Origin of the sequence: Paenibacillus albicereus, from assembly GCF_012676905.1 — a bacterium.
GTDB classification, from domain to species: domain Bacteria; phylum Bacillota; class Bacilli; order Paenibacillales; family Paenibacillaceae; genus Paenibacillus_O; species Paenibacillus_O albicereus.
Window position 1 is genome coordinate 908,015 of record NZ_CP051428.1, and the last position, 57,671, is coordinate 965,685.

General features: G+C 64.6%; 44 protein-coding genes and 1 other annotated feature (1 of these 45 cut by a window edge). Of the genes, 30 read left to right on the forward strand and 14 right to left on the reverse strand.

The features are described from left to right. The 7 genes from HGI30_RS04035 to HGI30_RS04065 all read left to right on the forward strand — a co-directional run. On the forward strand, positions 1-50 hold the 3' end of the coding sequence (locus HGI30_RS04035; RefSeq protein ID WP_168906472.1) for an ABC transporter permease. 727 nt of this gene lie to the left of the window's left edge; 50 of the gene's 777 nt are visible here — the last part of the coding sequence; the start codon falls outside the window, past its left edge; the stop codon is at positions 48-50. Between the two features lie 317 nt (positions 51-367). Beyond that, complete coding sequence (locus HGI30_RS04040; protein ID WP_168906473.1) at positions 368-1,825, forward strand: SulP family inorganic anion transporter; 1,458 nt, start codon at positions 368-370, stop codon at positions 1,823-1,825. A gap of 405 nt (positions 1,826-2,230) precedes the next feature. Continuing rightward, positions 2,231-3,877 carry a copper amine oxidase N-terminal domain-containing protein gene (locus tag HGI30_RS04045; RefSeq protein WP_235680313.1) on the forward strand — a complete coding sequence of 549 codons (1,647 nt, stop codon included), beginning with the start codon at positions 2,231-2,233 and terminating at the stop codon, positions 3,875-3,877. A 204-nt stretch (positions 3,878-4,081) separates the two neighbouring features. Further along, on the forward strand, positions 4,082-4,543 hold the full coding sequence (locus HGI30_RS23010) for a LytA/YqiH family protein (RefSeq protein ID WP_206110010.1): 462 nt from the start codon (positions 4,082-4,084) through the stop codon (positions 4,541-4,543). 345 nt (positions 4,544-4,888) lie between these two features. Beyond that, complete coding sequence (gene pdaA / locus HGI30_RS04055) at positions 4,889-5,734, forward strand: delta-lactam-biosynthetic de-N-acetylase (RefSeq protein WP_168906474.1); 846 nt, start codon at positions 4,889-4,891, stop codon at positions 5,732-5,734. Between the two features lie 136 nt (positions 5,735-5,870). Next, positions 5,871-6,326: an SRPBCC family protein gene (locus HGI30_RS04060; protein ID WP_168906475.1), complete on the forward strand. Its 456-nt coding sequence runs from the start codon at positions 5,871-5,873 to the stop codon at positions 6,324-6,326. A gap of 4 nt (positions 6,327-6,330) precedes the next feature. Continuing rightward, entirely contained in the window at positions 6,331-6,702 is a 372-nt protein-coding gene (locus tag HGI30_RS04065) for an ArsR/SmtB family transcription factor (protein ID WP_168906476.1), read from the forward strand. 13 nt (positions 6,703-6,715) lie between these two features. Here the strand turns inward: HGI30_RS04065 and HGI30_RS04070 are convergent, their stop codons facing one another. Beyond that, entirely contained in the window at positions 6,716-7,780 is a 1,065-nt protein-coding gene (locus HGI30_RS04070) for an alpha/beta fold hydrolase (protein WP_168906477.1), read from the reverse strand. A 133-nt stretch (positions 7,781-7,913) separates the two neighbouring features. Between HGI30_RS04070 and HGI30_RS04075 the strand changes: the two genes are divergently transcribed. Continuing rightward, positions 7,914-8,867, forward strand: a complete 954-nt coding sequence (locus tag HGI30_RS04075) for a LysR family transcriptional regulator (protein WP_168906478.1) — start codon at positions 7,914-7,916, stop codon at positions 8,865-8,867. Between the two features lie 66 nt (positions 8,868-8,933). After that, a complete protein-coding gene (locus HGI30_RS04080) occupies positions 8,934-9,665 on the forward strand; it encodes a DsbA family oxidoreductase (protein ID WP_168909714.1) in 732 nt (243 codons plus the stop codon). A gap of 252 nt (positions 9,666-9,917) precedes the next feature. Here HGI30_RS04080 and HGI30_RS04085 read toward each other — a convergent pair whose 3' ends face one another. Beyond that, entirely contained in the window at positions 9,918-10,688 is a 771-nt protein-coding gene (locus HGI30_RS04085) for a ZIP family metal transporter (RefSeq protein ID WP_168906479.1), read from the reverse strand. Positions 10,689-10,863: 175 nt separating this feature from the next. On the opposite strand from HGI30_RS04085, the gene HGI30_RS04090 reads away from it, so the two are divergent. The 3 genes from HGI30_RS04090 to HGI30_RS04100 all read left to right on the forward strand — a co-directional run bounded on the left by HGI30_RS04090 (position 10,864) and on the right by HGI30_RS04100 (position 14,725). Further along, positions 10,864-11,493 (forward strand): TVP38/TMEM64 family protein, encoded by a 630-nt coding sequence (locus HGI30_RS04090; RefSeq protein WP_235680315.1) that lies wholly within the window; start codon positions 10,864-10,866, stop codon positions 11,491-11,493. A gap of 150 nt (positions 11,494-11,643) precedes the next feature. Further along, complete coding sequence (locus tag HGI30_RS04095) at positions 11,644-13,290, forward strand: MDR family MFS transporter (protein ID WP_168906480.1); 1,647 nt, start codon at positions 11,644-11,646, stop codon at positions 13,288-13,290. Between the two features lie 229 nt (positions 13,291-13,519). Further along, positions 13,520-14,725 carry an MFS transporter gene (locus HGI30_RS04100; RefSeq protein WP_168906481.1) on the forward strand — a complete coding sequence of 402 codons (1,206 nt, stop codon included), beginning with the start codon at positions 13,520-13,522 and terminating at the stop codon, positions 14,723-14,725. Between the two features lie 80 nt (positions 14,726-14,805). Here HGI30_RS04100 and HGI30_RS04105 read toward each other — a convergent pair whose 3' ends face one another. After that, the gene (locus HGI30_RS04105; protein ID WP_168906482.1) at positions 14,806-15,087 is read right to left on the reverse strand and encodes a hypothetical protein; all 282 of its coding nucleotides are present in this window, start codon (positions 15,085-15,087) and stop codon (positions 14,806-14,808) included. A gap of 251 nt (positions 15,088-15,338) precedes the next feature. Here HGI30_RS04105 and HGI30_RS04110 point away from each other — a divergent pair, with 251 nt between their 5' ends. Continuing rightward, positions 15,339-16,268 (forward strand): manganese-dependent inorganic pyrophosphatase, encoded by a 930-nt coding sequence (locus HGI30_RS04110; protein WP_168906483.1) that lies wholly within the window; start codon positions 15,339-15,341, stop codon positions 16,266-16,268. 623 nt (positions 16,269-16,891) lie between these two features. On the opposite strand, the gene HGI30_RS04115 is transcribed toward HGI30_RS04110, so the two are convergent. Together HGI30_RS04115 and HGI30_RS04120 are read right to left on the reverse strand one after the other, a co-directional pair. Beyond that, positions 16,892-18,400, reverse strand: a complete 1,509-nt coding sequence (locus HGI30_RS04115) for a glycoside hydrolase family 30 protein (RefSeq protein ID WP_168906484.1) — start codon at positions 18,398-18,400, stop codon at positions 16,892-16,894. Positions 18,401-18,678: 278 nt separating this feature from the next. Next, positions 18,679-19,695 carry a LacI family DNA-binding transcriptional regulator gene (locus tag HGI30_RS04120; protein WP_168906485.1) on the reverse strand — a complete coding sequence of 339 codons (1,017 nt, stop codon included), beginning with the start codon at positions 19,693-19,695 and terminating at the stop codon, positions 18,679-18,681. A 248-nt stretch (positions 19,696-19,943) separates the two neighbouring features. Between HGI30_RS04120 and HGI30_RS04125 the strand changes: the two genes are divergently transcribed. The 4 genes from HGI30_RS04125 to HGI30_RS04140 all read left to right on the forward strand — a co-directional run bounded on the left by HGI30_RS04125 (position 19,944) and on the right by HGI30_RS04140 (position 24,591). Continuing rightward, a complete protein-coding gene (locus HGI30_RS04125) occupies positions 19,944-20,969 on the forward strand; it encodes a LacI family DNA-binding transcriptional regulator (RefSeq protein WP_235680316.1) in 1,026 nt (341 codons plus the stop codon). A gap of 29 nt (positions 20,970-20,998) precedes the next feature. Further along, positions 20,999-21,913: an ABC transporter permease gene (locus HGI30_RS04130; protein WP_168906487.1), complete on the forward strand. Its 915-nt coding sequence runs from the start codon at positions 20,999-21,001 to the stop codon at positions 21,911-21,913. A gap of 13 nt (positions 21,914-21,926) precedes the next feature. Further along, the gene (locus HGI30_RS04135) at positions 21,927-22,814 is read left to right on the forward strand and encodes a carbohydrate ABC transporter permease (protein ID WP_168906488.1); all 888 of its coding nucleotides are present in this window, start codon (positions 21,927-21,929) and stop codon (positions 22,812-22,814) included. Between the two features lie 181 nt (positions 22,815-22,995). Further along, the gene (locus HGI30_RS04140) at positions 22,996-24,591 is read left to right on the forward strand and encodes an extracellular solute-binding protein (protein WP_328805242.1); all 1,596 of its coding nucleotides are present in this window, start codon (positions 22,996-22,998) and stop codon (positions 24,589-24,591) included. 681 nt (positions 24,592-25,272) lie between these two features. On the opposite strand, the gene HGI30_RS04145 is transcribed toward HGI30_RS04140, so the two are convergent. The 4 genes from HGI30_RS04145 to HGI30_RS04160 all read right to left on the reverse strand — a co-directional run bounded on the left by HGI30_RS04145 (position 25,273) and on the right by HGI30_RS04160 (position 27,909). Then, on the reverse strand, positions 25,273-25,620 hold the full coding sequence (locus tag HGI30_RS04145; protein ID WP_168906489.1) for a hypothetical protein: 348 nt from the start codon (positions 25,618-25,620) through the stop codon (positions 25,273-25,275). Positions 25,621-25,831: 211 nt separating this feature from the next. Then, on the reverse strand, positions 25,832-26,140 hold the full coding sequence (locus HGI30_RS04150) for a hypothetical protein (protein ID WP_168906490.1): 309 nt from the start codon (positions 26,138-26,140) through the stop codon (positions 25,832-25,834). A 118-nt stretch (positions 26,141-26,258) separates the two neighbouring features. Next, positions 26,259-26,870 (reverse strand): GNAT family N-acetyltransferase, encoded by a 612-nt coding sequence (locus HGI30_RS04155; protein WP_168906491.1) that lies wholly within the window; start codon positions 26,868-26,870, stop codon positions 26,259-26,261. 193 nt (positions 26,871-27,063) lie between these two features. After that, complete coding sequence (locus HGI30_RS04160; RefSeq protein WP_168906492.1) at positions 27,064-27,909, reverse strand: AraC family transcriptional regulator; 846 nt, start codon at positions 27,907-27,909, stop codon at positions 27,064-27,066. A gap of 125 nt (positions 27,910-28,034) precedes the next feature. On the opposite strand from HGI30_RS04160, the gene HGI30_RS04165 reads away from it, so the two are divergent. The 4 genes from HGI30_RS04165 to HGI30_RS04185 all read left to right on the forward strand — a co-directional run bounded on the left by HGI30_RS04165 (position 28,035) and on the right by HGI30_RS04185 (position 35,040). After that, a complete protein-coding gene (locus HGI30_RS04165; protein ID WP_235680317.1) occupies positions 28,035-30,212 on the forward strand; it encodes a beta-galactosidase in 2,178 nt (725 codons plus the stop codon). 384 nt (positions 30,213-30,596) lie between these two features. After that, positions 30,597-31,688, forward strand: coding sequence for a DNA-3-methyladenine glycosylase family protein (locus HGI30_RS23170; protein ID WP_235680318.1), 1,092 nt, complete (start codon positions 30,597-30,599; stop codon positions 31,686-31,688). Between the two features lie 368 nt (positions 31,689-32,056). Further along, positions 32,057-33,727 carry a hydroxysqualene dehydroxylase gene (locus HGI30_RS04180; RefSeq protein WP_328805276.1) on the forward strand — a complete coding sequence of 557 codons (1,671 nt, stop codon included), beginning with the start codon at positions 32,057-32,059 and terminating at the stop codon, positions 33,725-33,727. 23 nt (positions 33,728-33,750) lie between these two features. Then, complete coding sequence (locus HGI30_RS04185; RefSeq protein ID WP_168906494.1) at positions 33,751-35,040, forward strand: sensor histidine kinase; 1,290 nt, start codon at positions 33,751-33,753, stop codon at positions 35,038-35,040. Here HGI30_RS04185 and HGI30_RS04190 read toward each other — a convergent pair. Further along, entirely contained in the window at positions 35,018-35,449 is a 432-nt protein-coding gene (locus HGI30_RS04190) for a hypothetical protein (protein ID WP_168906495.1), read from the reverse strand. The genes HGI30_RS04185 and HGI30_RS04190 overlap by 23 nt on opposite strands. Before the next feature lie 254 nt (positions 35,450-35,703). Between HGI30_RS04190 and HGI30_RS04195 the strand changes: the two genes are divergently transcribed. The 6 genes from HGI30_RS04195 to tyrS all read left to right on the forward strand — a co-directional run bounded on the left by HGI30_RS04195 (position 35,704) and on the right by tyrS (position 47,114). After that, on the forward strand, positions 35,704-40,968 hold the full coding sequence (locus tag HGI30_RS04195) for a CIA30 family protein (RefSeq protein WP_168906496.1): 5,265 nt from the start codon (positions 35,704-35,706) through the stop codon (positions 40,966-40,968). Positions 40,969-42,257: 1,289 nt separating this feature from the next. After that, positions 42,258-42,761, forward strand: a complete 504-nt coding sequence (locus tag HGI30_RS04200) for a hypothetical protein (protein WP_168906497.1) — start codon at positions 42,258-42,260, stop codon at positions 42,759-42,761. Between the two features lie 3 nt (positions 42,762-42,764). Then, positions 42,765-43,124: a glyoxalase superfamily protein gene (locus HGI30_RS04205; RefSeq protein ID WP_168906498.1), complete on the forward strand. Its 360-nt coding sequence runs from the start codon at positions 42,765-42,767 to the stop codon at positions 43,122-43,124. Positions 43,125-43,339: 215 nt separating this feature from the next. Next, entirely contained in the window at positions 43,340-44,602 is a 1,263-nt protein-coding gene (locus HGI30_RS04210; protein ID WP_168906499.1) for a GNAT family N-acetyltransferase, read from the forward strand. A 59-nt stretch (positions 44,603-44,661) separates the two neighbouring features. After that, entirely contained in the window at positions 44,662-45,417 is a 756-nt protein-coding gene (locus HGI30_RS04215; RefSeq protein ID WP_206110012.1) for a class I SAM-dependent methyltransferase, read from the forward strand. A gap of 86 nt (positions 45,418-45,503) precedes the next feature. Further along, positions 45,504-45,758 (forward strand) — a binding site (T-box leader). 69 nt (positions 45,759-45,827) lie between these two features. Continuing rightward, a complete protein-coding gene (gene tyrS / locus HGI30_RS04220; protein ID WP_168906501.1) occupies positions 45,828-47,114 on the forward strand; it encodes a tyrosine--tRNA ligase in 1,287 nt (428 codons plus the stop codon). 249 nt (positions 47,115-47,363) lie between these two features. Here the strand turns inward: tyrS and HGI30_RS04225 are convergent, their stop codons facing one another. Continuing rightward, entirely contained in the window at positions 47,364-47,843 is a 480-nt protein-coding gene (locus HGI30_RS04225) for a DinB family protein (RefSeq protein WP_168906502.1), read from the reverse strand. 170 nt (positions 47,844-48,013) lie between these two features. On the opposite strand from HGI30_RS04225, the gene HGI30_RS04230 reads away from it, so the two are divergent. Continuing rightward, a complete protein-coding gene (locus tag HGI30_RS04230; RefSeq protein ID WP_168906503.1) occupies positions 48,014-49,111 on the forward strand; it encodes a LacI family DNA-binding transcriptional regulator in 1,098 nt (365 codons plus the stop codon). Between the two features lie 1,137 nt (positions 49,112-50,248). Next, entirely contained in the window at positions 50,249-51,541 is a 1,293-nt protein-coding gene (locus HGI30_RS04235; protein ID WP_168906504.1) for a glycoside hydrolase 5 family protein, read from the forward strand. An 854-nt stretch (positions 51,542-52,395) separates the two neighbouring features. Here HGI30_RS04235 and HGI30_RS04240 read toward each other — a convergent pair. The 3 genes from HGI30_RS04240 to HGI30_RS04250 form a co-directional block, all read right to left on the reverse strand. Next, a complete protein-coding gene (locus tag HGI30_RS04240) occupies positions 52,396-53,571 on the reverse strand; it encodes a glycine C-acetyltransferase (protein ID WP_168906505.1) in 1,176 nt (391 codons plus the stop codon). 104 nt (positions 53,572-53,675) lie between these two features. After that, positions 53,676-54,719 carry an L-threonine 3-dehydrogenase gene (gene tdh, locus HGI30_RS04245; protein ID WP_168906506.1) on the reverse strand — a complete coding sequence of 348 codons (1,044 nt, stop codon included), beginning with the start codon at positions 54,717-54,719 and terminating at the stop codon, positions 53,676-53,678. 194 nt (positions 54,720-54,913) lie between these two features. Continuing rightward, positions 54,914-55,468 carry a helix-turn-helix domain-containing protein gene (locus HGI30_RS04250; RefSeq protein WP_168906507.1) on the reverse strand — a complete coding sequence of 185 codons (555 nt, stop codon included), beginning with the start codon at positions 55,466-55,468 and terminating at the stop codon, positions 54,914-54,916. Between the two features lie 152 nt (positions 55,469-55,620). Between HGI30_RS04250 and HGI30_RS04255 the strand changes: the two genes are divergently transcribed. Beyond that, entirely contained in the window at positions 55,621-56,700 is a 1,080-nt protein-coding gene (locus tag HGI30_RS04255) for a LacI family DNA-binding transcriptional regulator (protein ID WP_168906508.1), read from the forward strand. Positions 56,701-57,671: the final 971 nt, after the last annotated feature.

Here is a 57,671-nt window from a genome sequence, read left to right on the forward strand (position 1 = left end):
CCTATCTGTTCGCGATGCGCGCATACAAACGGAATATCGTGCAGACGTAGCAAGCGCCCGCCCATGACGGGCAAAAGAGGGACGTTCCTGCGGCGGCGTCCAGACGACGGGACCGGCTTCCGGGCTCGTCTTTTTTTTGCCTTGCGGACGCGGCGGCATGTCCGCTTGCCGATGCGAGGCAGGCGGAGGCGCCCGTCGCCGCAGCAGAGGAGAAAAAAGGAGATAAGCGGAGAAATAGGCCGATCGGTTTTCATGATCGCGCTTTCTTCGGAGGTCGCTTCCGTCGTCATGGGCTCCCGAAAGCCTTATAATGCTTCGGTAGAAGAGGTGCATCGGAAAATTTCGCTCATCGGGAGGTCCATCCGTCTTGACTCGCAAATCCCGCTGGAAGCAGGAATGGCTCCCCAATCCGGGAACCAATCTCCTGTCCGGCATCACCGTCGCGCTGGCGCTCATTCCGGAGACGCTGGCTTTCTCGATCATCGCAGGCGTCAGCCCGATGGTCGGGCTCATCACGTCATGCCTGATCGCTATCATCATCTCCTTCGCCGGCGGCCGTCCGGCGATGATCTCCGCAGCCACGGGCGCGCTCGCGCTGCTCATGGTCGGGCTCGTCCGCGACCACGGCGTCGAGTACTTGTTCGCCGCGACGATCCTGACCGGCGTCATCCAGCTCGTCATCGGCTGGCTGAAGCTCGGCAGCCTGATCCGCTTCGTGCCGCATTCGGTCATGAACGGCTTCGTGAACGCGCTGGCGATCATGATCTTCATGGCCCAGCTCGTGCACTTCCAGGGCCAGGGCTGGACGATGTACGCGCTCGTCGGCCTCGCGCTCGCCATCGTGTTCGGACTGCCCAAGCTGACCCGCGCGTTCCCGTCGGCGCTCGCGGCGATCCTCGTCGTGTCCGCCGTCGTCCTGATCTTCAAGGTCGACGCGCTGACCGTCGGCGACATCGCCGACTTCAGCGCCACGCTGCCGATGCTGCATCTGCCGGACTTCGTGCCGAACCTGGACAACCTGCTCATCATTCTGCCTTACTCGGCCTCGATGGCGCTCGTCGGACTGCTGGAGTCGCTGCTGACGTCCAATATCCTCGACGAGATCACCGACACGCCGAGCGACAAGAACCGCGAGGCCCGGGGCCAGGGCATCGCCAACTTCGCCGCCGGCTTCTTCGGCGGCATGGCGGGCTGCGCGATGATCGGCCAGTCCGTCATCAACGTCCGCTCCGGCGGACGGACGCGGCTGTCGACGCTGACGGCGGGCGTCGTCCTGCTGCTGCTGGTCCTGTTCTTCAGTCCGGTCGTCAAGCAGATCCCGATGGCGGCGCTCGTCGGCGTCATGTTCATGGTCGCGATCGGCTCGTTCAACTGGAAGTCGCTCGGCGAGATGAGGCGAGCCCCGATCGGCGACACGCTCGTCATGCTGGCGACCGTCGGCGTCGTCCTGTACACGCACAACCTCGGCCTTGGCGTCATCGTCGGCGTGCTGCTGAGCACGGTCATCTTCGCCCGGCGCATCTCGCGCATCCGCGTGACGGCGCAGCCCCAGCCGGACGGCAGCCTGCGCTACGCGGTCCGCGGCCAGCTGTTCTTCGCGACCGCGACCGATTTCGGCGACGCCTTCGACCCGGCCGGCGATCCCGGGCGCGTGACGATCGACTTCTCCGACTCCCATGTGTGGGACCACTCCGGCGTCAACGCGATCGCCCGCATCCGCGGCAAGTACCTCGAGGCCGGCAAGAGCTGCGCTGTCGTCGGACTCAACGAGGAGAGCGGCCGGCTGATCGAAAAGATGGGGCTCGACTCGTACGGCACGCTGTGAAGGGCGCGCTCCATATCGGCAGCGGCTCCATCCTGGGCCGCGAGCTTCCAGCCCGCGTTTTGCAAAGGCGAACCTATAGGAAGGCAAACGAGACGAAGCGGAGCTTCGTCTCGTTTCTTTGGTTTCGTTGTAATATTATGTAAATACAATTCAAGTAATTATAAAATTCAAGGGAAAAACATTCAATTTACCCGGCAAAAACCGCTTTGAAACCATTCAAAAGAAATAAAAAATAAAGCGAAAAAGAGTCATCCAAACCGATCGGGCCTGCGTTTCCCTCCATGAAAGCAGCTCAAGCCGACCGCCCGCCGGGATCAACCCCGAACGGAAGCAGGCGATCGCCTCGGCTGCTCGGAATCGAACGGCAATGCGCAATGACCCCATACCCGAAGGAGTGACTTGTTCATGAACATGAAGATGACCAAAGCTCTCGCCCCTGTCCTGACGCTTGCCCTCGCCGTCCCTGCCGGACTGGCAGCGGCCGCTCCCGCCCAAGCCGCTTCCGCGCCGACAGCGGTGACGCCGGCCGCCGACCTGCGCGCCAGCCTCGACCACCTGCTCGCGGAGCACTTCGCGCTCGCCGTCGTGGCGATGACCAAGGCGTATGACGGCTCCAAGGACGCCGCAGCCGCCCTCAAGGCGCTCGACCAGAACGCGCTCGACATGCTGCCGGCGATCGAGATGCTGTACGGCAAGGCCGGAGCGGATGAGTTCGGCCGCATCTTCCGCGCCCACAACGCCGCTACCGACGAGCTGGCCAAGGCCAAGAAGATGAACAACGCCGATGCGGTGAAGGCCGCTGAAGCGAAAGTACAGGGCTTCGTCGACGAATTCTCCACCTTCCTTTCCAAAGCGACCGCGAACAACCTGCCGAAGGCAGCCGCCATGGACGCGCTGAAGCTCCATGAGGCGCAGGTGCAGACCGTATTCGACGAGTACGTGCAAGGCGACTACGCCGACGCGTACAAGGCGTACCGCGAAGGCTACAAGACGATGTTCGCGGTCAGCAAGGCGCTCTCCGGCGCGATCGTCAAGCAGATGCCGGATAAGTTCGGCGGCTCCGCTGTCGATACGAAGGCGTCTGACCTGCGTTCGACGCTGAACATGCTCGTGTCCGAGCATGTGGCGCTCTCCGTGCTTCAGATGCAGAAGCAGTTCGACGGAGCCAAGGACAGCGCTGCGCTTGTCGGCGCCGAAGCGATGAATACGGCCGACTGGAAGGCGGCGATCTCCTCCCTGTACGGCAACGCCGGCGGAGATGCGTTCGAGAAGCTGTGGACCGGCGACCACATCAACGCCCAGTCCGACTACGTGAACGCCGTGAAGGCCGGCGACATGAACGCCAAGCAGGCCGTTCAGGCCCGCATCAGCACCTTCACGAAGGATTTCGGCGCATTCCTCGGCACGGCGACCGAAGGCAAGCTGCCGGGAGCAGCCGCCACGGAAGCGCTCATGAAGCACGAAGGCCAGATCCAGATGGCGTTCGACAGCTATGCGGCCGGCAACTATGACGCGGCCTATGCGGCCGACCGCGAAGGCTTCAAGTTCGTGTTCGGCGTCGGCCAAGCGCTCGGCGACGCCATCGTCAAGCAGAAGCCGTCGATGTTCGCGGAAGCGACGCCGGCTCCGATGCCGACACCGACGCCGACGCCAGCTCCGGTCGAGCCTTCCATGACGACCGTCTGGATGAAGCTGAACGGCAAGCAGCTCCGGATCAACGGCAGCACGACCGAGATGGATACGATGCCGGTGATGTGGAACGGCATGACGTACATCCCGCTTCGCTTCCTGAGCGAGGGCATCGGCGCCACCGTCAGCTTCGACGGCAAGGCCAAGGCGGTCTGGATCGGCGCCGGCTCCGACAAGCTCGGCTTCTGGGTGAACAAGAAGACGTATTCGGTCAACGGCAAAAGCATGACGGCTCCAGCCGTGCCGGTCATCGACAAGAACGGCCGCACGCTCGTGCCGCTGCGCTTCATCGCCGAGCTGCTGGACTGGAACGTCGCTTTCGCCGCCAAGGACGGCTCCATCACGCTGACGCAGATGAAGTAAGGCACGCTTGATCCATCGCCCTGCGGGAAGCTCCCGCCGCCCATCCGAGGCGGCGGGAGCTTTTTGGCGCTGGACGGCGGGCGGTAACCAACGCTGCCCGGCTCCTGCCCGAGATACGCCTTCACTGGACTTTAGTCGGGATTTGAGCCGGTCGGCAACTAATCCAAGATGACGCTCGTCGTATGAGTGGAGGTGTCACTTCATATGAATAAACGAACATCACAGGCGAAAACGAGGCTGCTGTCTCTATCCGGGGCGGTGCTGCTGCTGGCCCTGGCGGGCTGCTCCGGCTCGAACGAGCCGCTGCAGGGAGCGTCGCCGTCTCCGCCGCCGAGCGCGAGCCCTTCTCCCTCCGCTTTGCCGTCGCCATCGCCTTCCCCATCGGCGTCGCCGACGGCCTCGCCTTCGGAGGAGCCGGCTCCATCCGCCGCTCCATCCGCTCCCGAGACGAAAAAAGGCGAAGGCAAGTTCAGCGGCTTGGCCGATTCGCATACGGTCGAAATTGAGATGGACGGCAAATACGAGTCGTTCCAGCTCGGAGAAGGCACGGCCGAGACGGCGAACCAGCTGGAGTCCGGAGACGAGGTCTCGTTCGACTATACGGAACAGGATCAGGACGGGGCGAAGCTGCTGACGCTGATATCGCTGACGAAAAAGGGAAGCTGACGAGGCCGTTCGAAAGTCGGCCTGGGGCCGCAGATCGCGGTTTTTGACGTCGGGCCCGCCGTCGGAACGGCACGATCCCTGCATGTCCCCCCATCCACAAGCCGGCATCCGCATCCTCTCGCGGAGCCGGCTTTTTGCTTTATGCACAGACTTGTCCCCATTATGAACAGGCAATCCCCCCAGAATAGCAAAGAAAATGAAAAGGTTGCACACTTATCCACAAGAAAAGTTATGCACATGTAAATTCAAGGCCGCGACCGATTCATGCCGTTTATGCATAAGCGGCAGCCTTTTGCGGAAAAACAAGGCAGAGCGCGAGAATCACAAATGCGGGAGGCGAAAACGATGGCGATACGAAGGTGGCAAGCCGCCGGAGCGGCGGCGCTGATCGCGGGAACGCTCGCAAGCGCGGGACTGCCGCACGGCCGGGCCGCGGCGGAGCCGGCTTTGCCAAGGGCGGATGCGGCTCCGGCTGCCGGCTGGAGCAAGGCGTACCATTTCGGCTTCAAAAAAAGCAAAAACGGCGAGCTTCCGTCCATCGCGGAGGAAGGCTTCCAGCCGCTGCTGGAGAAGCACGGCGCCATATTCCTTGGCGATACGTCCCGCAAGGAGCTGTACCTGACGTTCGACAACGGCTACGAGAAGGACGGCCTGACCGGGGACATCCTCGACGTGCTCCAGGAAAAGCAGGTGCCGGCGATCTTCTTCATCACCGGGCACTACGTCAAGTCGGAGCCGGAGCTCGTCAAGCGGATGGCGGCGGAAGGCCATCTGATCGGCAACCATTCCTGGAGCCATCCGGACATGAGCACGCTGCCGCCTCAGAAGATCAAGCAGGAGCTGGCCGACGTGAAACAAGCGGTCGCCGAGGTGACCGGCGTCCAGAAGATGGACTACCTGCGCGCGCCGCGCGGCATCTTCTCGGAGACGATGCTCGCGGCGAGCGGAGCCGAGGGCTACCGCAACGTCTTCTGGTCGGTCGCCTACAAGGACTGGGACACGTCCGCCCAGCGCGGAGCGGAGCATGCCTACCGCAGCGTCATGGCGCAGCTCCATCCGGGCGCGGTGCTGCTGCTGCATGCGGTGTCGAGCGACAACGCGCGCGCATTGGGCCGGATCATCGACGGCGCGCGCGCCCAGGGCTACGAGTTCAAGAGCCTGGACGCGATGGACAAGCGGACCTACCGCTAACGCTGCATAGCCGGCCATCTGTCGGAAGCGGCCGCGCTGGAGCAGCCGGAATTTGGAGCGAGCGGAAGCGTTGCGTCAAAAGGATACCCTGTGGTATCCTTTTTTCGTGATTATTGAAATCCAAGGAGGAATCATCATGTCCCGATCCGAACCGTTCGATCCGTCAAGCAAGGCGTCCGGCCGTCCGCTGCCGGAGATTCGACAAGTGCAGGTGCTGCGCGCGCCGATCGAAAAAGTATGGGAAGCCGCAGCCACCTCGCAAGGCATCGAGGCCTGGTTCATGCCGAATACGTTCGTCGCCGAGGAAGGCGCGGAGTTCATCCTGCATGCCGGGCCGTTCGGCGACTCGCGCTGCCGCGTCACCGAGCTGTCCCCGCCTCATCGCCTCCGCTTCGACTGGGGCGAGCAGTGGAGCGTCGCGTTCGAGCTCAAGGAGCTGGAGCCCGGCGTCACCGAATTCACCCTCGTCCACGGCGGCTGGTCGAAGGAGGGCGTGACCGAGTTCGGCCAAGCCCACCGCGAGGTGCGCGAGCGGATGAACGGAGGCTGGGCGGGCATCGTGAAGAAGCTCGCCGCCGTGCTGGAGGCCTGAGCGGATGGAAGCGCGGGAGCCCAAGGCGGACGTGTACCAGGCGATCGTCGATCCGAACCGCCGCCGCATGCTCCAGCTGCTGCAGGATGCCGGAGAGCTTCCGCTCAAGGAGGTGACCCCGCATTTCGGCATGACGCGAGCCGCCGTCTCCAAGCATCTGCGCGTCCTTGCCGACGCCGGGCTCGTCCATGAGCGCAAGTCCGGCCGCGAGACCCGCTACCGCCTGGACGCCGATCCGCTGCGCGAGCTGAAGCGCTGGCTGGCTTACTTCGACCGCTACTGGGAAAACAAGCTGCAGGCGCTGCGCCTTCATGTGGAGGCTCTTGAAGCGGAGGACGGCGCCGGGAAAGGAAAGGACAGCGAAGGGAACGACTGATGGCGTTTCCGAATCAGGAGCGAGTTGCGCTGCTGCTGGCTGCGTCGTCGGACGGCGGATTCCCGGCCGGATCACGCGCCAGCAGCCGCTTCAGGTTGCCGTCGATATGGCTGTTGTCAGGGGGATGGATGCCGCGTCCGGCGAAGTGGCCCCAGATCGACGGGATCGGCTGGAAGTCGGCCTGATGGATGAGGCTGGCTTCGTAACGGCTGTCGTCCGCCGTGCAGAACCGATCCGTGCTCCCCGGCATGATGCAGGCCAGAGCCCGGATGCTTCGGAGCGCCTTTTCGAAATCTCCGCCGTAGGCCGGATCGCCGCTGATGTCGGCATGCTGTCCGGTCCAGGCCATAGCGAGAAAATCATGCGGATCCATCTTCATGAAGCTGCTTTCCCAAACGCCGGCCATGAACGCCTCCAGCGAGCCGAAGCCCAGCCCGGTGTACAGACGGTCCCGGTAGAAGGCTTCGGACAAGCCCCATCCCGCATAGACACGGCCGACGGCGCGCATATCCGACGAGGTCAGCTCGTCCAGACGGCTCGGATCGAAGCGGATGGCGGACAGCAGCGCGGCTTGGAGGCCTTCCAGCACGACGCGGGTCTGAGGCCACGTCTTGGCGGCTCCGGCAAACGGGGCGATACGCTCCACGAGATCCGGATAGCTTGCCCCCCACTGGAAAGCCTGGATGCCTCCCATCGACCATCCGACGACGAGGGCGATCTTGCGGATGCCGAGCGCTTCTGTCACGAGCCGATGCTGCGCCTGCACGTTGTCATAGACGGTTGCACGCGGGAAGCGGGACTTGTCGAACGGAGCCGGCGTATTGCTCGGAGAAGAGGACAGCCCGTTGCCCAGCAGATTCGGCACGATGATGTAGTACTTCTGGGGGTCCAGCGCCATGCCGGTTCCGATCAGCCATTCGTTGTCCGTATGCCGATCGCCGAAAGCAGTCGGATAGAGGATGGCGTTGTCCTTCTGTTCCGACAGCGTTCCATAGGTCTTATAGGCGAGAAACGCGTCTGGAAGCGTCTCTCCCGATTGCAAGCTGTAGTCCCCAAGCTCAAATGTTTCGTAATCCATGTCGTCCGCTCCTTTCATTCGGGCCTGCTGCGAGGCGCCTGTCCCGTAGTATAGGTCCATGCTATACTCAAGAAAAGCGAATGAAATTCAACGCAGACATCAATTCTACTGAAAGCGGGAAGGAGGGGGAGCAATGGAGCTGCGGCAGCTGTCCACGTTCCGAACGGTCGCGACGACGCTTAATTTCACCCGCGCCGCGGAAGCGCTGAACTATGTCCCGTCAAACGTCACGATGCAGATCAAGGCGCTGGAAGAGGAGCTCGGCGTCCGCCTCTTCGACCGTCTCGGCAAGCAGCTCGCGCTCACCTCCGCGGGCAAGCGATTCCTGGCCCGCGCTCAGGACATTCTGGACACCGTGGAGGAAGCTCGCGGAGTCGTCCACGAAGAAGGAGAGGGACAGATCGGCGGCACGGTGACGATCAGCGCCAACGAAGTCCTTTGCGCCTACCGGCTTCCCGACGTGTTCCGCCGGTTCCGCGCGCGCTGTCCCGGCGCTCGCCTCCTCTTCCGCTCCGTGCCCAACCAGGAGCTCAGGCAGACGCTCTTCGATGGGAGCGCGGATGTCGTTTTCCTTCTGGAGGAGCCCATCCGCTCGTCGGCGCTCGCAGTCGAGTCGCTCCTGGGGGAGCCGTTCCGATTCTATGCTTCCCCGGACCACCCGCTCGCGACCCGGACCGGCCTGCGGCTGGATGACTTTCAAGGGGAGACGTTCCTCACGAACGAAAGAGGCTGCATCTACCGGACGCTGTTTGATCGTGCTCTTGGAGCCGAAGGCGTCGACAGGGTCACCTACCTGGAGTTCCAGAGTGCCGAAGCGATCAAGCAATGCGCGATCGCTGGCATTGGAGTCGCGTTCCTGCCGGATCTAGCGGTCCAGACCGAGGCGGAGCGAGGCGAGCTCGTCGCCCTTCCGCGCCGGATTCCGGATCTGAATGTCCATACCCAGATGGCCTGGCACAAGGACAAGTGGCTCTCGCCTGCGCTCGCCGCCTTCATCGAAACGGCGAGGGAGGTGCTCGGCGGGGAACGGCAAGGCGCGCAGCCGTCAGGCGCCCCGTCCGGTTTGCCGGAGAGCCGCCGGATATGATACCATGTAACCAATATGGTTACAGTTCAAAAGGCGGCCGCAGCCGCCGGAAAGCGGGTCATGACGATGAAGGTTGAGATTTGGTCGGACTATGCTTGTCCGTTCTGCTTTATCGGCAAAAGAAGATTCCAGGAGGCGCTCGACGCCTTCGAGCACAAGGACGGCGTCGAGGTCGTCTACCGCAGCTTCGAGCTCGATCCGTCCGCCGTCCACGAGCCGGGCCGCAGCATCCACGAGCTGCTCGCCGCCAAGTACGGCATGACGGCCGAAAAGGCCCGTCAGAGCAACGAGAGTCTCGGAGGGCAGGCGGCGCAGCTCGGACTCGACTTCGACTTCGAGTCGATGAAGCCGGGCAATACGTTCGATGCGCATCGCCTCATGGCTTGGGCCAAGGATCAAGGCAAGGGCGACGCGATGGCCGAGCGGCTGTTCAAAGCTTACTTCACGGACGGACTGCTGCTCGAGGACCGCAAGGCGCTGGAGGCGCTGGCGCAGGAGGCCGGCCTGTCCGCCGCGGATGCGTCCGCGGTGCTGGCATCGGACCGCTACTTCGAGCAGGTGAGGGCGGAGGAGCAGGACGCGGCGCAGCTGGGCATCCAGGGCGTGCCGTTCTACGTGCTCGACCGCAAGTACGGCGTCTCGGGCGCGCAGCATCCCGACGCCTTCCTGCAGGTGCTTCGCCAGGCCTGGGAGGAGCGCGAGGCGGAAGCCGCGGGCGCGGCCCCCGAGTCGGCAGGCGATGCGGGCGCGGCTTGCGCTCCGGGCGACGAGGCGTGCGAGCTTCCGGAGCGGAGCTAGCCGGGCCGGGACGTCAGCAGCGATCGGAAGGCGGAAGAATGAAAGCGGGCTCGACACGTCCATGAAGAGGGACGGTTCGAGCCCGCTTTTTTGGCGCGCGGCTGCGTCTTGAAGACGGAAGAGAGGGAGAGGAGGGGCCAAGCTCCCCTCGGGCGCCGCTGCACCCTGAAAAGCCTTGCGCTTGAGAGCCCGGAAGGGGGCGGAGCGCAAGGCTTTTTTCGGCACGCGCGAGGAGGACGGACCGGCTGGGCCTCAGCCGAGCGCATGCGTCATCGCGATCATCGTCAGCAGGCCGACGATGAACGAGAACGTCGCTACGCGCTCGTTGCCGTCGCCGTGGCTCTCGGGAATGAGCTCCTTGTACACGACGAACAGCATCGCTCCGGCCGCGAAGGCGAGTCCGTACGGGACGACCGTCTCGATCGCCGCTACGAAGCTGACGCCGACAAGCGCGGCGATCAGCTCCAGCACGCCGGTGCCGATGGCCATGAGCACGGCGTAGCCGCGTCGCATGCCTTGGGTGATGAGGAACAGCGCCGTCAGGAAGCCCTCGGGGATGTTCTGCAGCCCGATGCTGATCGCGACGATCGGACCGAGCTGGGATTCGCTGCTCCCGTAGCTTACGCCGACGGACAGGCCCTCCGGCAGGTTGTGCAGCGCCATCGCCGTCAGGAACAGCATCGAGCTGCGGTCCATGCCGAGCCACCCGCGCCGCGCCGCGGTCGTGCCGGGCGACAGGTCCAGATCGGATTCATGGGACGGATCGGTATGGGGCAGGATGAGCTCCAGCAGCAGGAGCACGGTCGTGCCGAGCAGGATGCCGATCGTCAGCGTTCCCAGGTTCGACAGCTTGAGCGCGCTCGGGATGAGCCCGTACGTCGAGGCGGCGACCATGATGCCGGCCGTGAAGGCGAGCAGGATGTCTTTGCCCCGATGGGTGATGTTCGTGATGAATAGAGCAGGCAGCGCGCCGATGACCGTGCACACCGCGGTCGCGAGGCTGCCGAGCAGAATAGGGTTCATAGACGCTCCTTCGCTCCGGCCGATCGGCCGGTTAGGTCGTTTTGTAGGATATGCCGATAGGGGAATAATATGCCGAGGCCGAGGCTTCCTTCCCCGCCCGGCTCGGAGTACAATGAAGGCCATAGCCCGAGGAGCTTCCGGCCGCGCCGGACCCTCCGAAAGGAGTCCATGCCCGATGCTCGATCAACTGATGTCCTACATGACGGAAGAACGGCTGCTGGAGCTGCTCGAGCAGTACCGGTCCTATGGGCCGCTCCCCGGCATCCTGCTCCCCTTCCTCAAATCGTTCGTGCCCCCGCTGCCGACGCTGCTGCTCATCGGCACGAACGCGGCGGCTTACGGCCTGTGGGCCGGCTTCCTTTACTCCTGGATCGGACTCGTCGCCGGCTGCATGGCGACGTTCCTGGCCGTGCGGGCCGCCTCCGGCCACCGCATCGCCCGGCGCTGGGCCGACAAGCCCAAGGTGAGGGCCAGCATGAGCTGGATCCGGCGCAACGCCTTCAGCTACGTGTTCGTCCTCAGCCTGTTCCCGGTCGGGCCGTTCGTGCTCGTCAACATGGCGGCGGCGGTATCCCGCATGGCGATCGGCCGCTTTTTCGCGGCGGTCGCCGTCGGCAAGGGCATCATGGCGCTGGTCGTCTCCTATGTCGGCCACGACGTCGGCCGCTTCTACCGCGACCCGCTGCAGCTCGCCTTCGTCGCGCTGTTCCTGTTCCTCTCCTGGGCGGCCTGCAAGGCGATCGAAAAGAAATTCATGAAGCCGGCGGAGGAAGGCGAGGAGCTGACATCCGTTTCCATCCCCTGACAGACAGCTGTCAGGGGATTTGCTTTAGTATAAAACTATTACCGAAGACATCCGTCTGCGGGCTGATTTTGCAGGCGGGGGTCGTGGCTATAATGATGAAGGACGCGTCCCGCGAGCGGGACGCAAGCAGGAAAGGGAGAGGATCAACGGATGAAGCAACAAGCGACCGGCAAGCCCGTCGGGCTCGTCATCGCCGGGCTGCTGCTCGGCATGCTCATGGCCTCGATGGACCAGACGATCGTCTCGACCGCCATGGGAACGATTGTAGGCGAGCTCGGCGGCCTCGACAAGTTCGTCTGGGTCACCTCCGCGTACATGGTGGCCGAGATGGCGGGCATGCCGATCTTCGGCAAGCTGTCGGATATGTACGGACGCAAGCGGTTTTTCGTATTCGGACTCATCGTCTTCATGATCGGATCGGCCCTCTGCGGCACGGCCGCCTCGATCGAGCAGCTGGCGCTGTACCGGGCCATCCAGGGCATCGGCGGGGGCGCGATGATTCCGGTCGCCTTCACCATCATGTTCGACGCGGTGCCGGCGGAGCAGCGCGGCAAGCTCGGCGGCCTGTTCGGGGCCGTATTCGGATTGTCCAGCATCTTCGGGCCGCTGCTCGGAGCGTATATCACGGACTACATCCACTGGAACTGGATCTTCTACATCAACCTGCCGCTCGGCCTGATCTCCCTGATCTTCGTCTGGGGCTTCTACCGCGAATCGCAGAAGCACAGCCGCCAGAGCATCGACTGGGGCGGGGCGGCGACGCTCATCGGGGCGGTCGTCTGCCTCATCTTCGCGCTCGAGCTCGGCGGCAAGACGATCGGCGGCACGACGTACGGCTGGGATTCCGCGCCGATCCTCGGGCTGTTCGGCGGCTTCGCCGTGCTGACGGTGCTGTTCGTGCTGTTCGAGCTGCGGGCCAAGGAGCCGATCATCACGTTCCGCATGTTCCGCAGCCGCGTCTACGCCTCGAGCAATCTCGTCGGCATCTTCGCCGGCGCGGCGTTCATCTCCGCCTCGATGTACATCCCGATCTTCATCTCCGGCGTCATGGGCGGCAAAGCGACCAATTCGGGCCTCGTGCTGCTGCCGATGATGGTCGGCTCCGTCGTCACGGCGACGCTGGGCGGCTTCTTGATGACGAAGTTCAAATACCGCACGCTGATGATTCCGACGCTGGCGCTGCTCGTGGTCGGCCTCGCGCTGCTGACGACGATCGGCAGCGGCACGAACATCTGGGTGCTGCGCCTGTTCATGGTGCTCGTCGGCCTCGGCATCGGCGCGTCGTTCTCCGTGCTGAGCAACGCCTGCATGTTCTCGGTGCCGGTCCAGGACCGCGGCTCGGCGAGCTCGACGCTGAGCTTCCTGCGCACGCTCGGCATGGCGCTCGGCATCACGGTGTTCGGCATCATCCAGAGCCACCTGTTCACGCGCAAGCTGGAAACGGCGCTCGGCGGCGCGGCCGGCGGCGGCCAGCCGGGAGCGGCGGCCGGCGCGGATGCGGCCGGAGCGGCGGGCACCGCCGGCGGAGCGGTCGCTGGCGCGGCCGATGGAGCGGGCCTGCCCGGCTTCTCGCTGCATGATCCGCGCGAGCTGATGGACCCGGCCCTGCGCGCCCAGATTCCGCCGGATCTGCTCGAGCGGATCACGGACGGCCTGTCCTCGTCGATCGTGCAGACGTTCGCGTGGGCGATCGTGCCGGCGGCGCTTGCGCTGCTGTGCGCCTTCTTCATGGGCAACGGCAAGATGGACCCTCAAGCCGTCGCCGAGCAGGAGCGCGAATACGCTTCGGCGCATTGACGGCTTGCTCGCGGCTCGCGCATTCGGGCCGATTCCGGACCGGGCACGGCAGGATGCTTCCTGCCGTGCCCGGTTTTTTCGTTGGGGCGAGCGGGCCGCTGTGGTATGCTGGGAGGACGCGCTTCCCATCCGCCGCACGAGCCCGCATGTGCTCGCCCGGCCCGAATCGGCGGGCCCGAGCCGCCGCATGAGCACGCGAATTTTTCCCTGAAAGAGGCTTGACCATCCCATGCATCTGCACCAACAGCCGCAGCCGCATGCGCAGCCGCGCACCTCGGCGCTCAAGGCGTACAACTTTCTTTACTTCTCCCTGCTGGCCGTGTTCGTGTCGTTCATGCCCGTCTATCTGGATCAAAAAGGCCTGACCCCGATGCAGATCGGGCTCATCACCGGCACCGGCGGCTTCGTCACGATCGTCGCCCAGCCGCTGTGGGGCATGATCAGCGACCGGTTGCGCACGGTGCGCAAGATCATGCTGCTGCTCACCGCCTGCTCGGCCGTCGTCGGCTATTTCCTATACGGAGCCGCCAGCTTCCCGTTGCTGCTCGGCCTGGCGATGCTGCTGTACTTCTGCCTCATGCCGGTCGACCCCCTGCTCGAAAGCCTGAACTTCCGCACGGCGGAAGACCGCGGCCTCAGCTACGGCTCGATCCGCACCTACGGCGCATTCGGCTATGCCGTCATGTCGCTGGCCGTCGGCTACATCATGTCCGGCTTCGGCGCATCCAGCCTCGGCCTGACGTTCGCCGCCGTCGGCGCGGCCTGCCTGCTTGCCGGCTTCCTCATGCCGGATGCCGCCGCTTCCGGAGAGCCGGTGCGGCTGGCCAGCCTGGCCGGATTCCTGCGGAACCGCCAGACGGGCCTGTTCCTGCTGCTGATCTTCATCAGCGCCGTTCCGCAGCGTGTCAACGACACCTTCCTCGGCGTCTACATCGGCTCGCTCGGAGGCGGGCCGGAGCTGCTCGGCCAAGCCTGGTTCCTTGCGGCGGGCAGCGAGATCGCGGTATTCGCGCTCAGCTTCTGGTGGCTGCGGCGCGGCCGGGAGCTGCTGCTCATCTCCATCGCCGGCTTCTTCTATTTCATCCGCTTTTTCCTGAGCGCTTGGATCACCGAGCCGTTCGGGCTCGTCCTGCTGCAGCTGCTGCAGATCGTCACGTTCCCGGTGTTCTACTCGGCGGCGATCCAGTACCTGTACCGGATCGTGCCGCAGGAGTGGCGGGCGACCGGACAGACGGTGCTGGCGCTGCTGTTCTTCGGCGTGTCCGGCATCGTCGCCTCCTACGCCGGCGGCTGGCTGTTCGACCGGTTCGGCGGGCAGACGATGTATCTGTATATGTCGGGCCTGTCCCTGCTCGGGCTGCTGCTCGGCCTGACGCTGTCCCGCAGGCGCGGCGAACGAAGCGGGGAAGACGGGCCTGCCGCGGCGAACGGCTGACGTAGCGAGGCGTAGGCGAGCTTCAGCGACATTCGAGAAGGACAAGCCGCGAGCCGGTTTGGAGCTGCGGCCTGATCCGCTCAGGCTCGGTCGTAATAGCAGCGGAACTTATCCACCGGCATGTGCCAGACACGGACATCCTGCCGCTTGAGCGCCCGCAGCCGGCGATGGAGCTCCAGCGCTCCGCCTCCTCCCGTATCCGCGAGGCTCGCGTCCGCTGCGGTCGGAGGCGAGCTGTCCGTCATCGCGCTGACGAGATCGAGCTTCGTTTCCTGCTTGGTCCGGGCATGCCGGTAGACGAAGTAAATCTGCACGACCTCTTTCGTAATCAGATGGCGGTATTTCTGACCGATCTCGTACATTCGCTTGTCCTCCCTTTTCTCGGGCGCTTCGCTCGGTCCGGCACGGGTCTTTACTTGACCTTAACCCGTATCCAGCATATGAAAGCTCGTACGAAAAGGCTCGGGCGGGCGAGCTTGACGCCTTTGCAAAAAACGCGCCCGGCGAGCTCGGCTTGACGGCGAAAGGGATGGTTCTCGGGGCGGATTTAAGGTATAATCGGGGACAGGTCTTTTTCGAATCCCTATTCCAGTTAGCGAAGGAGAACACTCACATGAGCAAAGTACTGGTTTTCGGCCATAAGAATCCGGATACGGACACGATCTGCTCGGCAATCGCCTATGCAGAGCTCAAAAATCAGATCGGCGTAGAAGCGGAAGCGATCCGCCTTGGCGAGGTCGGCAGCGAGACGCAATATGCGCTCGACCAATTCGGCGTCGCGGCGCCCCGCCTCGTCGAAGCCGTAGCAACCGAAGCGAAGCAAGTCATCCTCGTCGACCACAACGAGCGCCAGCAGAGCGCGGCCGACATCGACGAAGTGACGGTCATCGAGGTCATCGACCATCACCGCATCGCCAACTTCGAGACCAAGGCGCCGCTGTACTACCGCGCCGAGCCGGTCGGCTGCACGGCGACGATCCTGCTCAAGCTGTACAAGGAGCACGGCGTGCCGGTCAAAAAGGAAATCGCGGGACTCATGCTGTCGGCCATCATCTCCGACTCCCTGCTGTTCAAGTCCCCGACCTGCACGGAGCAGGACGTGGCAGCGGCTCGCGAGCTGGCTGACATCGCCGGCGTGAACGCCGAGGAGTACGGCCTCAACATGCTCAAGGCCGGCGCCGATCTGAGCGACAAGACCATTGCCCAGCTGATCAGCCTCGACTCCAAGGAGTTCACGATGGGCACCGCCAAGGTCGAGATCGCGCAAGTGAACACGGTCGACCTGAACGACGTGTTCTCCCGCCAGGCCGAGATCGAAGCGGCGCTGAACGCCATCATCGCGTCCAAAGGGCTGAACCTGTTCGTGTTCGTGACGACGGACATCCTCAACAACGACTCGGTCGCCATCGCTCTCGGCGCCGACACCGCTGCGTTCGAGGAAGCGTTCGGCGTCAAGCTCGACGACAACAAGGCGACGCTCAAGGGCATCGTGTCCCGCAAGTCGCAGGTCGTGCCGGTTCTGACGGACATCCTGTCCAAATAAGAAAAGCGAAGCAGGAGGCCCCGGCGGGCCTCCTGCTTGTTCGGATCGGCCCAGGCGACGGGGCCGATTTTTTATGCGAAAATGCTCGCTCAAAGGCAAGACAAGCCAGGGCAAGGCATTTCGTCCTTGAATTCACAGACGCATGCCAGCCAAGGCACAAATCTGCCTTGGATTCGTCGTGTTGGACAGAGGAAGGTGGAACCAAGGCATAAATCTGCCTTGGATCCGCCGATTCGAATCGAGGAAGGAGCAACCAAGGCATAAATCTGCCGTGGATCCGCCGATCCGGACCAAGGGAGGAGGAACCAAGGCACTTGTCTGCCTTGGGCCGGTTGCCCAGCTGCAGCGTTTCCAAGACAAGGAACTCTCTCCCTTGCTTGCGAGCGCGAGCAATAGATAGAAGGCAAAAAGCGGCCTTGCTTCAGGTCCGAGGATCTGGAGCAAGGCCGCTTGAACGAGCGGGAAGCCGGAGGCAAAGTCGAGCTGGCGGATCGGGCCGCTGTCATAAGGCGTGCCAGGGCTTATCTGGCGTCGGCCGACAGCTCGTGTTCCGCCATCGCCATCGCCGGTCTGCCGCTAGGCGGCCAGCCCCTCCGCCCGCAGCTTCCTTTCCCTGCGGCGTCTTACGAGCGGTTGCCGTACCATTTGTATGTCATGGCGGACTTGCCGGGCACGCTCACGTTGAACGACTGGCTGCCCCACTGGACCTTGACGTTGCGGGCCGCGCTGGATGAGTTGTAAGCGACGACCACCTTGGAGCCGTCCGGGTTGCGGAACGCGACGCTCTTGATCTCGCTTCCGGTATTGCTCTGCACCCGGTAGGCGCCCGGCACGACGAACTTGCTGAAGTGGCCGAGCAAGTAGAACTGCTTGTTGTACGTCACGACGTTCTCCGGCGCGTCGTTGCGGTTGTCGGAGTTGCGGATCGTGACCATGCCCTTGTTGCTGTTGTTGGCCGCGAGCAGCGCCGGGCCGTCCTTCTGATCCAGCGCCGCGTTCCAGAGGACGATCGTCTTGGACCAGTTGCGGGTGATGTTGATGAACTCGTTCATCATGTTGTCGAAGCCCTGGGACGTGCCGTTCTGCGGATCATTCCAGTTGCCGAAGCCGCCCTCGGTGAACCAGATGCCCTTGTCTGGGTGATTGTTCCGCAGCTGCGTCATCGTCGAGCCGTCGCCGCTGTCGTAGTGGTGGAACGCGCTGCCGTCGACATATCCGCCCTTGCCCGCGTTCTTCAGGCTGGTGATGACGGTGTTCGGGAAGTTCCAGTCGAGGAAGTTGTGGTCGAACGCGATGATCTTCGTGTTGATGCCGGCGCCGCGCAGCGTCGGACCGAGATAGTCGCCGATGAAGCCGATCTCGTCCTGCGTGTTCATGCCCATGGACGGGTAGTGCGTCGGCTCGTACAGCGGCTCGTTCTGCACGGTGACGGCGTAGATCGGGATTCCTTGGGCCTGATAGGCTTGGATGTATTTTTTGAAATAGTTCGCGTACGTGCCGTAATGCTCCGCCTTCAGCTTGCCGCCGTTCAGCGTGTTCGAATACTTCATCCACGCGGGCGCGCTCCATGGGGAGCCGAACACCTTGATGCTCGGGTTCTTGGCGATCGCCTGCTTGACCATCGGGATGATGTAGGCCTGGTCGCGCCCGATCGTGAACTGGTTCAGCGCCGTGTCGTTCGCCGTATCGGCGTAGGTATAGGCCGCCCAGGCGAAGTCGGAGCTGCCGATCGGCTGGCGCAGCACGCTCAGGCCGATGCCGCTCTGGCCGAACAGCCGCTCCATCACCTCGGCGCGCTTGTTCGCGTCCAGCTTGTAGTTCATCAGCCACGCCGACGAGTCGGTCATGGAGACGCCGAAGCCGTCCATCTGCTGGAACGTCGTATTCTCATCGACGCTGATCGTGAAGTCGGCGCTTCCGGCGCTCGTGCTGAAGCTCTTGTCGCCGATGCGCGACAGGCGGGCGCTCGGGCTGAGGCCGACGGCAGGCTCCGAGTTCGGATCGGAGGTGGAGATCCACACCTCCACTTGCTCGCCGGCTGCTTTGGCGGGCGGGGCGGAGTAGGTGCCTCCAGCGGAGACGAGGGCGGCGACGAGCGCGACGGCGGCGGTTTTTTTCTTCCAGTCGGACATGAACGGATTCTCCTTTCGGGGATGGGGTGGGGATGGAATGGCAGGATGCGGGCAGTCATGGACGGCCTCGCAGCCGGCCGCAGAGAAGCGCATCACCTCGTTTCTTCCAATTTGTAATCGATTACAAACATCTGTTGAAAAAAACTCGCCCGAAAACAGCTTGCCTCGATGCAGCTTCTGGAAGCGTTTCCTTCGGAGTGGAATTATCGTACTCGATGGCGGGCCAAGAAATCAACCCTCTTTTTTTCGGGTGTCCGCCCCACCACCCGTGACCGGAGTCAGCCTTCCCGGCGGAAGGAGGAGCTGCCGCGCACGAGCAGCTCGGAGTCGACCTTGAACACGCGCTTGTCGCCGAACTGGTCCTCGTTCATGGAGTCGATCAGCTTCTCGACGAGCAGCGCGCCCATCGTGTATTTCGGCTGGTTGACCGTACTGAGCGACGGCGAGATGTACTTGCTGATCCGGTTGTTGTCGACGCCGACGACGGCGATATCCTCCGGGATGCGCAGGCCGCGCTCGCGGCAGCATTTGTAGACGCCGAGCGCCATCTCGTCGTTGGCCGCATAGACGGCCGTCAGGGCGCCGCCGGCCCGGTCGAGCAGCCGGCCCATCGCCTCGTAGCCGCCGCTCTCGCTGAAGCCGCCGCTGTCGATCAGCTCGGGCCGGAACGGCAGCCGCTGCTCCTTGAGCGCCTTCATGTAGCCCTCGAGCCGCTCGTAGCTGTCGATGGAGTCGGAGAAGCCGCTCAGGAACGCGATGTCGCGGTGGCCCATCTCGGCCAGATGGCGGACGACCTCGAGCGAGAACTTGACGTTGTCCGTGTAGATGCACGGAATCTGCTCATGCCCGATATGCCGGCCGATGACGGCGATCGAGTAGCCGCGCTCCGCGATCTCCGTCAGCTGCCCGTCGCCGACCAGCGGCGAGACGAGGATGGCCGCGTCGACCGTGCGGTTCATGAGCAGGTTGAGGTACTCCAGCTCCTTGACCGCCTGGTTCTCGGAGTCGCAGATGAGCACCTTGTAATGCTTGACGTAAGCCATATTCTCGATCCCCTTCACGATTTCGGTGAAGTAGGAGACGTTGATGTCCTGGACGATGACGGCGATCGTCTTCGTCTTCTGCACGCGCAGGTTTTTGGCGACCGCATTGGGATGATAGCCGAGCTCCTGCACGGCGGCCTCGACGCGGCTGCGCGTCTTTGGCGTGACGCCGGGACTGCCGTTCAGCACGCGCGACACGGTCGCGGTGGAGACGCCGGCGGCGCGGGCGACGTCGATGATTTTCACATCCATCGTAGATTCGACCTTCTTTGCGGAGTAATCGTTTTCAAGCCACCTTTCATTCTAGCCCACAACCGACGCCGGAAGCAACCGGAAAAAAAGGTGTTGAAATCGATTACAGGTTGCTGCTATCATCGGCTTACCGGACGAAAGAGCGCCGGAAGCGAGCCGGCTCGGACCGCAGGAACGCTTTCGGAGCCGCTTGGCTTCGTCCAAATGTAATCGATACCATCATGGTTCGGGAGAGAAAGGGATGCTTAGTGCCACCACGCAAGCCGGATGCCACGATCCTCGACGTGGCGCGGACGGCCGGCGTGTCGGCGGCGACGGTGTCGCGGGTGCTGAACGGCAGCGGTCCGGTCAGCCCGTCGGCGCGCGGCAGGGTCGAGGAGGCCGTCGAGCGCCTCCGCTATATGCCCAACGCCTCGGCCAAAAGCCTGCGCCACCTGAAGACGTCGACCTTGGCCGTCATCGTCTCCGACATCCTGGTCTCCTATTATGCCGAGATCGTCAAGGGCATCGAGAACACCGCCGGCGCGCTGCGCTACAAGATCCTCATCTGCGACGCGCAGAACCAGCGGGAGAAGGAAGCCGACTACATGACGCTGGCGATGGACCGCACCGTCGACGGCATCATCCTGATCGCGCCGATGCTCGGCGACGCGGAGCTGGCGGCCTATGCCGACCGCGGCTACGCGCTCGGCCTGATCGGCCGGCGGATCGACCATCCGGCCATTCCGTGCGTCTATACCGACAACGTCGGAGCGGCGACAGAGGCGGTCGCCCATCTGATCGGGCAAGGCCATGAGCAGATCGCGTTCCTGAGCGGCTTCGCCGACGCGACCGACAGCTACGAGCGGCTGGAGGGCTATATGAAAGCGCTGCGCCAGGCATCGCTGCCGTTCCGCCCGGAGCTGATCGACAGCGGCGGCTTCAGCGAAAGCGGCGGCTACGAGGCGTTCCTGCGGCTGCGCGAGCGCTCGCAGAGCTTCACGGCCGTCTTCGCCGCCAACGACGAGATGGCGCTCGGCATCTACCGCGCCTGCGCGGAGCTCGGCATCCCGATACCGGCCGGCATGGCCGTCGTCGGCGTCGACAACAACCGCGTCGGCAAGTACGTCGCTCCGGCGCTCAGCACGATCGACCCGCCCAAGCATGCGATGGGCGCGCTGCTCGCGGAGAAGCTCATCGACCAGCTCGGCGAAGGCCGCCACGCCGCCACCCGCTGCTTCGAGGTAAGCTCAAGGCTGCTCGTGCGGGGCTCTTCGGCCAGCGGATTGACGTAATCGATTTCACCAATTCGGAGGTGCTCCCGATGCAAGGCTTTCGGAAGGAATGGTCGCGCAACAAGATGCTGTTCCTCATGATCGCGCCGACGCTGCTGTTCTTCATCGTCTTCTCGTACCTGCCGATGATCGGCGTCTACTACGCGTTCACCAATTTCAGCTTCGACGGAGGGCTGTTCGGCAGCGAGTTCGTCGGCATGCAGAACTTTCGCTTCCTCTACGAGTCGGGCGTGCTGTGGACGCTGACCAAGAACACGGTGCTCTACAACCTGGCGTTCATCCTGCTCGGCAACGCGCTGCAGCTGATCTGCGCCATCTTCCTCAGCGAGCTGCCCGGCAAGTGGTTCCGCAAGATCACGCAGTCGGTCATGTTCCTGCCGTTCTTCGTCTCGTTCGTGCTCGTCGGCGCGTTCGTGTTCAACCTGTTCAACTCCAGCAACGGCCTCGTCAACACGGTGCTCGTGCAGCTCGGCTTCCAGCCGTACGACTTCTACCTGCACACCGCGCCGTGGAAGTACATCATCGTGTTCTTCAACCTGTGGAAAGGGCTCGGCTACGGCACGATCATCTACCTGGCGGCGATCATGAGCATCAGCGACGAGTACCACGAGGCGGCCAAGATCGACGGCGCGAACATCTTCCAGCGCATCCGCCACATCACGCTGCCGCTGCTCGTGCCGACGTTCATCCTGCTCATCCTGCTCAGCCTCGGGGGCATCCTCAAGGGCCAGTTCGACCTGTTCTACCAGATCATCGGCAACAACGGCGTGCTGTTCAACTCGACGGACATCATCGACACGTACGTGTACCGGTCGCTGGCGGTCAACTTCGACATCGGCATGGGCACCGCGGCGGGGCTGTACCAGAGCTTCTTCGGCCTCATCCTCGTCCTGGCCGTCAACTACGTCATCCGCAAGACGCGCGAAGATTACGCCCTGTTCTAGGAGGAATGAAAAGGTGAAGATCCGTACCGAACGCTCGACCGTCGTCTTCAATACGATCGGCTATGTCCTCATCAGCCTGTTCGCGCTGCTCTGCCTGCTGCCGTTCCTGCTCATCCTGTCCGGCTCGTTCTCGGCCGAGCAGGAAATCATCGCCGAGGGCTTCAAGCTCATCCCGGAGCAATGGTCGCTCGACGCCTACCGCGCCGTCTTCAGCAATCCCGAGCAGATTTTCGACGCCTACCGCGTCACGATCCTGCTGACGCTCGTCGGAACCGCGCTCGGCCTGTTCCTCACCTCGATGGCGGGCTACGTGCTCAGCCGCCAGGAGTTCAAGTACCGCAACGGGCTGAGCTTCTTCATCTACTTCACGACGCTGTTCAGCGGCGGCCTCATCCCGTGGTACATCCTCATCGTCAACTACCTGCAGCTCAAGGACAGCTACCTGGCGCTGCTCGTGCCGGTGCTGGTGAGCGCGTGGAACATCATCCTGATGAAGAACTTCATGAAGTCGATCCCCGAGTCGATCCCGGAATCGGCCAAGATCGACGGCGCCGGCGAGTTCACGATCTACCTGAAGCTCATCCTGCCGCTGTCCGCGCCGAGCCTGGCGACGATCGGCCTGTTCATGGCGCTCGGCTTCTGGAACGACTGGTTCATGGCCAATCTGTTCATCACGACCGAGTCCAAGTATCCGCTGCAGTTCCTGCTGTACAAGATTCTCGCCAGCGCCGCCGTGCTCAAGACGAGCATCGCCGGCAACCTGTCGCCGGACTTCAAGCCGCCGGCCGAGACGCTCAAGATGGCCGCGGCGATCATCGTGACCGGGCCGATCGTCTTCCTGTATCCGTTCGTCCAGCGCTTCTTCGTGAAGGGCCTGACGATCGGGGCGGTGAAAGGCTGACGAAAGCGCCCTTAGGGCAGGCGGGGCGGCCGGATCGGCCGCCCGGATGGGAAGAAACGGCTGGCCGGCGAGTCCGGCGAAGCGCCTGCCTCTGCCGAGGCAGCCGGTTCGCCGGGCTCGACCGGACGGCGGAGGACTTTTTCAATCCAACCATAGAGTAGAACCTAGAGGAGGAGTCGACGTGAACCGAAAGACAGCGGGCATGCTCATGACGACGGCGCTGCTGGCGAGTGCGCTGGCCGGGTGCAGCGGCAACGGAAACGGCAATGGAGGCGGTACGGCGAACGCGGGGACGGTGGAAGGCGGAGCGGCGGCGAACAGCGGCGCATCCGGCGAGGCGAAGGCGATCGACACGTCCAAGAAGGTCGAGCTCGTCTGGTACGTGCTCGGGGACGGCCACGCCGACAGCCCGAAGATCCAGGACCAGATCAACGCGATGCTGGAGAAGGACATCAACGCGACGATCAAGCTGAACTTCACGACGTGGAACGACTGGCAGACGAAGTACAATCTGCTGCTGACGTCCGGCGAGAAGGTCGACATGGTGTTCGCCTCGACGTGGGCCGACTACTACAAGTTCGCCGACCAGGGAGCGTTCAAGGAGCTCGACGGGCTGCTCCCGACCTACATGCCCGAGACGTGGAAAGCGGTGCCCAAGCAGGACTGGGAGGAGGCGACGGTGGGCGGCAAGATTTACGCCGTGCCGAGCACATACCCCGAGTACACGCCGGACGGCCTCGTCTACCGCGAGGACTGGCGCAAGGAGCTGAACGTGCCGGAGATCAAGGATCTCGACTCGATCGAGGCGTACCTGGACGCGGTCAAGACGCAGAAGAAGGTGACGCCGATCAACGGCAAGGCGTGGAACGAGGTGTTCACGCTGTTCAAGGCGTACCACGGCTACGAGCAGATCGGCGGAGACAGCGGCGTCATCGTCGCCAAGTCGTACGATACGCCGCGCGACATCATCAACTACGCGGAGACGCCGGAGTTCGAGCAGTTCGTGAAGCGGATGAAGACCTGGTCGCAAAAAGGCTTCTGGACCTCCGACACGCTGAGCTCGCAGAAGGAGGCCGGCGACGCCCTGAAGGCCGGAACAGGCGGCGCCTACTGGCGCAACGCGCCGGGCGCGGGCGGCTTCATCGTCGACGCCGAGAAGGCGAACAAGGGCACCGACTATGCCTACTTCCCGTTCACGCGCTTCCAAGGCTACGCGATGCCGACGCTGTCGGTCAACAACGCGATGGCCGTGCCGAAAAGCTCCAAGAACGCCGAGCGCTCGCTCATGGCGCTGGAGAAGATCCGCACGGACTCCCGCTACTTCGACCTGCTGACGTACGGCATCCAGGACACGCACTACACGCTCAGCGACGACGGCAAGATCGCCATCTCGCCGCCGAAGGGCAAGGAGGGCGACAAGAACTTCAAGGCCTACTCCATCACGAGCTGGGGCTGGCGCGTCACGAGCCTCGCCAAGGAGCAGCAGGCGGGCGGCTGGACGGAGTTCCCGGCGCTCATGGACGAGTTCAAGGCCGAGAGCAAGCCGAATATCTTCGCGCCGATCATCATGGACTACAAGCCGGTCAAGTCGCAGCAGGCGGCCGTCAACCAGGTCATCCAGCAGTACGGCATGCCGCTGATGATGGGCCTCGTGCCGGACGTCGACAAGGCGCTCGAGACGTACCGCAAGCAGCTCAAGGCGGCCGGCGTCGAGCAGGTGCTCGCCTACGTGCAGGAGCAGGCCAACGCCTACTTCGACGAGAAGGGCATCCAGTAGGAGCGGCGGGCTGACGGGGCGGCAGGAGCAGGCGAACGCCTGCTTCGACGAGAAGGGCATCCAATAGGAGCGGCGGGCGACGGTGCGGCAGGAGCAGGCGAACGCCTGCTTCGACGAGAAGGGCATCCAGTAGGAGCGGCGGGCTGACGGGGCGGCAGGAGCGGGCGAACGCCTGCTTCGACGAGAAGGGCATCCAGTAGGAGCGGCGGCCCGGCTGAGCTCGCGCTCGGTCGGCGTGGCTTGCAGGAGCAGCTTGCGAAGGGCCGGCTCGGCGGGACGAAAAGGGCGATACGCGGACGACTTCGCTGCGGCTTGGCCGAGCGTCGCGTCTCCAACGGCTCCTCAACGCTTGGACACGCGGCATCGACAGTTTGAGAATGCGAACGACTGCTCAGACGCTTAGACACGCGAAATCGACCGCTTGGGAACGCTAACGACTGCTCAGACGCTTAGCGAGAAAAATGAGTCTCCTTTATCGCCGTTCGGCTCTCTGCAAGGAGTCTAAGCTCCCCACGAGTCGTTGGCGTTGGAAAGGCTTCGAAAATAGGCTTCTAAGCATCTCAGGAGTCGTTAGGCTGCCAGGCAGAGCGCAATTCAAAACACGCCCGGTCCGAATCAGGACCTTGGGCGTGTTTTGGCGTTTCGGCTTGCGGGGCTAGCTTGCGGGGCTAGCTTGCGGGGCTAGTCCTGCTTCATGAGCAGGAGGCCGCTTGCGATGACGGCGAGTCCGGCCCAGGTTTTCCAGCCGGGCACTTCGCGGAAGAACAGATAGCCCATGCCGACGGACAGGAGAATCTCCAGGCATTTGGCGGCGACGAGCACGAAGCTCAGGCTCGGAACGGCCTTCAGGCCGAGCTTGATTCCCGAGCCGATGCTGAGGTTCGCGCCGAGCATGACGGGCAGCAGCAGCAGCTGGTACTTCAGCGCGCTCCAGAACGCAGGGTCGACATGCTTCCCTTGATAGGCGAAGACGGCGTTGATTGCGCCGAGTCCCGCAGCCAGCAGGATCAAGCTCCAGATGACGGTCATGGCGGCCTCCCCGATCGGTTGATGCCGCTAGTGTTTCCCGACCGCAACAGTGTTATCCGCGCGCAGGATCGAGGCGGCTGAGGCGCGTCGGCGGTGGGAGCCGCCGACACGCTGCCGCGCATGGCGCAGCCTAAACTACACCCTGGTCCCGATCAGGACCTTGGTGTGGACTTTTCATCCCGTGAACCGTCAACGGCAGGAACCGTCAACGTCATGAAGGAGCGGCCGCGGCGGCCAGCGCAAGCGGCACGGCACGGGAGCGGGCGCGCTTCGACCAGAGCCGGTCATGCGTCTGGAGCAGGCGCGGCCGCAGCGGGCTGCGAGGGGAGTTGACGGTGCGGCGGAGCAGCACCGGCACCGCCGAGCTGCCGACGAAGACGGCGACACGGGTGAAGTCGCTCTCCTCCATCGCCCATCCGCAGAGCGAGCTGGCTCCGAAGTCGCACCAAAGGAACTGGTGGATGGAATATTTCGGCACGATGACGAGAATCATCCGCTTGCGGAGCAAGCGCTGGAGCACGGCGGTTCGCCTCCTTCGGGATGAGCTGCCTGCGCCTCAGTGTATGCCGGCGAGGAATTGTCCCATGACGGAGAGTCGAACGAAGCCTGCCCGTGTATAGGGCAGGCTTCGCCACGTCTCACGTCTTCTCCAGACGCAGGGAGACCATGTGATGGAACCCGGCTCTGCGGGCCTGCTTGGGGGACAGGGACTTGCGCTTGTATTCCGTGAACCCCAGCTTCTCATACAGGCGGATGGCCGGAACATTGGTCTCCGCGACCTCTTCGATCAGATAGGTGCGGTACGGCAGATGATCCAGCATATGTCGGATCACAGCCGAAGCCGCTCCTTGACCGCGGAAGGACAAGGCAGTGCCGACGAACTCGATCGACCCCGTTTCAGCCGGCGGATCGACAAACGGCTTTTGGAACTCCCTCTTCAGAATGAGAGCGGCCATCGAGCCCTTGAACCAGCCCAGATGCCGGCGGAGCGGCGCGCTCTGAAGGTTGACGGAGAAGCGGCGACAGTCCGTACAGGCGCCGAAGGCCGCCACGCGATCGCCAGCGAGCGCCACATAATATTGATCCAGCACAAACATATGGGCGAACGCCTTTGCGGTGACATCCCGGTCTTTAGAAAAAAACGTGAGCCACTGCGAGAAGCCGTCGGCGAAAATCTCCGCCATCTGGTTTCTGGCCTCTACGCCTGCGCGGTCGGCCCGGACAACCTTAAATGCGTCAGAGTGCTTCATGACGAATCCCCTTCCTTTTTAAGAAACCGTAGGTCAAGAGCGGTCTCGACGGCATCCAAGCAGCTGCTCCAATCGTGGATGATTGTACCCTAATATCAATGAGGCGGACGGTCAACGTGCACCGTCAAGGGCGCATCGGCGCGAGCCGACTCGGCAAGCGCGGTCCGAATCGGCTGCTCTCGCCGCTCGCGGCTCAAGGCCGGCCGCTGCGGAACCGGTCCGGCGTGTCGCCGGTCAGCCGGCGGAACGTGGCGATGAAATGGCTGACGTCGCGGAAGCCGCTGTCCTTGGCGATGAGCCGCAGCGGAGCATCCGGCCGGCTGAGCAGCAGCTCCCGCGCCCGCCGGATGCGCAGCCGCAGCAGGTAGGCGTAAGGCGAAAGGCCGAACAGGCTGCGGAACAGCGTGTTCAGCCGGCGGCCGGATACGCCCGCCCGGGCCGCCATGTCGTCGAGGCTGACCGTCGGCCGGTGCAGGTTCGCCTCGAGCCAGGCGAGCAGCGGCTCCAGCTGGCGCAGCTGCTGCATGACGGCGGTGCCGGCGTCGGCGCTCGCGTACGTGCCGAGCGCGAGCAGGAAGCGGTACGCCTGCTGCGACGCCTCCAAGCCGAGCGGATCGGCCGCCTGCTCCAGCCGGCCGAGCGAATCGAGCAGCAGCGAGCCGAGCGGGGCTTCCTCCTCCCAGCGGTACAGCCCGGGCGCGGCGAGGCCGAGCGAGGCGAGCAGCGGAGCAGCCTCGCCGCCGCTGAACGTCATGTAGACCGTTTTCCAGACCGTGGCATCCGCGCTCCGGTACCGGTGGGGCGCTCCGGGCGGCAGCAGCAGGCCGCTCCCGGAGCGCAGCGTCTCCGAGCGTCCGGCCCACTCGATCCGGCCTGCGCCGGAGACGGTCTGCAGCCAGTGGTACACCGTATAGCCGTCCGGACGATGGAAAGGCTCCTGATCCGGGTTGTACCCGAGGCTCTCCAGCCGGAGCGGAAGCGGCCTTTCCTTGAGCTCGACGGCGACGATGCGGCGATGGCGCGGTCCGGGCTGCTGCATGCGCGTTCCTCCTTTCGACGGTTCCATATTGTTCTATCATACGTCCATATCCTTGGATATCAAGGGGATGGAGGAAGGGATACAATGGTGATATCCTTATATCCCATCCGAAAGAGGGGCTTCTGATGATCTCGAACAAGCTGCCTAAGATTTGGTATGGAGGCGATTACAACCCCGAGCAGTGGGATGCCGCGACATGGTCCGAGGACCATCGGATGTTCAAGCTCGCCGGCATCGACGTGGCGACGATCAACGTCTTCTCGTGGGCGCTCGACCAGCCGGACGAGGACACGTACGACTTCGCCTGGCTCGACGAGCAGTTCGAGCTGCTGCACGGCCAAGGCATCGGCATCTGCCTGGCGACCGGCACCGGCGCGCATCCGGCGTGGATGGCGCGCCGCCACCCCGACGTGCTGCGCGTCGACTACGACGGGCGCAAGCGGCGCTTCGGCGGCCGGCACAATTCCTGCCCGAACAGCCCGTCCTACCGCGCATTCAGCGCCGCGCTGGCGACGAAGCTGGCCGAGCGGTACGGCAGCCATCCGGCGCTGCTCATCTGGCATGTGAGCAACGAGTACGGCGGCTACTGCTACTGCGACAGCTGCGCGGCGGGCTTCCGCGCCTGGCTGCAGGGCCGCTACGGCTCGCTCGAGGAGCTGAACCGCTCCTGGAACACCCGCTTCTGGGGGCATACGTTCTATGATTGGGAAGAGGTCGTGCCGCCGAACGCGCTGAGCGAGGAGTGGGGAGGCCGGCGCACGAACTTCCAGGGCATCTCGCTCGACTACCGGCGCTTCCAGTCGGACAGCCTGCTGGACTGCTTCAAGCTGGAGCGCGACGCGGTGAAGGCGCTCACGCCGGACATTCCGGTGACGACGAACCTGATGGGATTTTACCCCGAACTCGACTATTTCAAATGGGCCAAGGAAATGGATGTCGTCTCCTGGGACAACTACCCGGCGCTCGACACCCCGCACAGCCTGACCGCCATGGCCCATGACCTCATGCGCGGCCTCAAGGCGGGCCAGCCGTTCATGCTTATGGAGCAGACGCCGAGCCAGCAGAACTGGCAGGCGTACAACTCGCTCAAGCGGCCCGGCGTCATGCGGCTGTGGAGCTGGCAGGCGGTCGCGCACGGCGCGGACACGGTCATGTTCTTCCAGCTGCGCCGCTCGGTCGGCGCCTGCGAGAAGTACCACGGAGCCGTCATCGAGCATGCCGGGCATGAGCATACGCGCGTCTTCCGCGAGGTGGCGGAGCTGGGCCGCGAGCTGCAGGCGATCGGCGGCGAGCTGCTGGACGCGCGCGGCGACGCCGCGGTCGGCATCGTGTTCGACTGGGAGAACCGCTGGGCGATCGACCTCAGCAGCGGGCCGACAGTCGCGCTCGACTACGTGAAGGAAGCGCACAAGTACTACGACGCGCTCAGCAAGCAGCATGTCGCCGCCGACATGATCGGCGTGGACGCGGACTTCTCGCGCTACCGCGTCGTCATCGCGCCGGTGATGTACATGGTGAAGCCGGGCTTCGCCGCGGCGGTCGAGCGGTTCGTCGAGGCCGGGGGCACGTTCATCACGACGTTCTTCAGCGGCATCGTCGACGAGCGCGACATCGTGCGCACGGGCGGCTATCCGGGCGAGCTGCGCCGGGTGCTCGGCATCTGGTCCGAGGAGATCGACGCGCTGCTGCCGGAGCGACGGAACCGCATCGTGCTGAGCACGCCGTGGACGGGAGCGGGCGAAAGCGGCCGTCCGAGCGCGGACCGGGGCGCGGCGGAGGCGGCTGCCGAGGCGCGGCGGCAGACTGCGGCAGGCACGGAGCTTGCCGGCACGGCAGCGGAACGGGCGGCCGCGCGCCGGCCTGGCGGCGGGTCGGGGCTCGCCGAGTACGAGTGCGGCCTGCTGTGCGACCTCATCCATAGCGAGGGCGCCGAGGTGAAGGCCGTTTACGGCGACGACTTCTATGCGGGCATGCCGGCGCTGACCGTCAACCGGTTCGGCAACGGGCGGGCGTGGTACGTGGCGACGAGCCCGGACGAGGCGTTCCTCGGCGACTTCCTGCGTGAAGTACGCGCGGAGGCCGGCATCGAGCCGCTCGTCGCCGGGGCGTCCGCGGAGCTGGAGGCGGCGGCGCGCGTGAAGGACGGGCAGCGCTTCCTGTTCCTGCTCAACCATGCGGCCGAGGAAGGATGGGCCGAGCTGAGCACGGGCGGCGACGACCTGCTCGGCGGCGGCGCGAGCGTGGCGGCCGGACGGGTGCGCGTGCCGGCGCGCGGCGTGCGGATCATCCGCCAGCGCGGGTAGCGCAGGCCACGGAGGCGCGTGCGGTCCATACGCAAGCGGGAAGCGCCGACACGCGGCGCGCGTATGGTCCACGAGCTTAGAAGGTTCAAGCAAGCCGCTCCGAACGTCCGTCGGGACGCTCGGAGCGGCTTGCTTTTCTCTAGTGGCTCTAGGGGGCAGCCTCCAGCCGCTGGGGACCTGTGCTGCCCTGCCGCGATGCAAAGGACGGTCGACTCCCCGTCGGGCCGGTTCCCCCGGCTTCCGCCATCCAAGGCTCTGTTGGACTCTCTCGTTTCGCCATGACGCCTCAACTTTGGAGAACTCGATGCAAGCGCAAGATCCGGCTATGGACAGCCCGGGCTCCGGAGGGTAAAGTCATGGAATGACGAGAAGGGAGGCAGACGCATGGAAACGAAGGACAGAAGCGGCAGCTCGCGGGAAAAGGCAAGCCTGCTGCAGATTCCCTTGCCGGAGCTGTTCAGCTGGCCGGCGGTGCTGGGCTACTTGACGAGGTCGAGCGACGAGGCGCTGTACCGGGTCGACGGCAGCGAGGTGACCAAGCTGTTCGAGCGCGAAGGCGAGCTGGCGCTGGTCCGATTCCGCTATCGGGAGGGGGCTCATGCGCTCGAGGCGGCGTTCCTGCCGATCGGCCCGGCTGCGAGCGTCCGCGCGCCTGCCGGCCCGGCCTTCGCCGCCCGCGAGGCGTCCGCGCCTTCGCCCGCGCCTTCGCCCGCCGAGCCCGATGAGCCGGCCGCCCGGCCGGACAGCGGCCTCCTGGCAGACGGATCGGCTGCCGCGCTCGGCGCAAGCCCTCCTTCCGCCGCGATGCTGGCGCATGTGCGCCGCTACGCCGAGGAGTGGTTCGACCTGGACCGCGACCTGGCGCCCTTTTACCGGCTGACGGACGCGGACCCGCTCCTGCGAGAGGTGGGGCAGACGCTGCGAGGCTTGCGGATGGTCGGCATCCCCGACCTGTTCGAGGCCGCGTGCTGGGGCATCATCGGCCAGCAGATCAACCTGCCGTTCGCCTATGCGCTCAAGAAGCGCTTCACGGAGACGTTCGGCAGCTCCGTCCAGCATGAGGGCGAGACGTACTGGAGCTTCCCGAAGCCCGAGGCGGTCGCCGCGCTGGAGCCGCCCGACATCGCGGCGCTGCAGATGACGACGCGCAAGTCGGAATACTTGATCGGCGTCGCCGGCCGCGTCGCGGACGGCACGCTGGACAAGCGGGAGCTGGAGGCCGCGGACTGGGCGGAGGCGGAAAAAAGGCTGACGGCGATCCGCGGCATCGGGCCGTGGACCGCCCACTACGTCATGATGCGCTGTCTGCGCATGGCGGAGGCGCTGCCTGCCGCCGATGTCGGATTGCAGCATGCGATCCGGATCGCGGCGGGGATGGACCGCAAGCCTACCGCCGCCGAGGTGAGGGAGCAGGCGCGGGCGTGGGCAGGCTGGGAGGCCTATGCGACCTTTTATCTTTGGCGCACGCTTTACTAGGACTATAGGATGATAAGAGAGACGAGCGGCCTTCGCGGCCGCTCGTCTCTCTTTTTGCTTTGTCCCGGCGCGCCGCGCCGTCGGGAACGGCGCGTCGCCGCGTTTCCGCGCTGCGGCGCCTATTATCGCGCGATTCGGAGGCCGAAATCCGACGCCGCGCCATCAACGCGCTGCGAAGAGGAAAGGCCGGATTTCCTTTTCATAGAGCGACCATTAACGAGAAATATTTCAATAACCGATAATAATCGACAGCAAGTGACATTAGTTCGATGGTACTATGTGAAGAGCGATTATATGAGTCGGGGCCTATTGGTAGAGCCGCTCAAATCAGGGATGCTAGAGGAGGAGATGGGAGCTTGGAGAAAAGGTTGCCGAAAGTTGTCATATGGGGTGGAGGAGTCGCCGGAATGAGCGCTGCGCACGAGCTGGCCGAGCGGGGCTTCGAGGTGTCCGTCTACGAGGCCCGAAGCGTGCCCGGCGGCAAGGCCCGCAGCATGGAAGCCAAGGGCACCGGCACGGATGGCCGCAAGGACCTGCCGGGCGAGCATGGCTTCCGCTTCTTCCCGAAGTTCTACCGGCATGTGACCGATACGATGAAGCGCATCCCGCTGGCCAGCGGCCCCGGGAGCGGCAGGCTGGACCATCTGCTCGGCTACGGCCGCACAAGCGTGTTCGACAATCTGGTCGAAGGGACGAGGCTCGGCCTCGCGTTCGACGACCGGAGCATGCTGCCTTTCCTTACGGAATTCCCCGAATCGATCTCCGACCTCAAGGTGCTGTTCACCTCGCTGTTCGAGAACCATCTCGGCCTGACGGCGGAGGAGGCGTCGCTGTACGGCACGAAGCTGTTCGAGCTGGCCTCCAGCAGCAAGCTGCGCCGCTACCTCGACTACCAGCGGGTGTCGTGGTGGGACTTCATCGAAGCGGACAAGCAGTCCGAGCAGTACAAGCGGATCTTCGTCGGCCTCTCCCGCATCCTCGTCGCCGCCAAGGCCCAGGAGGCCAACGCCTGCACGATCGGCACGGTCGGAGCGACGCTCATGCTCGACATGGTGACGCCCGGCGGCAGCGCCGACCGGCTGCTGAACGGCCCGACCAACGAAGCCTGGCTGTTCCCCTGGTACGAGCATCTGGAGTCGATGGGCGTCAAGTTCTACCGCGACGCTCCGCTGAAGGCGATCCATTGCGAGAAGGGCGTCGTCACCGGCGGAACCGTGCTGCTGGACGGACAGGAGCAGCTCGTCGTCGGCGACTGCTACATCGCGGCGCTGCCGGTCGAAGTGATGGCGGGCCTGCTCACCGAGGAGCTGGTGCAGGCCGATCCGCTGCTCGGGAGCATCCGGCCGCTGAGCGAGTCGGTCGAGTGGATGAACGGCGTCCAGTTCTATCTGAACGAGGACGTCGAGCTGATCCACGGCCATATCATCTGCATGGACAGCCCTTGGGCGCTGACGCTCGTCTCGCAGAAGCAGTTCTGGCCGGGCATCGACTTGTCCGAATACGGCAACGGCAACGTCCGCGGCGTGCTTTCGGTCGACGTGTCGGACTGGGAGTCCGAGGGCGTCCTGTTCGGCAAGCCGGCGATGAAGTGCTCGGCCGAGGAGATCAAGCAGGAGGTCTGGCAGCAGCTCAAGGATCATTTCAACCACGGCGCGGACGTGCTCCATGACGGGCTGCTGGAGGCCTGGTTCCTCGACGAGGACATCCAGTTCCCCAACCCGCACGAGGCGACCAACATGGAGCCGCTGCTCGTCAACCGCGTCCACACCTGGGACCTGCGGCCGAACGCCTACACCGCGATCCCGAACTTCTACCTCGCCTCCGACTACGTCCGCACCAATACGGATCTGGCGACGATGGAAGGCGCCAACGAGGCGGCCAGGCGAGCCGTCAACGCCATTATCGATCATTATGAGATCAAGGCTGACAAATGCCGGATCTGGGACATGTACGCGTTCGATCTGCTCGCACTGTGGCAGCGCAACGACAAGTCCCGGTGGGAAGACGGCCTTCCCTGGAACGGCAAGATTGTCGGCTAGCTGATCGGAAGGAAAGCCTTGCCGTGATTGAATACATTCTTGCGCGCGAATTCCAGGGGCTGATGTATTATCTGACCGCCTGCCTGCTGTTCCTCATCATCACTCCGCGAGTGTCCTTCATGCGCTTCGGCCGCAAGCTGCTGTTCGTCGGCATCCTGGCGGCGATGTCCTACTTCTATCTGGGGTACGAGGAGATCGACCCGCTCGTCTACGCGTTCCATCTGGTGCCCGTATGCGTCGCGCTGATCGCGATCTACGAAGGCTGGATTCCGGGAGTGGCGACGGCGGCCGCATTCATCTGGGGCAATATCTTCATCGCGGGCAACGAATGGATGCCCGCCACGATCGCTTCGTCGCTCGTCGCGGCCGCGGGCATCGCCTACCATTACCGGATGCCTTCCCCCGAGACGCTGAAGCGGATGCTGACGACGCACTTCCTGCTGGTCGTCGGCTACATGGCGCTGTTCATCGGCGTGTCGATCGCGACGCGCGAGCCGCTCGACTACGAGCGGATGCTGGTGACCGGGATCGGCACGCTGCTCTCCTCTCCGCTCGTCGCCTACACCTACTATCTGGTCAAGCACCAGGAAAGGCTGACGGAGGAGCTGTTCAACGCGGAGAAATACCATCTGATCGGACAGCTAACCGCTTCGATCTCGCATGAGATCCGCAACCCGCTGACGACGGCGCGCGGGTTCCTGCAGCTGATGGGCCGCTCCGGCCTCGATGCCGAGACGCTGGAGCGCTACCGGACCAACGCGCTGGAGGGCATCGACGGAGCCAACGCCATCATCACCGACTACCTCAACTACAGCAAGCCGTCGGTGGACGAGCCTCGGCTGCTCGACGTCCGCCAGGAGCTGGCGAGCGTCGAGCAATGGGTCAAGCCGCTTTGCGTCATGACCGGGGTGGAGCTCGTCTCGAGGCATAACGTCCAGGAGGAGCTGCTCGTCGTGGGGGACTCCAAGAAGCTGCAGCAATGCCTCCTCAACGTCATGAAAAACGCCATCGAGTCGATGCCCGAAGGGGGCGTGCTGACGGTCAGCTCCCGCAAGGAGAACGGCAAAGTGCTCATCTTCATCCGGGATACCGGCATCGGAATGAACGAGCAGCAGCTCCAGCGGATCGGCATGCCGTTCTATACGACCAAGGAAAAAGGAACTGGACTCGGCCTCATGGTCGTCACGAATTTGATCCAGGCGATGGGCGGCAAGCTGCACTTCCGCAGCAAGCCCGGCCAGGGCACGATCTGCGAGGTGCATCTGCCGATCCAGAAGGACGACGAGCCGGTTATCCCCCAACCCGCTCGATAGACAGCTCCCACAGCCTGGTGTCGGCAGGCGGGGGAGGCTCGGCGGACAGGGCGAAGGAACGGTCCTCGAGCTCCAGCCGGCAGCCGGCGGGCAGCCGCGCGAGCAGCCAGCCGGACACGCGCCCGGCCGCAGGCGGATCGTACAGCATGCCCCCGAGCGGGCTGCCGCCGACGGACAGGCACGGCAGCGGCGCCGCGCCGGAGAAGCCTCCGGCCGACACCCGGATCAGATAGACGCCTCCGGCAGCAACTTCCATCGCGACGCCTTCGCTCTTCGGAGCGGAGGCGTTTTTGCGCTTTTCGTTCGGTCCGTCCGGCGAGGCGGGAGCGGATCGGGCCGAGGCTTCCAGGCGGACCCGAATCTGATGGCGGCAGACGAGACGCGCCAGGCGTCTGGGGCGGGAAGGCATCGGCAGTCCTCCTTTCCTTCCGGCTGAGGCGATCGGATGCCTCCGCTTTCATCTTATGCGGAACGACGGCTGTATAAGAAAGTTGATTTTAATTAAAATTTGTTGACATAAAGTTTCGGGAAATCTATACTTTCGTTGAATTATAGAAAGCGCTGCCAATCAGGTTCGCCTAACAAGGTCGGAAGGGAGGGCGCAGACGGGCCGCCCGGCTGCGGTCCGGGCAAACAAACCACTTTTCGGGAGGCATGAGCTTCATGAACAAGCATCATCCGCAACCGCTTCTGAAAGCGTTTTTAAGTTGGCTTCTCATCCTGGCCCTGGCCGCTCCGGCAGGGGGCGCCGGAACGGCTGCGGCGGCTCCGTCGGGCGGACAGCCGGACGAGCCGACAGCCGCCCAGACCGTCTACGGGCTGGCCGAGCCGTCGGCATTCCAGACCTTCATCACGGCAGACGGCGACCGGCTGATGGACGGCGATCAGGAGTTCCGCTTCGCCTCGCTCAATTACCCCGGCGCGCTCGGAGACCCCGAGTTCGCGCAGGACGACGCGCTGCGCTCGATCCGCGCGATGGGCGGCAAGGTCACGCGCTCCTATGTGCCGTCCGTGCTGCGCTACGACGGCGCGAACGCCGATTCGGCGTTCATCCTCGGGCCGGACGCGGACGGCGTCATGCAGTTCAGCGAGGAGGGCTTCCGCAAGATGGACCGGATGCTCGCCCTGGCGAACCGCACCGGCGTGCGGGTCATCGTGCCGTTCGTCGACCAGTGGCAGTGGGTCGGCGGCATCGAGAGCTTCGTGAACTTCGTGTATCCCGGCACGATTACCGGCGATGCGGCGACGGACCCGGACGGCTGGAAGTTCTATACGGACGAGAAGGTCATCGGCCTGTTCAAGCAGACGGTCGCCTACATGCTGAACCGCACGAACACGATCACCGGCGTGAAATACAAGGACGACATGGCGGTCCTCGCCTGGGAGACGGGCAACGAGCTCGGCGGCTACAACCAGGACAAGTTCCCGCAGGCGTGGACGACGGAGATCGCCCGCTACATCAAGGAGGAGCTGCAGCCGCAGCAGCTGCTGCTGGACGGACGGTTCGCGATCGACTCGGGCTCGCTGACGGACCCGAACATCGACGTCGTCGGCAACCATTTCTACACGGGCAACTTCATCGACAAGGTGAACGGGGACCGGGCCGCATCCAAGGGCAAGAAGCCGTACATCCTCGGGGAGTTCGGCCTCTACACGGACCAGGAGCCGGTCGACGCGCTGTTCGACGCGGCGCTGCAGAACGGCACCTCCGGCGCGCTCATCTGGTCGCTGCGCCCGCACAAGGAGGACGGCGGCTTCTACTGGCATGACGAGAACCCGGGCAACTGGGCGTCCTACCACTGGCCGGGCTTCTCGGCCGGCGATTATTACGGCGAGACCGGCATCATCCGCACGGTGTACAAGTACGCCCATTATATGGACAAGCTGGATGCCGCCAAGACGACCGCGGTGCCGCCGATTCCGGCTCCGGACGGCGCGCCGAGGCTGCTGCCGATCGCGTCGGTGGCGGACATCCGCTGGCAGGGCTCGGTCGGGGCGGCCGGCTACGAGGTGCAGCGCTCCGAGGACGGCCAAGACTGGGTCACGGTCGGCGACGGCGTCTCGGACGGCGGACGCGCCGGGACGAAGGCGTTCCATGACGAGCGGGCCATCACGGGCAAGAGCTACGAGTATCGGGTGCGCGGCGTCAATGAAAGCGGCGAGTCCGCCTGGTCGAACGTCGTGCGCGTGGAGGCGGCGCGCCATCTCGTCGCCGACGAGATGAGCCTGCTGCAGAGCCCGCTTGAAGCCCGCAGCACCTATGCGTTCGACCATACGTCCAACGTCACGAACGCGGCGGACAGCTGGAACGAGCTCGGCATCGGCTTCAAGGCCCAAGTCGGCACGGAGTCCGGCGGCACGGTCACCTATGCTTCCCCGGTCGCGCTGAAGCGCGCCGCGGCGAAGGTCGAAGGCGCCGGCTCGGTCCGCTGGTTCGCGTCGAGCGAGCCGTACGCGGGCTATGTCGAGGTCGAAGCCGACGCGAAGGACGGCTGGTCGACCGCCGGCAGCCTGCCGGCGGACACCCGTTTCGTCAAGCTGCTGCTGGAAGGCGGCGCCAGGGTGAAAGTCGACCGCGTGGAGCTGGAGTACGACTACGACGGCACCGGCTGGCAGCCGTTGCCGGAGCGCAGCCGCAAAGGCTTCGTCGTGGACCGGGAGTTCACGGAGCTGCCCGCGTCCAAGCCGGACGAGCTGGAGCTGCGGGACGGCCGTCAGCAGACCGGCGGACAGGCGGTGCTGGCGAATGCGGGAGCGGCCGAGGCTGAGCTCGTCTATTCGGTGCCGGCTGACCTGAGCTCCTACCGGTTCGTCGCCTATGCGCCGGAAGGAAGCGCGGGCCTGAGGCTGGAGGCGTCCATCGACGGCATCTCGTACCGTCCGCTCCAGCCCGCCCTGGCGAAGGAAGCGACGGCGGAGGGCTGGAGCAAGCTCGCCTATTCGAGCTTCGATCTGCCGGCGTCGACGCGCTACGTCCGCGCGGCGTTCCCGGACGGGGCGGACGGAGTCGGACTGGCCCGCGTCGAGCTCGGCTACGGCAGCAGCCTCGTGCCGCTGACCGAGGCTCCTCCGGCGAACGTGATGGAGGACGGCGAGTATGACTTCGGCCGCGACGACTCGATCGCCGCTCGGTACGAACGCGACGGCAACGGAGACGGCATCTCGATCTCGCTGGACGGCCAGGTCCGCTTCAAGGGCAGCTACGGCGTCCGGCTCGGCTACGAGCTCGGCTCGGCGGGCTACGCCGGCTTGTCCCGCCCGCTTGGCGGAGCGGACCTCGACGGCTTCGACGCGCTGCATGCCTGGGTGAAGCCGGACGGCAGCGGCAACAAGCTGAGCTTCCAGCTGACGGCCGGCGATGGCCGCGTCTGGGAAGCGCCGGTCGCGCTGTCCGGCACGGCGGCGCGTGTCGTGGAGATCAAGCTGGCGGACTTCGTCCAGCCGCAGTGGAACAAGGACACCGCCGGCGAAGGGACGATGGACCTGAGCTCGGTCCAGCGCTTCGCGCTGATCGTCAGCGGGAGCGAGTCGGTCGCGGCATCGTCGGGCTCGATCGTCGTCGACGACGTGAAGCTGGCGAACGCGTCCAAGCTGGACAGCTTCGAGGGCTACGGCGGCTACAACGCGCTCGTGCAGAAGGCATTCGCCCGCAACGCCGGCGGCGGCCTGCTCGACGTGTCGCTCGACGCCTCGCGCAAGTCCGAAGGCGGCTACGGCCTGCGCATGGACTACGACTTCAGCGGCCCGGGCTATGCCGGAGGCAGCTTCACGCCGGACTACCTGCGCCTGAGCGGGTATGACGGCTTCAGCTTCTGGCTGCAGCCGGACGGCGCGGGCAACGAGCTGGCGATCCAGTTTTCAGATGAGGACGGCAAGTTCTGGGAAACGAAGATGGTCATGCGCGGGAGCGATTCAAGGCTCGTCCAGGTGCCGTTCGAGGCGTTCCGCCATCCGGGCTGGTACGGCGGCAGCCCCGACGCGCGGCCGGATTCGAGCCGGCTCATCCAGACGTTCTCCCTCTATCTCGGAGGAACGCCGGACTCGCGGTCGAGCGCGGGCACGATCTACATCGACGACATCCAAGGCGCGAGCTTCGCGGCCGAGCTGGAGCAGGCGCAGGTGACGATCGACAAGTCCGCCGCCGAGGTGAGGACGCTGCCGGCGACGCTGCGCGGCACGGCGAGCGGCGTGAAGGACGTCCGCCTGAGCATCGGCAAGGACCGGTTCCACGCGCCGGTCGGAGCGGACGGCCGCTGGTCGTACGCGACCTCGCGCATCGCCAACGGCGACAAGGAAGTCGTCGCGGCGGCGGAGCGCTTCGACGGCACGGCGGTGGCCACGGACAGGCTCGTCCTGAAGGTCGACGTGCCGGGCAACACGTATGACGACGGAGCCGAGCCGGTCGTGAAGAACCTGCTGCTCAACCCGGGCTTCGAGGAAGCGGTGGACGAGGCGGCCTGGCCGGTGCTGCCGAAGCATTGGAGCAGCAAGGACGCGGCCGGGGCCGACGTCGCGGGCGGCATCGTCAAGTTAGAGGGCGGCGCGCGCACGGACAAGTATTCGCTCGTCCACTGGAACGACACGGCGTACGAGGTCACGACCTCGCAGGAGGTGTCCGGGCTGGAGCCGGGCGTCTACGAGGTCCGCGCCTGGACGAAGTCCAAGGGCGGCCAGCAGGCGGCGGAAGTGATCGCCGCGGGGGACGGCGGCGCCGTCAAGAGCGCCGCCATCCCGAAGGGCGAGGCGAGCTGGGCGAGCGTCCGGCTGAGCGGCCTGGAGGTGCGCGAGGGCAAGCTGACCGTCGCGATCCATTCCAAGGACCTCGGCGGCAACTGGATCAAGGTCGATGACCTGACCCTGGTCAGGACAGGCGAGCTTGAAGGCGGCGGCGCGACGCCGACGCCGCAGCCAAGCGGAGAGCCGACGTCGACGCCGAGTCCGAGCGAAGAGCCGACGTCGATGCCAAGTCCGAGCGGAGATCCGACGCCGAGTCCGAGCGGAGAGCCGACGTCGACGCCGAGTCCGAGCGGAGAGCCGACGTCGACGCCAAGTCCGAGCGGAGAGCCGACGCCGAAGCCGAGCGGAGAGCCGACGTCGACGCCGAAGCCGAGCGGAGAGCCGACGTCGACGCCGAGGCCGAGCGGAGAACCGACGCCGACGCCGAAGCCGAGCGGAGAGCCGACGTCGACGCCAAGTCCGAGCGGAGAGCCGACGCCGAGTCCAATGCCAACGCCGAGTCCGACGCCGAAGCCGAGCGAAGAGCCGACGCCGACGCCAAGTCCGAGCGGAGAGCCGACGTCGACGCCGAGCGCGTCGCCGAGCGTCGCGCCGCAGCCGACGGACGGTCCGACGGCGTCTCCGACAACGAGCCCGATTCCGGCCTTCCGCGATCTGGACCGTGCTCCATGGGCGCGCGACGCGATCGCGGAGCTGACGGCCAAAGGCATCCTGCGCGGCACCGAGCCAGGCGTCTTCGAGCCCGGCAAGCCAGTCACGCGCGCCGAGTTCATCACGATGCTGCATCGCGTCTTCGGCTTGGCGGCTGCGGGTACGGGCAGCAAATTCCGCGACGTGAAGGCGGACTCGTGGTACGTGGAAGCGGTCGCAGCGGCGGCCGAGCTCGGCCTCGTCAGCGGCTCCGGCGGTGGACGCTTTGAGCCGGGACGCGACATTACCCGCGAGGAGATGGCCGTCCTGGCGGCGCGCTATCTGCGTCATGCCGGGGCTTCCCCGGCTAGCGATGCTGCCGCGCTGAGCGCCTTCCGGGACGCCGGCCAGGCGGCATCGTACGCCCGCGAGGCGCTGGCGGAGCTCGTTTCCGCCGGCGTCATGAACGGCACCGGCGCGAACAAGCTGCAGCCGAAAGGCCCGGCGACCCGCGCCCAGGCCGCGGTCATCCTGCAGCGGCTGCTGAAGCTGCTGCCGTAAGCCGGCTCCTCCTCCCCTCAAGGAGGGCCGCAGCGGAACGCACCTTTACGCTGCATTCGCTCGCGGTTGCGCGAAAGGGGTCCAAACTACCATCATGCGACGTGCGAGTCGTGCGGGGATTAGCTAAAGGGGTCCGGACTACCTTCATTCGACGTGCCAGTCGTGCGAGGATGCGAGGAAGGGGTCCGGACTACCTTCATTCGACGTGCCAGTCGTGCGAGGATGCGAGGAAGGGGTCCAAACTACCTTCATGTGACGTGCCAGTCGTGCGGGGATGCGAAGAAAGGGGTCCAAACTACCTTCATGCACGTGCCCGGCATGAGAGGGTACGCGGAGGGGGTCTGGACTACCTTCATTCGACGTGCCAGTCGTGCGAGGATGCGAGGAAGGGGTCCAAACTACCTTCATGCACGTGCCCGGCATGAGAGGGTACGCGGAAGGGGTCGGGACTACCTTCATGCGACGCGCCAGTCGTGCGAGGATGCGCGGAAGGGGTCCAAACTACCTTCATTCGACGTGCCAGGCGTGCGAAGGTGCGAGGAAGGGGTCCAAACTACCTTCATGCGATGTGCCAGTCCTACGAAGGTGCCCGGAAGGGGTCCGGACTACCGTCATGCGATATGCCATCAGCTAGGCGAGCCAGAGGACCGATTGCCTCGATGCGACTTTATATGCCAACGACGCGCCAGACGCTTAGAAGCCTGTTTTTCCGCTTTCTGTTTCGCTAACGATGCAACAGACGCTTAGACGTCGATCGACTCGTCTTTTCGACCAACTAGACGCCTTTTTCCAACGCTAAGCTTCCCACGAGTCGTTACGTTTTTGCTGGGCGAAATTCTGCCAGCGTAACGAGCTGTTTCGTCGTTAGCAAACGTTGTCAAGACCCCGTCTCGTTTTTGGATGCCGATTCTGTGCTCATCGGGCTGAAAAGTCAGGCATGCTGAAGCCCAGGGCTCGTCCGGGTTTCTGTATCCGGTGCTGCGACGTGAGCGGCAAGAGCGGCACGTCTGTTGCGATGAAGAAGGAAGGCCTCGGCAATCCTGATTTCCGTACCCTGTACCCTCGCCATCCTACCTGCAGCCCGTCTATTCCAAAGAGGATAGGCGGGCTGTTTGCTGTCCGGCCCTAAGCTTCACAAGTGTGCTGTCCGGCCACTTGCCGTACGAGCCGGTCAGCCATGTGCTCCCCGTCTACATGCCGAGCGAGCAGGCCCGAAGCTCTGGAAAAGACTTCCAAAATAGCCTAGCCTCTGCTAGAGTAAAGCTAAACGAAAGAAGAGGGGGCTGCGGATGAGCAGCAGAACGTGGAAGGCAAGCAAGGAGTGGAGCTGGCGAAGAGTCGCCATTGGGCTCGGATTGGCGGCGTTCCTGGTGCTCGGCTACCTGGCGAACGCGGATCTTCCTTGGCGGACGACGCTGGAAAAGCAGGGAATCAGTCCGGGCGGAGCCGGCGAAATCGATCGGATCCACATCTTTAGGATGGAGGACGGGCAATTAAAGGAGACTTCGATCAAGGCGGACAGCTTGGCTCACATGACCGCGCTGCTCGAGGCGCTCGCTCCGATGAAGCTGGCCCGCGGGCCGTTCAGCCCCGAGCCGGCAATCGGCGGAATTTCGAACAGCTACTCCGTCTCCATCTATGAAAAAGGAAGGCTGGACGATCCAACGATGGTGTCCCTGAAATCCGGAACCGTCTCCATCAGCAACCGCAAAGCCAGCGACAGCTACACGATCACCGGAGGCTTCGACCTGGAGAAGTTCGATCGCCTCATCGAGAGCATGAAAGGGGAATGAGCGATGGAATGCAGTCGCATCGTGCCCGTGCTGAGAATGTTCGACCTTGATAAGACCCGGGAGTTCTACCTGGACTTCCTGGGAGGGGAGCTGCTCGGCGAGCCTCCGTTCGAGCCGTCAATGCCTCTTTACCTGTTCGTATCGCTGGGCGGGTGCGAGCTGCATCTGTCGGAGCATTTCGGAGACGGGATGCCGGGGGCCAATCTGCGCATCGAGACGGCCGGCGTGCAGGCCTTCCAGCAGGCCCTGCTGGCCAAAGCCTATCGGCATGCAAGGCCGGGCCTCGAAAAGCCGCCCTGGGGCGGGCTGGAGATGACGGTGCAGGATCCGGCCGGCAACCGGCTTACGTTCTACGAGCGGTAGAGTTAGCCGAACGGCAGAAGCCGGGAGCGGGCCGAGGCGCAGAGCGGGACGGCCGAATCAAGCAGGTACGCTCCACCGTGAAGCAAGAGAAGACAGGACATCCTTGCCGGGACGGAAGGGCAGGCAAGAACGGCTATAGCCGGATCGGGCCTGTCTTTTTGCCGATGCGCTTGCTAGGCTGGAGGAAACCACTTAGGACGGGAGAACGATATCGCATGACGCTCATCATCGAACCTTGCGGCCTCGACCGCAAGCAAGTCCTGCTGAACCTGTACCCGCTCTATCTCCATGATCTGGCGGGCATCCGCGGCGTGCTGCCGAACCGGCACGGCGTCTTCGAGGAAGATGACGGCATCGCCACGCTGCAAGAGCAGCAGGCGGAGTTCGCGATCTGGTGGGAAAAGGAGGGGCTGCTGTTCCCTTATCTTCTCGTCGAGGACGGCCTGCCGGCGGGCTTCGCGCTCGTCGCCTCGGGCCCTTACGCGGTCGACGGCAGCGAGTTCACGCTGCAGGAGTTTTTCCTGCTGCGGCCCTACCGGGGACAAGGCCGGGCCGAGCGCGCGGCCCGAGAGCTGTTCTGCCGCCATCCGGGTCGCTGGGCGCTGTTCACGACGGCGTCGGAGTCCAACGCGGGGGCGATCTCGTTCTGGCGCAGGACGCTGCGGGCGGCGGCCCCGGAAGGCGCATACGAGGAAAAGGACGAAGACATGGAGTACTATGGCTTCGGCAAGCTGTTCCGATTCCGCAGCGTCGAAGGGGCGGGCGCAGCGCCCGGCAACGCAGCGCCCGGCAGCGCAGCGCCAGGCAATGCAGCGCCAAGCAACGCAGCGCCCGGAAGCGCAGCGCCCGGCAGAGCAGCGCCCGACAGCGCCACGCCAGGCAGCGCAGGACCCGACAGCGCAGCGCCCGACAGCGCAGCGCCCGGAAGCGCAGCGCCCGGCAGAGCAGCGCCAAGCAACGCAGCGCCCGGCGGCTCCCCGCTGGGCCGCCCAGCGGCGTCGCCGCCTGCCGAGCCCGCAGCCTCGCCGCTCTCCTCCGGCATCACGCTGCGCCTCGCGGCGGCTGATGCCGACCTGGACGCGCTCGCGGAGCTCGACGCGCTCGTCGTCGGCCACGGCGGCCGCCGAGAAGCGCTCGCCGCCCATGCGGCGGCGAGCTGCTGCCTCCTCGCCGAGCGGGAGGGCCGGCTGGCCGGCTATGCGGCATGGGACCGCGGCTTTTTCGGCCGGGAGTTCCTGCAGCTCTTGATCGTGCACCCCGCCGAGCGGCGCGCCGGCATCGGCCGCACGCTGCTGCTGGGCTGGCTGGAGCGCTGCTCCGGCGAGCGCGCCTTCACCTCGACGAACCGCTCCAACGAACCGATGCGGGCGCTGCTGGAGGCGGCGGGCTTCGAGGCGAGCGGCATCGTCGACCATCTGGACGAAGGCGATCCGGAGCTCGTTTTCAGCGTGGCGGTTGCCTCGGACGATCCGGTCTGATACGGTAAGGGATGCACAAGCGCTTCCGCGAAAGGGAAGCGGGATCGGGAGGAATGGACATGGACAGCAAGGAACGCTTCTCCAGCCGAGTGGAGGACTACGTCAAGTTCCGGCCGGGCTATCCGGCGGAGGCGATCGACGCCATCCTGGAGCAGGGAGGGCTCGCGCCGGAGTCGGCGGTCGCTGACATCGGGGCGGGCACGGGCATCTTTTCGGGCCTCCTGATGGAAAGGGGGCTGCGCGTCATGGCGATCGAGCCGAACGCCGACATGGCGCGCGCGGCCTGGACGGCGCATGGTCCGAACGAGCTGTTCGGCATCATGCTGGCGCCGGCGGAGGATACGGGGCTGGCGAGCGAATCGCTCGACGCGATCGTCTGCGCGCAGTCGTTCCACTGGTTCGACCAGGAGGCGGCCAAGGCGGAGTTCGCGCGCATCCTGAAGCCGGACAAGCGCGCTTTCCTCGTGTGGAATTCGCGGCTCACGGCCGGCACGCCGTTCCTCGAGCGCTACGAGGCGCTGCTGCACGAATACGGCACCGACTACGCCAGCGTCAACCACCGCAACATCTCGCCGGAGCGGCTGCAGGCGTTCTTCCGCGAGGGCACGCTGACGCGCCGGGCGTTCCCGAACCGCCAGCGGTTCGACTACGAGGGCGTCAAGGGGCGGCTGCTCTCCTCCTCCTACGCGCCGCAGGCCGGCGATCCGCGGCATGAGCCGATGCTGGCGGAGCTGCGCCGCATCTTCGACGAGACGCAGCAGGACGGCACGATTGATTTCGACTACGAGACGGAAGTGTTCAGCGGCGAGGTATAGACGGCAGGGCGAGGCCTCCTTCGGGGACCGTTCCGGCCGCCGATTGACAAGCGCCGCGCCATTCGCTAAAGTGAGAGCGAACAAGCATAGAAGCGTGGAAGGGAAGCAGTAGCGGAGCGAATCTGCGGATCAGAGAGCCGGCGGTTGGTGCGAGCCGGAGCGACAGCCGCCCGCGAAATACATCCTGGAGCTTGCGCGTCCGAACCTGCCTCCTCGGCAGAAGGACGCGGACGGCAGCCGGCCGTTATCCGGCAGAGCGGAGCCTTGCTCTGGGCTTGCCTTCTGAGGCAGCCTGCGCAGAGGCTCAACTCAGGGTGGTACCGCGATGACTCGTCCCTGTCTTTGGACAGGGAGGGGTCTTTTCTTTTTCCGCTTTTCCACGAACGAACGACCATATGGAGGGATACGAGATGACGAAGAACCAAGCGGCCGTGAACGCGGCGCTGCTCGACGATCTGGAGTACCGGGGCCTGGTCTACCAGGTCACGAACCGCGAGGAGCTGGAAAAAGCGCTGGCCGAAGGGCCGATCACGCTGTACTGCGGCTTCGACCCGACGGCGGACAGCCTGCACATCGGCAGCCTGCTGCCGATCCTGATGCTGCGCCGCTTTCAGCTGGCGGGCCACAACTCGATCGCGCTCGTCGGCGGCGGCACCGGCCTGATCGGCGATCCGAGCGGCCGCTCCACGGAGCGCTCGCTCAACACGGACGAGACGGTCGCCGGCTGGACGCAGGCGCTCGGCAAGCAGCTGTCGCGCTTCCTCGACTTCGAGACGCCGCAGAACCCCGCCCGCCTCGTCAGCAACTACGACTGGCTGGCGCCGCTCGACATCATCACGTTCCTGCGCGACATCGGCAAGAACTTCACCGTCAACTACATGCTCGCCAAGGACTCGGTCGACTCGCGGCTGGCCAACGGCATCTCGTTCACGGAGTTCAGCTACATGATCCTGCAGGCGTATGATTTCTTGAAGCTGAACCAGGACCACGGCGTGCGGCTGCAGCTCGGCGGCAGCGACCAGTGGGGCAACATCACGGCGGGCCTCGACCTGATCGGCAAGACCGGCGGCAGCGGCGCATACGGCATCACGATGCCGCTCGTGACCAAAAGCGACGGCAAGAAGTTCGGCAAGTCCGAGTCGGGCGCCGTCTGGCTCGACCGCTCCAAGACGAGCGCGTACGCGTTCTACCAGTTTTGGATCAACACCGACGACGCGGACGTCGTCCGGTTCCTGAAGTACTTCACGTTCCTGACGCGCGAGGAGATCGCGAGCTTGGAGGCGCTCGTCGCCTCGCAGCCGGAGAAGCGCGAGGCCCAGCGCGAGCTGGCCCGCCAGGTGACCCGCATCGTGCACGGCGAGCAGGCGGTGGAGAGCGCCGAGAAGATCACGGCCGCGCTGTTCTCCGGCGACGTCACGCAGCTGAGCGAGGACGAGCTCGTCGAGGCGCTGTCGGACATGCCGACGACTGTGCTCGCGGATGCCGAATCGACCGGCCTCATCGACCTGCTGGTCGAGACGAAGGCCGCACCGTCGCGCCGTCAGGCCAAGCAGGACATCGAGAGCGGAGCGGTAGCGGTGAACGGCGTCAAGCAGACCGGCATCGACACCGCGCTGACGGCGGAGCATCGCCTGCATGGCCGCTACCTCGTGCTGCGCCGCGGCAAGAAGAACTACTACCTCGTGAAGTTCGAGTAGAAGATTACAAGACAAAAGCGGGACGAAGCCGAGCAGCGCTCGGCCTCGTCCCGCTATTTTGATTTGTCGCGTCTTCTGGACGACGATTTCCTGAGCCAGCCGATCGTGCTCCTCGACGATCTCGGGCTTTTCCTTCAAGAGAAAGGACTGGAAACGCCGGAACAGGCCGCCTGTTTCCGGCTCCTCGCCGATGAAGCGAATCGCTTCGGCATAGCTCTCTTCGCAGTCCTACACGCAGCTTGACCTGCTTCATCGGATCGGAATCAAGCCCTTGCCGATGAAGTTGGCCGACACCGGCTTCAGCCCCATCTCCCGCGCCCAGATGGACAGCTGGCCGACATGGTGGATCTCATGGGCGAGCACATGCCGCATGACCTCTCCCCAGGCGTGCTGCTCGACGTCTCCATCGCCGGTGACGTCCTCCATCAGCCGCGTCTCCATGGAGTCGTCCCAGCCGAGGATGAACGGCTCGATGTCGGACCGGTATTGACGGTCCAGCTCCCGCACCTCGGCGAGCGTGGCGAGCCATGGAACCGGCTTGGAAGGGAAGGCTGCCTCCTGCAGCTGCTGAATCCAGCTCCACTCTACATCGATGATATGCTGGAACGTCTTGAGGATGCTTCCCATGCCGCCGACCCGTTCCCGAGCCAGCTCCTCCTCCGGCAGCTGAGCGCACCATTCGTACCATTGATCCCGGACGATCCAGTTGTACTTGAACCAGACGTGCATTCCGATTCCTCCTTGAGCGGCATTTTAACCTTTCCTTATCGTAAGGGATCGAGAGGACGATGAGAAGCTCCTCCTGCGAGATAAAGAATTGAAAAAAGTTGAAAATGAGACTCCCAAACGTTATGCTGAAAAGAGCAAACTCTTGCTCCGATGCCGAAGGGATGGGCTTCATGAAAAAAGTGACGCTGCAAATGATCGCCGATAAATTGAACGTATCCAAAGCGCTCGTATCCAAAGCTCTGTCCGGGGACAGCGCGGTGAACGAGGTGACGCGGGAAATCATCTGGAAAACCGCCGAGGAGGAAGGCTACCGGATCAAGGGCCGCAAGCCGGGCTCCGCTCCGGGCACGGGCAATCTGGCGGTGCTCATGCCGCGGGCATACCTCGACGATCCCGAGTATTGGGGCAAGATCATCAAGGGCATCGACGCCGAGCTCGCCAAGCAGGGCTACAGCATGCTCCTGTCGAGCATCGACGTGTCGATGAAGGTGAAGGACGGCATGCCGCTGGGCATCACGGAACGCAAGGTGGACGGCGTCATCGTGCTCGGCCAGCTGCCGGAGGCTTACACGGACCAGTTGACGAAGCGCAAGCTGCCGTTCGTGCTCGTCGATCCCGACGCGCAGCATCCGGAGCTCGACCTCGTGCTGGCGAACAACTACCTCGGCGCGAGCCAGGCGGCGCAGCTGCTGCTTCGCCAAGGCCATCGCCGCCTGGCGTTTGTCGGCGACGCCCATACGACGTGGAGCTTCTCGGAGCGTCGGCGCGGCTTCGAGGACGCCATCGCCGCCCACAACCGCAAGCAGGCCGAGGACGGGGCGGAGCTGGCCCTCATCGAAGGCATGGGCGTAAGCGGCAGCGGGATGTACACCAAGCCGGAGTTCGCGGCGACGCTGGAGCGGGAACTGCGGGCGGAGCGTCCGGTTACGGCGATGTTCTGCGCCAACGACCTGATCGCCTTCGACGCGCTCAAGCTGCTGCAGCCGCTCGGACTGGAATGCCCGACGGACGTGTCGATCGTCGGCTTCGACGACCTGTCGCTGGCGGAGCTGAACCAGCCGGGCCTGACGACGGTCAAGGTGCCCAAGGAAGAAATGGGCTCGCGCGCGGTGCAGATCGTGCTCGGCCGCATCGCCGAGCCGGAGAAGCTCCCGGAGCTCGTCATGCTGTCGACGACGCTGGTGAAGCGGGCTTCCGCCGCTGCTGCTGCGGGCGCGGACGGGGATGCGGAGCCGGAGGCGGAGAGAGCGGCCACGGCCGGAGCTTGAGGCGGCAGCGAAGCGGTATCGGGAGGCTAGGCTTGGAGCGGCAGCGCAGCCAGTCGGCAAAATGCGGCTGCGGGGGACGCGCGGCTGAGGCTGGCCCCAAGGGCAAAAACGCCCTTGATGGAGAGCGGCCACGGCGAGCGCGTGAGGCGAGAGGCGAGCTGAGGGCACGCTTGTTTGGAGCGCCGGAGCTGCATCGCTTCAAATCAAGGGAAGAAACGCCCTTGTTGATGCGGTGGAGCCGGTTTCGCCCCCGCCTGTCCGCCGCTCACCTAGGGCTGCTCTTGACGGCTCCCAGCTTAACCCCGCGCCACTGTCGGATTTTTCTTCAACATCCCCCGTTGGCAGCTTCGTACCTGCGGCATTGGAGCTCTAACGCAACTCAGAGGCGCTATTTCGTCCATAAAGCCTCTTTACTACGGCTAACGAAACTCACAGTCGCTATCTGGCTTGAATGACGGTCTAATCCCCCGCTTTGGACCGAATAGCGCTTTACAGTTTCGTTAGAATTTGAAATGCTCTCTTTTTGCCCAAATAGCGTGCTGTAGTTTCGTTAGCGCCGCTGCCCTCAAGGGCCTGCGGCTCAATTTCCCCATCGGCAGTCCAAGCGCCATGTCCCTCGATCCATCAACCGCCAGTCTACACGCCAACGATCGTCGACCCGCCGGCCGCTAGTCCAAGTGGCAACGATCATCGACCCGACTGCCGGTCTAAGCGGTATCGCCCCACCTATTCCTAGTCCATGAGCTTCCATTCAGCGCCCGCCCCCCGACCACCAGTCCGGCGCTTTCGCTCCTCGATCCATTGAATCCGAGTCTAGGGACCACTTTCTTTGACCTACCGACTGCCCGTCCAAGCGCTTCCGTTTCCCGATTAACCGCCTGCTAGTATTCTCTTTCACTCCGCCGACCGGTTGTCCCGGCATCAGCGCCGCCCTGTTGCCTAGCGCAGGAATCGGCGTTTTCTACGGAGGATGCGCCGCTAAGCATCCACTCGCCTCGATTCACCTGCTCCTCTCATGCAATTCAACTAATGAAACATAAACGTAATAAGTTAAAATAAGTTGAAGAAAAGCTCGTCAAATGTTATTCTTGTCATGGCAACACCATGAAACCAACCAGGTAAGGGCGGGGATCGATCATGAGGAGCAAAGGGTTTGTTGCCCGCGCAGGCAGCCGTCTGGAGCTGGAGGGCAAGCCGTTCCGGTTCGCTGGGCCGAATGTCTACTGGCTCGGGCTCGACGAGAATGTGGACGGAATCGCCTGGCCGACGGAATTCCGCGTCCGCGACGCGCTGGATACGGCGCTGGAGATGGGGGCGACCGTCGTCCGCTCGCATACGCTGGGCGCGTCTCAGGGGCATCCGCTCTCCATCATGCCGGAGCCGGATCGCTACAACGAAGAAGCGCTGCGCCGGGTGGACTTCGCGATCCGCGAGGCTGCGGCGAGAGGACTGCGGCTGATCGTGCCGCTTGTCTGTAACTGGTCGTATTACCACGGCGGACGTTCTACGTTCGCGAGCTGGAGAGGACTGGAGGATCCGCTGTCCTTTTATGCCGATCCGGAGATCAAGGAGACGTTCAAGCGGTACATCGCCATGCTGCTGACTCGAATGAATACGCTTACAGGAAGGGCTTACCGCGATGATCCGACGATCCTGGCCTGGGAGCTCGGGAACGAGCTGAACGACGCGCCCGCCGAGTGGGTCCGGGAAATGGCCGTTCATATCAAGGATCTCGATCGGAACCATCTCGTCGCGCACGGCAAGCAGTTCGAGCTCGATCGCGACAAGCTCGGCATCGAGGAGCTGGACATCCTCGACGTGCATTATTATCCGGCCGACGCGGATGCGCTGGCGAGGGACGCGGCCGACACGGCCGCTGCCGGCAAGGTCTACCTCTGCGGAGAGTACGGCTGGACGGAGGACGGACTGGAGGCGTTCCTGGAGCGGGCGGAGAAGGACGGCAACGTCGCCGGAACGCTGTTCTGGTCGTTGTTTCCGCATGCGGACGATGCTGGGTATGTGCCCCACTACGACGGCTTCTCGCTGCACTATCCCGGCACGGGCGTAAGCCCCGATTACGAGCGGCGCTGCCTGGCTCTGAGAAGCCATGCCTATCGGATGAGCGGGCGGGACGTGCCCGCATGCCTCGTCCCGGAGGCGCCGGCGATTTCCTCGGCGGCCGAGCGCGTCGCGTTCCGCGGCGTCGTCGGAGCGGCCCGCTACACGGTTGAAAAGAGCACGCGCGGAGCGGCCGGACCGTGGACGGCTGTCTTCGACGCTCGACCGGCGGACCACGACATGCCATGGCAGGACCCGACCCGCGCGCACGGCACGCGCACCTGGTATCGCGTGCGGGCGCTCGCGCCGGACGGAGCGGCCGGAGCGTGGTCGGAGCCGTTCGAGTCGGAGCCGTTCACCCCGCGCGGCTGAGTGTTTGCTCCGTGCGGGGGCGTACGATATTGTCCGTCGTCTGGCTGCGGCTCGCGAGGGATGCGGATTACGCGAAAAAAGCTGTCTCCGGAGCCGGGAACGGACTTAGGGGACAGCTTTTTAGATGTCGGGCCTGCCGGGTCGGGTCCACCCAAGGCAGAAAAGTGCCTTGGATGTTAATTTCCGGGCGAAGTCGGCCCGAACCAAGGAAGAGTGCCTTGGATGTTAATTTCCTGGCGAAGCCGGCCCGAACCAAGGAAGAAGAGTTCCTTGGATGTTAATTCCCTGGCGAAGCCGGCCCGAACCAAGGCAGAAAAGTGCCTTGGATTCTGGTTCGTTGCAGCAAGGCGGGAGGGGGAACTGCGAGAAACACGATTTTGTGGTTGTACGTTCCCCGTCGCCCGCCGCGCCCGCGTTGCTCCACACCTCCGCGCTCGTCGCGTGCCGATTCCTTCCCCCCAGCTCCTACGTCCGCCCTTGCCGCGCGTAGCGCACCAAGCTGTCCGTCCGCACCGGCAGGCCGGTCGCGATCGAGCGGTTGGCGGCGATACCGGTCGGATCGTTTGGCCTCGATGATTGTAAGAACACTCTTCGGCACAGAACTCGCCTCCTGCACCTGATTCCAGTTCAGGAGCGATAAAAGGAGAAAAGCAGGGTTCCTTGGCGGCATGCTTATGCTGGCTGCCGGCGAACCCTGCCTTGTCGTGCCGCGCTCTCCGACCACAAGCTGGCTGCCGACGAACCCTGCTTTGCCGTGCCGGCGCTCGCCGACCACAACCGACGCCCGGGAAGCCCGGGAAGCCCGGTGCAGCCCGGCCTGCGGCCCAGCCGCTCAGGCTCCAGGCTGCTACATGCTACACCAGTCCGAACTCCCGTCCGGCCTGCAGCAGCGCGTCGCGCGCGAAGGCGAGGTCCTCGTCGCTGTGCATCGCGGTGACGATGAAGCGGACGCGGCCCTTGCCCTCGCCGACCGTCGGATAGACGATACCGGGCGCGAACACGCCGAGCTCCAGCAGCCGCGCCGAAAAGCGCATCGTGCGCGCCGAGTCGCCGATGACGATCGGCATGATCGGCGTCTCGCTGACGCCGGTGTCGAAGCCGTCGGCCTGCAGCCGCGTGCGGAACGAAGAGGCGGAGGCGTGCAGGCGCTCGCCCAGCTCGGGGCTGTCCTGCAGCACGCGGATCGCTTCCAGGCAGGCGGCCGCCACGGCCGGCGTCTGCGATGTGCTGAACAGGAACGGCCGCGCCTTGTGGATGAGGTACTCCTTGAGCGCCTGGCTGCCGGCGGCGTAGCCGCCGACGACGCCGACCGCCTTGGACAGCGTGCCGATCTGGATATGGACCCGGCCGTGGAGGCCGAAATGATCCGTCGAGCCTTTGCCGAAGCGTCCCAGCACGCCGCTCGCATGCGCGTCGTCGACGCAGACGACCGCGTCGTAGCGCTCCGCCAGCTCCACGATCTGCGGCAGCGGCGCGATGTCGCCGTCCATGCTGAACACGCCGTCGGTCACGACGAAGCGCGTCCGATAGCCGGACGATTCCCGCAGCGCCTGCTCCAGGCTGTCCATGTCCTTGTGCTTGTAGATGCGGCGCGCCGCCTTGGTCAGGCGGATGCCGTCGATGATGCTGGCGTGGTTGAGCTCGTCGCTGATGACGACGTCGCCCTCCTGCAGCAGCGTGCCGAACACGCCCTGGTTCGTCGTGAAGCCGGACTGGAACACCAGCGCGGCTTCCGTGTCCTTGAACCGGGCCAGCTCCAGCTCGAGCTGCTCATGGATGTCCAGCGTGCCGGAGATCGTGCGGACGGAGCCGGCGCCGACGCCGTACTTTTCCGTCGCCTCGACCGCCGCCCGCTTGAGCCGCGGGTGGTCCGTCAGGCCGAGGTAGTTGTTGGACGCCATCTGCAGCACGCGCCGGCCGCCGATGTCCATCCAGGCGCCCGAGCCGCTTTCCCAGACGGAGGGCAGCCGGTATTTCCCCTGCCGCTTCAGCTCCTCCAGCTCGCCGTTCAGAAAGTCCAATCCTGCCATCGCTTTCCTCTCCTTCCGCAGCCAGCGGGCTGCCCGTTCTGCACCTCATGTCCGTCGTTCCATGTCCTATCCAGAGCCGGTCGCCTGGACCGGCGCTTTCGCTTTCAGTGCTTGAACACGATCTTGGCGCACTGCCCCGAGCCCATCCGCTCGAACGCTTCCTCGAAGCGGTCCAGCGTGAACGTATGGTCGACGAGCGGCTGCAGGTCGATCCGCTTCGAGTCGAGCAGCCCCTTGAGCTGATGCCACGTCCGGTACATCCGCCGCCCCGTGATGCCATGCACCTCGAGCCCTTTGAAAATGACATGCCGCCCCAGATCGATCGGCACCGCCTTGGGCGGGATGCCGAGCAGCGACACGCGGCCGGCGGGGGCCATCGCCTCCAGCAGGCTCGTGATCGCCGCGCCGCTGCCGGACATCTCCAGGCCGACCTCGATGCCGGCGCCGTCCGTCAAGCGCCGCAGCTCCTTTGCCGTGTCTACGCCAGGGCCGGGCTTTACGCATGCGTCCGCCCCGAGCTGCGCCGCCATGCCGAGCCGGTAGTCATGGAGGTCGACCGCGACGATGCGTCCGGCTCCGACCGCCTTGGCGACCTGGATCGCCATCAGGCCGATCGGGCCGCAGCCGACGACGGCCACGGAGCGGCCGACGATGTCGCCGGACAGCACCGTGTGCACGGCGTTGCCGAGCGGGTCCTGCAGGCACGCCAGCTCATGCGGCAGCGAAGGATCGTTCGGAATGACGTTGACCGCCTTGGTGACGGCATAATCCGCGAAGCAGCCCGGCGCGCTGATGCCGAAGCTGCGCGTGTGCGGGCAGACATGGGCGTTGCCGGAACGGCACTGCTTGCAGGCGCCGCAGACGATGTGGCCCTCGGCGGACACGCGGTCGCCGGGGGCGATGCCGCGCACCGCGCTGCCGATCTCGTCGACGATGCCGGCGAACTCATGGCCGAACACATTGGGCGTGACGACGTTCTGCTCCGCCCAGTCGTCCCAGCGGTAGATATGCATGTCCGTGCCGCAGATGGAGCTGGCCTTCACGCGGATGCGGACCTCGTCCGGTCCGATGTCCGGGATCGGCAGCTCCCGGAGCACGGCTCCGGGCTTGCGTTCGGCCTTCACGAGGCCGGTCATCGTCGTTGGCATGGGGCATTCTCCTTTGCGCGCGGCGGGATGGGGAAGGGATGCCGCTTGAACGCTTTTCTCCGTTATGGAAGCGCTTGATAAAGTACATATGTTCACTATAAAGAACAACCGTGTATGTAATAGTATATTAGGCGGCGGCTTTTTGTAAACAACAAAAAAAGCCGGCGCAGGGCCGGCTTCGGAAGGGAGAGCGTTCAAAACGGATAGCGGATGATGCTCTGCAGCTCGGTCTCCTCGGCGGATTCGTTGTGGTAGGCATGGGGCTGGTCCGCGCTGAAGCGGATGGCGTCGCCCGCGGATGCCGCGTGCCACTCCTCGCCGATGCGCAGGCGCAGCGCGCCGCGCGTGACGACGACGTATTCCTCGACGCCCTCGTGATGGGGCTCGGACTCGTAGGCGCAGCCGGGCTGCATGACGACGCGGTAAATCTCGAAGCGGGATTCGTCGCTGTACGGAAACAGCGGGTAGCTCGCGTAGCGTCCGTCGTCGGCCGTGATCGGCACGACGGCCGAGGCGGGGACGAGGGTCACGCTCTTGCGGTCCTCCTCGATCAGGTCGGATACCGAGATGCGCAGGCCGCTGGCGATCTTCCACAGGATCGTGATCGTCGGATTGGAGTCCGCGCGCTCGATCTGGGCGAGCATCGTCTTGCTGACGCCGGTCAGCTCGGACAGCTTGTCCAGGCTATGGCCCCTGGACTTGCGGATTCGTTTGAGGTTGCGGGCGACGCGCAGCACCATCGTATCCATGAGACACCTCCGTGCGTTAAGGAACATGATCCCTTATTCTAGCACGATGAAGCGTCAGCGCGCTATCGGCAGATTCGGAGCGCTGTAACTCGCTTCGGCTGTTGTGCTAAGATGAGAGCAATTCAGGCGCGACGCCGGGAAGGAAGAGGGCATTGGCTAAGCTCAAAGACATCGCCGAGCGGCTCGGCGTATCGATATCGACCGTATCCCGCGCGATCAGCGGAGACCGGACGCGCCCGGTCAGCGAGGAGACGAAGCGCAAGGTGCTGGAGGCGGCGCGGGAGCTGGGCTATCCGCTGCAAGGGGGGCTGGCTCATGCGGCAGGAACGGACCGCGTCCAGCTGACCTGCATCCTGCCGGGCAGCCTGATGGGGCATCACCCGTATTTCACCGCCGTGCTCGAAGGCTTCCACCGCAAGCTGGAGGAGCTCGGCCAGCCGCCGGCGCTGATGCGCGCGAGCGAGGAGCTGCGGGAGCCGGGACGGCTGCAGTCCATGCTGGAGGAAAGCGGCACCCGAGGCGTGCTGGCGCTCAGCTGGTATGATTCTCGGCTGTACGCGCAGCTGGCGGAGGCAGCCGTGCCGGTCATCGGCGTCAGTCTCAACGACGAGTCGGTCGTCGGCATCCCGATCGTCGATTGCGACCGGCTGGCTGCCGCCCGGATGGCGGTCCGCCATTTGCAGGAGAGGGGACATGAGCGGATCGGCTTCGTCGGCGGGCCGGCGTTCGACCGCACCTTGGAGCGGGACGAGCGGTACATCGGCTACAAGTTCGCGATGCTGGAGGCGGACCGGCATCCCGATCCGCGCTGGATCGTCAACTCCGAGTGGATCATCGAGAAAAGCTACAGCGAGACGCTCGAGATGCTGAGACGACTCGAGCCTTTCGAGCGGCCCGATGCCATCTTCTGCGCGAGCGACTCGCTGGCGATCCCGGCGATGCGGGCCGTCATCGACTCGGGTCTGCGCATTCCGGAGGATGTCGCCTTCGTCGGCATGGACAATATCGAGTTCGCCCAGTACACGTCGCCGCCGCTGACTTCGGTCCACGTGCCTCGGGAGGAGATCGGCGCGGCCGCCTGCACGTTCCTGCTGGACTATGCGCTGGGCGGGCATCAGGGCGCTCGGAAGCTGCTGCTCCCTTGCGAGCTCATCGTGCGGGAGTCGTCCGGCGCCGCACCGGCCGGAGCGGTGTTGGCGGAGGAGCAGCCGCGCGAGCCGGCGGGGAAGTAGCCGCGAGAGCTGGCGGCAGGGCCTTGACGGCGGGGCGGGTTGCGTAGAGGGGGTCCGGACTACCTTCGTGCGTCGTATGGGAGAGTAGATCGTGGGTAGAAGGGGTCCGGACTACCTTCATGCGGCGTATGGGAGAGTAGATCGTGGGCTGAAGGGGTCCGGACTACCTTCATGCGGCGTATGGGAGAGTAGATCGTGGGCTGAAGGGGTTCGGACTACCTTCATGCGGCGTATGTGAGAGTGAATCATGCGCTGAAGGGGTCCGGACTACCTTCATGCGGCGTATGGGAGAGTAGATCGTGGGCTGAAGGGGTCCGGACTACCTTCGTGCGTCGTATGGGAGAGTGGATCGTGGGCTGAAGGGGTCCGGACTACCTTCGTGCGTCGTATGGGAGAGTAGATCGTGGGTAGAAGGGGTCCGGACTACTTTCATGCGGCGTATGGGAGAGTAGATCGTGCGCTGAAGGGGTTCGGACTACCTTCATGCGGCGTATGGGAGTGTGGATCGTGGGCTGAAGGGGTCCGGACTACCTTCATGCGGCGTATGGGAGAGTAGATCGTGGGCTGAAGGGGTTGGGACTACTTTCATGCGGCGTATGGGAGAGTGAATCATGCGCTGAAGGGGTCCGGACTACCTTCGTGCGGCGTATGGGAGAGTGGATCGTGGGCTGAAGGGGTCCGGACTACCTTCGTGCGTCGTGTGGGAGAGTAGATCGTGGGCTGAAGGGGTTCGGACTACCTTCGTGCGTCTTGCCTCAAGCCGAGTCGGCTATTTCCATGCAGAGCGGCCCGGCACGCTAAGCGCTAATGGCGCCTAGGGGCGATAAATTTGCACGTAAATTCGCGCGTGGAATAAATCGAACAAGAGACGAAGCCTGCGCAGCTGGCTTCGTCTCTTGTCATTCCTGATGGGCATAATCCAAATAATTTGGATTAAAAATTCCAAAATCCCACCTTGCCGATCCTGAGTA

Coding starts and splice junctions, on each gene's coding strand:
- HGI30_RS04070 (WP_168906477.1), bottom strand. CDS start 7,780: ATGGATTACGAAACATTTGAGCTTGGGGACTACAGCTTGCAATCGGGA.
- HGI30_RS04230 (WP_168906503.1), top strand. CDS start 48,014: ATGAAAAAAGTGACGCTGCAAATGATCGCCGATAAATTGAACGTATCC.
- pdaA (WP_168906474.1), top strand. CDS start 4,889: ATGGCGATACGAAGGTGGCAAGCCGCCGGAGCGGCGGCGCTGATCGCG.
- HGI30_RS04130 (WP_168906487.1), top strand. CDS start 20,999: ATGCAAGGCTTTCGGAAGGAATGGTCGCGCAACAAGATGCTGTTCCTC.
- HGI30_RS04085 (WP_168906479.1), bottom strand. CDS start 10,688: ATGAACCCTATTCTGCTCGGCAGCCTCGCGACCGCGGTGTGCACGGTC.
- HGI30_RS04250 (WP_168906507.1), bottom strand. CDS start 55,468: ATGGATACGATGGTGCTGCGCGTCGCCCGCAACCTCAAACGAATCCGC.
- HGI30_RS04105 (WP_168906482.1), bottom strand. CDS start 15,087: ATGTACGAGATCGGTCAGAAATACCGCCATCTGATTACGAAAGAGGTC.
- HGI30_RS04060 (WP_168906475.1), top strand. CDS start 5,871: ATGTCCCGATCCGAACCGTTCGATCCGTCAAGCAAGGCGTCCGGCCGT.
- HGI30_RS04215 (WP_206110012.1), top strand. CDS start 44,662: ATGGACAGCAAGGAACGCTTCTCCAGCCGAGTGGAGGACTACGTCAAG.
- HGI30_RS04225 (WP_168906502.1), bottom strand. CDS start 47,843: ATGCACGTCTGGTTCAAGTACAACTGGATCGTCCGGGATCAATGGTAC.
- HGI30_RS04155 (WP_168906491.1), bottom strand. CDS start 26,870: ATGAAGCACTCTGACGCATTTAAGGTTGTCCGGGCCGACCGCGCAGGC.
- HGI30_RS04210 (WP_168906499.1), top strand. CDS start 43,340: ATGACGCTCATCATCGAACCTTGCGGCCTCGACCGCAAGCAAGTCCTG.
- HGI30_RS04160 (WP_168906492.1), bottom strand. CDS start 27,909: ATGCAGCAGCCCGGACCGCGCCATCGCCGCATCGTCGCCGTCGAGCTC.
- HGI30_RS04195 (WP_168906496.1), top strand. CDS start 35,704: ATGAACAAGCATCATCCGCAACCGCTTCTGAAAGCGTTTTTAAGTTGG.
- HGI30_RS04205 (WP_168906498.1), top strand. CDS start 42,765: ATGGAATGCAGTCGCATCGTGCCCGTGCTGAGAATGTTCGACCTTGAT.
- HGI30_RS04190 (WP_168906495.1), bottom strand. CDS start 35,449: ATGCCTTCCCGCCCCAGACGCCTGGCGCGTCTCGTCTGCCGCCATCAG.
- tyrS (WP_168906501.1), top strand. CDS start 45,828: ATGACGAAGAACCAAGCGGCCGTGAACGCGGCGCTGCTCGACGATCTG.
- HGI30_RS04120 (WP_168906485.1), bottom strand. CDS start 19,695: ATGGATGTGAAAATCATCGACGTCGCCCGCGCCGCCGGCGTCTCCACC.
- HGI30_RS23170 (WP_235680318.1), top strand. CDS start 30,597: ATGGAAACGAAGGACAGAAGCGGCAGCTCGCGGGAAAAGGCAAGCCTG.
- HGI30_RS04090 (WP_235680315.1), top strand. CDS start 10,864: ATGCTCGATCAACTGATGTCCTACATGACGGAAGAACGGCTGCTGGAG.
- HGI30_RS04200 (WP_168906497.1), top strand. CDS start 42,258: ATGAGCAGCAGAACGTGGAAGGCAAGCAAGGAGTGGAGCTGGCGAAGA.
- HGI30_RS23010 (WP_206110010.1), top strand. CDS start 4,082: ATGAATAAACGAACATCACAGGCGAAAACGAGGCTGCTGTCTCTATCC.
- tdh (WP_168906506.1), bottom strand. CDS start 54,719: ATGCCAACGACGATGACCGGCCTCGTGAAGGCCGAACGCAAGCCCGGA.
- HGI30_RS04145 (WP_168906489.1), bottom strand. CDS start 25,620: ATGACCGTCATCTGGAGCTTGATCCTGCTGGCTGCGGGACTCGGCGCA.
- HGI30_RS04080 (WP_168909714.1), top strand. CDS start 8,934: ATGAAGGTTGAGATTTGGTCGGACTATGCTTGTCCGTTCTGCTTTATC.
- HGI30_RS04095 (WP_168906480.1), top strand. CDS start 11,644: ATGAAGCAACAAGCGACCGGCAAGCCCGTCGGGCTCGTCATCGCCGGG.
- HGI30_RS04115 (WP_168906484.1), bottom strand. CDS start 18,400: ATGTCCGACTGGAAGAAAAAAACCGCCGCCGTCGCGCTCGTCGCCGCC.
- HGI30_RS04075 (WP_168906478.1), top strand. CDS start 7,914: ATGGAGCTGCGGCAGCTGTCCACGTTCCGAACGGTCGCGACGACGCTT.
- HGI30_RS04065 (WP_168906476.1), top strand. CDS start 6,331: ATGGAAGCGCGGGAGCCCAAGGCGGACGTGTACCAGGCGATCGTCGAT.
- HGI30_RS04165 (WP_235680317.1), top strand. CDS start 28,035: ATGATCTCGAACAAGCTGCCTAAGATTTGGTATGGAGGCGATTACAAC.
- HGI30_RS04045 (WP_235680313.1), top strand. CDS start 2,231: ATGAACATGAAGATGACCAAAGCTCTCGCCCCTGTCCTGACGCTTGCC.
- HGI30_RS04110 (WP_168906483.1), top strand. CDS start 15,339: ATGAGCAAAGTACTGGTTTTCGGCCATAAGAATCCGGATACGGACACG.
- HGI30_RS04100 (WP_168906481.1), top strand. CDS start 13,520: ATGCATCTGCACCAACAGCCGCAGCCGCATGCGCAGCCGCGCACCTCG.
- HGI30_RS04235 (WP_168906504.1), top strand. CDS start 50,249: ATGAGGAGCAAAGGGTTTGTTGCCCGCGCAGGCAGCCGTCTGGAGCTG.
- HGI30_RS04240 (WP_168906505.1), bottom strand. CDS start 53,571: ATGGCAGGATTGGACTTTCTGAACGGCGAGCTGGAGGAGCTGAAGCGG.